The organism is Flavobacterium sp. GQ95, assembly GCF_059758655.1.
In genome coordinates this window covers 1-57671 of the sequence record NZ_JCAXEB010000003.1, presented here as the reverse complement: position 1 = coordinate 57671, position 57671 = coordinate 1, and the positions used below count along the sequence as shown (strand labels likewise).

Genomic DNA, 57671 nt, shown 5'->3' with positions numbered 1-57671 from the left:
TTTGCCCTTCATAAAAACCACCCGGTTCCTGCACGTATCTGGCTTTTGCCCAGTTTTTATCATCAAAGTTGGTCGTATTCCACCCTTTCATTTCCTTACGGGCATCATATTCTTCACCATCATATTCGTTGTTGGACAAAATTGGTCCGTCAGTCGTTACTTTCCAGGTATCATCTGTTCTGATTATATCCTGCGTTCCATCGGTATATTCAACAAACAACTGCAGCGCCATTTTTGGCAATCCAAATGATTTTATTTTATACGGTTTATAATCTTGTCGCATGGCAAAAAAACGTCCGTTCCCTAAAATGGTTCCTAACATATTTTTACCTTCTTTCAATTGCGAAGTCACATCAAAAACATTGTATTTTACATTTTTTGTATAATCCGTAGGAACGGGAGCCAAAACCTGATCGCCAATTTTATTTCCGTTAATGTACAGCTCATACAAGCCCATTCCAATGATATAAACCTTGGCATTTTTAACCTGTTTTTTAAGGTTTATTTCTTTCCTTAAATAACGGGCAGATAATCTTGCATACTGAGAAACACTGTCATCCTTCGACAATTTTTCATATCCAATCCAACGGGTCGATTTCCAGTCGGCATAGGTTAAAATTCCGATGCTGAAATGTGCATTTTCATTTGATTTTATTTCTCCTTTATTCGTCCAAACTGAAACTTTCCAAAAAACGTCTTGTCTGTTTTCCAGTTTTTTTCCTTTGTAAACAATATTAACAGCTTCATTGCTTTCCACTTTTCCGCTATCCCATAAATCGGCATTATTAGCATTTAATTTTTCCAAAGTTGAAGCCACTAAAATCTGATACGCTGTTTGTTTTACATCGTTCACCTCTGCATTAATTTGCCAGCTTAATCTTGGCTGCAAAACATCGATTCCTTCCGGATTGTTCAGCATTTCGCATTGCAAATTTGTAACGCTAATTTTGTTTTGGGCTTTCGCCGAAAAGGAAATCAATGTTATGATGATGCATGTAATATGTAAAAAAAACTTTTTCATAATTTTTGTTTTAACCTATTTACAGTCCCAGAGGGACGATATATTTATAGATTTTATAATAGTAAGTTCATTAAGCTCCCGCGGGGCGAAATAATTCCCAATATGTGTCGCTCCGCTGGAGCTTTTAATCATTCAGGTGTGTTATTTGCTATAAATATTATGCTTCTCTGAAGCATTCAAAACTCTATTCCGAAACCAATCTCTCCAATTTCTCAGAAACCGCAATTTCCTTACCGTTTTTGAAAATTCTAAATCCTTTTCCTTTATGATATTTTTCTCCGGTTTTATCCCAAAGAATCGTGATAATATTTCCGTGATACAAAACATTATCTAAGCAAAACCAATCCCATTTTTCTTGTGGAATCAACGGGTTCACTTCTATTTTTTCATCTGCTCTCGGGCGTAAACCAACCAAACCTGTAATCACCAAATCATTAAAAGTGGAGTGGTTATAATAACGGCTGCGTTCTCTTTCGCCCATTAACCAGTATCCGGTAGTTTCATCTAAATATTCTCCTAAATAAGGTCTTCCGTGGAAATATTGCGATTCAACATATAAATTCATCTGCTTGAAATAGTCCGGTTTACCAACAAAATTCTGATCATAATTATTCAAAACATTGGCCAAAGCAGTCAGCGTTTGTGAACTCGCAAAAGGCCAAATGGCACCATCCCATTCACAGGTTCCTGTTCCGTGAGTTCTAAAACGCGGACTTCTTCTTTCTGCCGTTGTTAATCCAAAAGGTGCTGAAAATCCTTTTTCGTCCTTAATTTGTTCCCAGGCTTTTTCGAAACCTTTGTCTTTTTGTGGCAAATTGAAATACCACGGAATAAATCCGATTGCTTCTCTAACTTGCGCCAAAGTATCTTTTTCTGTAAATGTTTCAAAGAATTCGCTTTTAGCATTCCAAAGTTTTGTTTCTACTAATTTCTGAAGTGTATCGGCTTTCGCTTCGAAATAATTTTCTTGTTTAGCGTCACCTTTCAACTTTGCTATTTTAGCCAAAGCCGTTGCATTTCCAAACATATAACTGTTGATCGTTGGGCGCGCATTTCTGAATTTTCTTGCTCCACTTAACGATTCTTCCATTCCGTCTTTGACATCAAACTGCCAAAACAAACCATCTTTGCGTTTTCGGTCGCCTTCCCAGGCGGCATATTCAGCTGTTAAATCTGGAAACATATCTAATAAAAACTTGTCATCTTTATTTACCAAATATCTATTATACAAAGCATCCGCCGTCCAACTGCTAAAAGTACGAAGCTTTTTCATCGGTTTACCGTCATTTCCTCTGAACCATAACTGAACATCCTGCTCAATATATTGAGGATCATGAACCCATCTGAATTCATTTATATGATGTCCCAAAGCACAACTGATCATATTGTATTTATCGGCATACGAACGATCTACCAAAAATTCTGTAATCGCATATCCCTGAGGCGTTTTTTTAATATGTTTTCTCGCACTCCACCAACGGAAATAATAGATTTCCTCAAAATTTTGCTGCGGACATTCAAACAACGGAATATTTTTTTCCATCCATGTCCACGCAGAATCATTCGGAATGGCAAATTTTAAATTTTCGTCTTCCATCGTGTTGAAATAATCAACATAATGTTTGAAGTTTTCTTGTTTTAGAATTGCAGCTGTGCTTTTTGAATGGCCCGTACCGGATTTACAACTATTTAAAGTTGTAATCAGGATTAGGAAAGCTATCATTTTGTATTTGAAATGGTGTAACATATTCAGCATTATTATTCAAATTTTATTTTTCTACCCTGTTTTTGAATTGCCTCCTGCTTTAGCTGAAGGTCAAAATAAATGATCTTAAATGGCTTTAGCCAAATGCATAGTTCGGCTAAAGCCAAAAACTTTTATCTAAATTTTATTCCTCCAGCTAAAGCAGGAGGCAATTCAGACATTCTTTATCTATAGAGATATCTACAAGGTTTTGAAAACCTTGCAGGAAACGTTTCTAATTCCCATAAAAAGTAAAAGTCTGCCCCGCTTTCATCTGAACATCGTATTCATTGTACTTCGGCAGTTGAACTTTAGATAATTTTGCTTCTTTAGAAATAATTGGTTTCTTCACTTCAACATCATAAAACAAAGGGTTCGGATTTTTTCCTTTTGCTTTTTTAATATTTATTCCTTTTTCAGGTCGGGACTTATATACATCGTAACCTACTCTCCCCAACAACTGTGGACTTGAAGCCTGCCTTCCATCACTTGCAACATAGGTAAAATGTTCAGTAGTAAGTACATTTTCTAAACGCAGTCTGCAATTACCTCCTATTTTTGAATAGACTTTCAATATAGAAACTTTATTATTTTCCCAAGTCATATCAATCACAAAACCACCTCTAGTCACCAAACCTTTTATATTTCCGTCTTTCCAAACCGTTGGCAATGCAGGCAATAAATGAATCGCATCTTCCTGACTTTGCATAAGCATTTCGGCAAAACCGGCCGTGCATCCAAAGTTACCATCAATTTGAAAGGGCTGATGCGCATCTAACATATTTGGATAGGTTCCGCCCCCTTTTCTTTGGTCTGCCGTAACCAAATGCAATTGATCCTGAATCAATTTATAAGCGTGATTTCCATCTAATAATCTCGCCCATAAATTCACCTTCCAGCCCATTGACCAGCCAGTCGATTCGTCTGTTCTGTAAATCAACGATTGTTTAGCTGCTTCAAACAATTCTGGTGTTTTGCTTGGCGAAATCTGATTACTCGGATACAAACCGTACAAATGTGAAACATGTCGGTGATTGTCTTTCGGATTATCCCAATCGTCCTGCCATTCCTGCAACTGACTGTGTTTTCCCACTTTCATTGGAGGCATTTTTGCCAAAGCCTCGCTTACTTTTTTCACATAGGCAGCATCTGGGGAAACCAATTTTGATGCTTCGATAACATGCGTAAACAAATCAAAAACCAACTGATTATCCATTGTTGTTCCAGATGCAATTGTCGCTTTTCCCGTTCCGCCTGCATGCGTATTCTCAGGCGAACTTGAAGGAACCACTACCAAATATTTTGTATTCGGATCGATAACCATAAAATCAAGGAAGAAATCTGCTGCTCCTTTCATTATCGGATAAATTTCTGCCAGGTATTTTTTATCTCCTGTATACAAATATCTTTCCCATAAATCCTGCGAAACCCACGCGCCCCCAGTTGGCCACATTCCAGATGCCGCCTGATCTACCGGAGCTGTCACGCGCCAAATATCTGTGTTATGATGCAAAACCCAACCGTTTGCATTGTACATTTTTTTTGCTGTTTCCGCTCCCGTAACACTTAATTCTTTTGCCATTTGAACAAAAGGCTCGTGCATTTCCTGAAGATTTGTAACCTGAGCCGGCCAATAATTCATTTCGGCGTTAATGTTTGTGGTGTATTTACTGTCCCATGGCGGTGTCACCATATCATTCCAAATTCCCTGTAAATTGGCAGGTTGCCCGCCAGGTTGAGAACTTGAAATTAAAAGATAACGTCCAAATTGAAAATACAAACTCGCCAATTGCGGATCGAATTGTTTTGAAAAATCCCTGATTCTTTCGTTTGTTGGTTTCTTAGCCGCTTCGTTTGTACCTAAATCAAAAGAAACCCTGTTGAAGAATTTTTGATAATAGGCAATATGATCTTTTTTGATGCTTTCAAAATCTTTGGTTTCGGCTTTCGCCAAATAGCCTTTGCTCTTCGCTACTTCGTCTTCTGAAATATCCTGATAATTTTTGAAATTCGTCGCGATCGAAATATAAAGCGTCACCTCATCGGCTTTGTTGATGCTGAGGATTCCGTTGCTTGACGAAACTTCTCCACCTTTATTTTTAGCCGCTAATCTTCCCTGAAATTTAACTTTCCCTTTTACATTTTCAAAATTAGTTCCGATTCCCGAAAGCAAAATTTGATCTCCATCTGAAGCGGAAACGGTTTTATCAATCGGACTGTTCATGAAAACGTTACAAGTAATTTGTCCCGGCTGACTTGCCGATAATTTCACCGCAATGACCTGATCTGAAAAAGCAGTCAAAATTTCTCTGGTAAATTCTACTCCATTTACGGTATACTTTACTTTGGCAGTAGCATTTGAAATATCTAAATCTCTGTAATAATTGGTATACTTTTGATGTCCCGGAAACGAAATGTAAACACTCCCAAAAGTTTGATATGGCATTCCGTCATTGGTTTGCGACATAATATCCTGAGTCGCCAATTCCTGTGCTTCATCAAATTTTCCATCAAAAATCAACTGACGAACAATCGGCAAAGCTTTTATGGATTTGTTGTGCGCGTTACTATTTGGTGAACCTGCCCAAATAGTTTCTTCATTCAATTGCAAACGCTCCACCGCCGGATCTCCAAAAACCATTGCCCCCAAACGGCCATTTCCCAAAGGAAGTGCTTCATTCCAGATGGCAGCCGGTTTATCGTACCATAATTTCAGGTCGCTGTTACTTTGCGCCGTTGCAGCAAACGAAACAATTCCAACACAAATCTCTATTATTTTATTTCTTAGGTTCATATAAATATTTTTTTTCGCCACGAATTTCACGAATTGGCACTAATTTTTTTTTAATTTTTATTTCAATTTCTCTAATTTTTTTGCCAGTGATTAAATGATTAGAATATTTTTTTATCTGCTAAATCTGCGAGAGTAATCTTTCTACGCAGATTTTAATCAATCAAAATCCATTCATCTGTGGCAAAAAAAATAAATTACAGCCATTACATTCGTGAAAATTCGCGAAATTCGTGGCAACCCTTTCTTGCTTCTTGTTTCTTGTTTCTTCTATCTTACTTCTTAACCTCGTAAATTTTGTTGTTCTTCTCGCCAAACATTTCGTATAATTTGTCGATATCTTTCAGCGCATTTTTAGGTAAATTTTCTGCTTTATTTCCAAAGACATATAATTTATCATAAGGTTCAATTACACAAGTAGATTCGTCAATTTCGCCTTTTGCGTTTTTGACTTTATTCAAATCCAAACCTAAATATTTTGCCATAAACGGATACAATGCCATACGTTTTGAAACTCCAAAATCGTGTCCTTCTTTAGGAAAATGAGCATTTTCTACTAAATCTTTTTTACCATACAATTCATATGTTCTTTGGATAAAAGGAAATTCCAATTCAGGAACCGCCAATGTCCAGTCTTTTCCATCTGAAACAATTAGTTGTGGTTTTGGTGCCATCATCGCTGAGATTTCAGCATTATTGGTGCCGTTTCCACACAGGTGAATTCCGCGACCACTTTCACACGGACAACCTCCTGAAAAATGAGAAGAAACCATTACCACCGGAGCAGAAACTGTAATTCTATCATCTAAAGCGGCTAAAAACATCGTGTGAGATCCTCCACCTGAACCTCCGGTTATGCCAACACGCGTCATATCAACATTTTTTTGAGTCGATAAATAATCCAGTAAACGGATTCCGGTTAAAACCTGAACTGTTGATGCAATACTATTTCTGTGTGTTTGTTCCGGGAATTGCAATAATGATTCTCCCCAGGCAAACAAATCATAACTCACTACAATCGCTCCCATTTTGGCCATAATAGCACAACGGTATTGTTCGTCTTTTCTATATCTTCCGTCTCCAAAATGTCCGTCAGGAGTTAAAATAACCGGTACTTTTTTATTTAAAGGATATGGTTTGTAAATAGAACCTGTTGCATAAACGCCTGGCAAAATTTCCAATCCGATATTTTCGACACTGTAATCTTTGTAGATTCTTTTTGGCGTTAAAGTTGGTTTTGATTTTGGCATTGGTGGCGCTTTGTCCAATCCAAACGACGTAATCATACAGGCTTTTATTTCTTTTTTACGCGCTTCCCATTGTGATACATTCGAATATAAAGTCGTCAAATAATCCAAACGCTCTCTTCCTTTATCAACTGAAACTTTATGATTCTCATATTTTCTGATGATATAAGTTCCGTCCGGTTGTTTGAAATACATCAACTCAAAAGGCGCTAAAATGTTCGTTAAAGAGATCGCCAGATTGCCCGGTTCGATTCTCCAATCAGCATAGTCCAATTCTTTTCCTTTTAATAAACCCCGGTCGTCATTAATGGTAACATGAAAAACAGTTTCAATTTTTTTCAGGGTTTCTGAAACCGGTTTTCTAAAATTTTCATCAGAAGTTATCTGCGCATTTGAAATTGTCAATGCAAAGATTGAAGCAAATATTGCGAGTTTTATGTTCTTTAAATTTTTCATTTATATATCAAACTTTTTTGAATTGCCTCCTGCTTTAGCTGGAGGAGAATAAATTGTTTTCTAAATGGCTTTAGCCTAACTTATTAATTTGGCTAAAGCCTTTTGATTTGCATATTTTGAACTCCAGCTAAAGCTGGAGGCTATTCAATTTTATTTTTATCGTTTTACAATATCAAGGATGATTAACTATCAACATCTTGACAAATCACATCTTACATTTCACATCTTACAACGTACATTCAATTGTATACTTCCCTGATCCTAATTCTAAATTTTTAGCTACTTTTCCGTTGATTTTTATTTCGGTATTTTTCGGAACAGGTAATTTTATTGTTGCTGAAGTATTCACCGGAATCTCCACTTTCAATATCAACTTTCCGTCTTTCTTTTCCCATGCCGAAGCAATATTTCCATAAATCGATTTGTAAGTTGCTTTTACAAAAGTCATATCGCCCACAATTTCCGGCTGAATAAAGAAATGTTTGAAACCCGGTTTTTTATCATCGGGAACAATTCCTGCCAAACTTTGGTAAAACCATTCTTCAATTTGTCCCATCATAAAGTGATTCCATGAATTTCCTTTTCGCGGATCCCATTGTTCGGTTAAAGTGGTCAATCCAAATTTAATCTGAAAACCATAACCCGGCGCATCATAATGATTGTTCATTTTATACATCATTTCGTTTTCGCCATTTTGCGCCAAGGCCTGAAATAAATAACGATTTCCAACATCACCTGTCGTTAATCTGTCGCCTTTTGCCTTTATATCTGCCAGTAAATTTTGCATTACAGCCGCTTTATATTGCGGTTCTACAATATCCATATAAACCGGAACTGCATTACTAAACTGACTGTTTGTACCATATTGTTTTGTTTCAGGATTGAAGAATGCCGCGTTAAAAGCTGTTTTTATATCAGACGTTAGCGTTTCATATTTCTGAATATCTTCTGTTTTATTCAAAAACTTAGCCGCTTTCGCCACCAAACTCGCTCCATAAAAATAATGACTTGTCGCTGAAAGTGCAATCGGACTGTTTTTAGAATATCCTGCGGCGTGCGTTCCGTAATCGTACCAATCGCCCAAACCGTGCGATACAATATGATCCTTCGCTTTTGTTCCTAAATAATCCACGTACTTTTTCATTACCGGATAATATTTCTCTAATAAAGAAGCATCGCCGTAATATTCATAATACATCCATGGCAGAATTACGCCAGTTACACCCCATTCCGGAGAATCGGTAAAATCGCCACCAAAAACTACATATTCAGGAACTATGGTCGGAATTAAACCATCCTCTCTTTGTGCATCAGAGATGTTTTGCATTGTGGCCGGAATATAACTTTCGAGATTATAATTGAACATTAATCCTGGACCGTTTAAGTGAATTTCTTCTAACCAACCCAGTTTTTCGCGTTGCGGACAATCGGTGAAAACACTCTGGAAATTACTTTTTATTGAGTTATTAATCAGTTCATGTGCTTTATTGAAAATCACATTCGAAGATTCAAAAGTTCCAGCTTCTCCAGCCGAATTGTAAATGAAATTTGATTTTAAATCGACCAACGTTGGCAGGTTTTTATCTTCGCTTTTCTCATAATTGATATTTTCAATCTGAACATATTGAAAACCGTAATAACTGAATTTTGGCTGCCATTCTTCAATGCCATCTCCTTTTAAAGTATAGTCGTAATAATAAGGTTTTCCAGATCTTCCCTGACCAATAGTTCCGTCATCATTTAATCCTTCACCAACCCAAACACGAATGGTTTGACCTTTTTTTCCTTTTACTTTTATGGTTGGAAATCCCGAAAGATTCTGTCCCATATTAAAAACATAAAAGTTGGGTTTCAACTCTTTTACTTCTTTTATTTCATATCGTTTCTGAATCGTAATTGGCGGTGCAGTCTGTGCTCTTAAAACTCCTTTGGGTGCTTCCTGAACGACAACTGGTTTCCAGTTCGAATCATTAAATCCTTTAGAATTCCAGCCTTTTTGCTCTAAGTTGGCGTTGTAATCTTCACCTCCAAAAATACTGTTGTACGTAATTGGACTTTTACTGTATTTCCAGCTTTGATCTGATTTGATGATTTCCTCTGAACCGTCTTTGTAAACCACTTTCATTTTGAAGAATAAAGTAGGAGGACCAAAACTCACAAAAAACTTGGTATATCGTTCGGCAAGCGTATTGTACATTCCATTTCCTAGCAGCACACCAATTACATTTTCGCCTTTTTCCAATTCTTCAGCCGATAATTCGTAAGTGTTATAATTTACGGTTTTATCGTAATCTGTCCATAAAGGTGCAAATTCACTATTGCCGATTTTCTTTCCGTTAAATGTCAATTCATAATGGCCTAAACCGGAAATATAAACTACGGCTTCCTTAATTTCTTTGGCAACATTAAATGATTTTCGAAGCATAATACTTCTGCGGGATAAAGAATCTGAAGCATTGATTATCGCATCTTTTTTCTCTCTTTTGTAAGTTGCGGAGTGAAAATTTCGGCCTTCCGGTAAATGACTATCGGCTTTTGTAATCGCTCCAATCCAAATTGGATTTAAGTCGGATTCGTTTGGAGCAATTCTGAAAGAAGCAGTTTTACTCCATTTAGAAATTTTGCCTTTTTGATTCCATACTTTAACTTTCCAGAAATATTTGGTTTCGGGTTTTAAAGTACTTCCGCTATAAGGAATGTGCAGATTTTTACTGGAATTTACTCTTCCGCTGTTCCAGATATTAGCTTCGTCATTTTTTAGTTTTTCTTCAGATGAAGCCACCAAAATCTGATACCCTATTTGTGATGCATTTGATTCTTTTGAAACCAATTGCCAGCTTAATCTTGGTTGGTTTTGAATAACAGCCAATGGATTTTCTGTCATTTCACAAGTCAAATACTCAGCAGCAATTTGTCCATTTGAAATGAAAGTTATTAAGAGACAAAAGAGGAATAATATGTTTTTAAAAAACTTCACGCTATATATTTTTTACCACAAATTGCACAAATTCACACAAATTATTCTTTTTATTTCAGCTAAAAAATTTGTGCAATTTGCGTAATTTGTGGTGATTCTTTATATTTTTCTAGTAACCAATGATTTAATATTAAATACTGCTTCCGGGATTAATTTTCCCGTATCAGGTAAATCAGTAAAATCTGGTGTGTCTGGCTCTGTATCGGCATTTGGTGTGTAACGCTGATTGCCGGTACGGAACATGATGCGCGAAATACCATCAACCGGAGCGTAGAATATTTTGTTGGTTTCTTTTCCATCATTTACTTTTACCGTATACGAACGGGAAGTAACATCTAATTTAACTGTAATCGTATATTCTTTTCCTGCTTCGTATTTTGTAAGTCCACCAAAACGGGCACCATTTTTCGCTTTTAATTCTCCATCAGAATCAAACTCCAAACGAATAGCCGGTAAACCTTGTTTGTTTTGGAATTCAATCTGCAATAAACCATGATTATTTTGTTCCGGTTTGACGGTAAAAGTCGCTTCCATTTTTTGTGCAAACGGAATTACACGTTCGGCACGAGAGTAATCAAAATAATCCTGATCTCTTAAGGTCAACCATTTTACGCCATCGGCTTTCCTTTCTATTTTCGTAGAAGCCCATGATAAATCATACGTATTCCATAATTTCAATTCTTCGCCATTTGGTAAATTATTAAAAACATCATTGACATTTTCTTTCACTTCGCTGGTTACCGGAACCGGAATTGATGCTACCCAAATATCTTCTTTATTGACACTATAACTTACCCAAAGTTTTCCGTCAGGCGGAGTTCCGTCCGTTTCGGGAATTCCGCGAACGTATTGCGGACCTGCAGATTTGTAGTTTCCTCCGTAGCGCATTGGGGTAATTTCGCCGTGAACCAATAATAAATCTTTGTAATTCAATCCATCATCACTGGTTGAAATTGCCAATGGCCAGCGATATTCTGATGGATTGTAAACTGTTGCATAACGATTATCAGATGTCTTTTGTCCCCAGATTTTAGCATTACTGTTTACAAAACTCGGTGCTCTTGTTGGCGTATATTGCCAGGTTTTTCCATCGTCTTTACTGATAGAAGTCAGCGCAAATTTCCATAAACCAACTACGTTTCCGTTTGGTAAATGATAATAATTGAACGCTTTATATTGTTTTTTCAACGGAATCAAAGCGTCATCTCTGTCAGCCTCTTCCACCCATTGTTGCATTAATAAAGGTTTTGACATCATTTCATCGCAAGCTTTGATGAATTTCTTGTCTTTGCTTTTCGTATAAAATGGAAATGTTGTCGGTACTGGATTTCCGTTTTTATTATAACGAACAAAATAAACCGGACCATAACTTCCGTCTTTGTAAATTTCTCTTACCACACGACCAATTCCCTTTCCGTCATTCGGATCGTCTTTTTTGTCTAATGCTACTCCGTAATAACCCACTGCAAGCAATCTGTTATCTGATGAAACATAAAAGCCCATTCGTTGGTGCATTACTGCGTCTAAATTTTTAGCCGCACCTTCAACATCTTCTTTTTTAAATCCGTCAGGAACGTGGTAAATCGGAAAAAGCACCTGAGGTTTTGTCCACGTCACTCCGTCTTTTGAAGTCATCATAAAGGTCTGTCCCGGCGGAATATGTTCTCCCGATGGGTCGCTTAAATAATGTAAATAGAAAGTATTGTTCCAATACGCCATCATAGGTTGGTGGTTGTACGTCCACCCAAAACCATCTGCTTTTTCCGGATGTTCACGGCTGGCACGCATAATCTGCGTGGCGTGAACGCCCACCGCCGGACTTAATTGTCCGTGATGATAATCGACATTTGAAAGTGTTTTACCAACATAACGTACAGTATCGTTTTGCGCATTTACAGCTGTACAAGTCAATAGAATTGTGGCTGTAGTTAGGATGTTGGTTTTTATGTTTTGGAAAGTAATCATTGTTTCTATTTTTTGTTTCACGCAGATTTTGGCTGATCAAAGCAGATTTTTTTTATCTGCTTATTTTAAATAAAAATCTGCTAAATCTGCTAAAATCAATTTAAATCTGCGTGAAATTTTTCTAACTTTTTTATCTGCCTGATCTGCTAAATCTGCGGGAAAAAAAATTTTACTCTCGCAGATTTGGCAGATTATGGAGATTTTTATTTTTTATCAATTAATCCTTTTAAAACTTCTCCAGAAATTGTTGTAATCGTTCCGTGTTTGTGTCCTTCGGGAAGACTTATTTTTGAAGATACATCTTCAAAATGAACAAAATCTGTTGTGCTTGAAGCTTTATAATTTTTCTCACCGTAATTATCATAATAAATCAGCCATTCTTTACCGACCTTTACGACAGTTGGTCCTTCTGACAAATGCGATGTAAAAGGTTCAGAGCTTTTTCCGAATGGCCCTAAAGGCGATTTCCCGAAAGCTACTTTTATATTTCGCATCGGTCTGGTGTTGTCTTTCAAAACCAACACATAATCTTTCTTTGCTTTTTTGACAATCACACAATCGATCACGCTAAAGCCCGGCTCGTAATATAATTTCGTATCTGAAAACGTTTTAAAATCCTTCGTAGTCACATAATACATACGGTGATTATTCTTTTCTTCTTCAATTCCTTTTTCGAATCGAAACGGAATTGTCGATGCCCAAATAATGATGTATTCTTTTTTGACATCATCATAAAAAATTTCCGGAGCCCAAACGTTCACCACTTCCGGTTCGTTTTTCATCACCGGAATATATTCTTGTTTGGACCAATGAATCAAATCTTTTGAACTGGCATATCCAAAACCGTTTCCGCCTTTCCAGTCTGTTGTCCAAACCAAATGATAGGTTCCGTCAGCCCCTTTTGTAATCGAAGGATCACGCATGATTTTGCTGGCTCCGATTTCCGGTTTTAAAAACGATCCTTCAAGGCCTTTCCAGTTATAGCCGTCTTCGCTGTAGGCTAAATACAAACCTTCTGTCGCCGGTTCCCGAAACGACGTAAAAAGATAAATTTCTTTCTTTTTCTGCGAATAACTTATCGTAGAAAGGAAAAGGATTATTATGATAAATATTTTTTTCATGCTTTTAAAATTAAACACTAATTTCACTAATTAACACAAATTGAATCGGTGTAAATCTGTGAAATTAGTGTTCTATTATTATGCTATTCTGTAATTGCTTTTTTATCCAGGTCTTTTCCTTTTTTCACAACCGTATTTACATTATTAAATACATTGTTTTTCAGGAAGATATTTTTTGTTTCTTTTCCGTCAGCTTCGATGAAAACATCTGTCGCATTAAAAGGAAAATTATTATTGATCATAATATTCGACGCATTGTCAATCTTGATCACCGGAACTCCTTTTATTGGAGTTGATGAACCCACATTATCTAAAATAAGATTTTTAGCATTTGATATTTTAAAAGAAGAACCAACTGATGCATTTACTTTTACATCATGGAACTCAATATCTGTTGCAGTAATTACAGTAAAACCTTCTTTCCCATCCATATTAATATTCGAGAAAGAAATATTTTGAATTGGCATTTCAGAAATTCCGCGAACAAATCCCGCTTTGTTTACATTTCCACCCGTAACATTGCTGATGTGAATGTTTCTGAAAGTTGGTGTGCGTTCTGTAACCGGTTCTGCAGCATTATCTTTATCGTAGAACAAATCCAAAATAATGGCTTCTTCTTTGATGTTTTTCATCACAATATTATCGACACGGATATCTTCTACCACTCCTCCACGACCACGCGCCGATTTGATACGAATTCCACGATCGGTTCCATCAAATACACAATTTGAAATGGTCACTTTTTTAATTCCGCCTGACATTTCGCTTCCGATAACAACCCCACCGTGACCGCTTAACATGGTACAATTGGTGATGGTTACATTTTCAGTCGCTTTTCCATATTTACGTCCGTCGGCATCTCTACCCGATTTGATTGTAATGCAATCATCTCCAACACTGATATGGCAATTCGAAATATGAACGTTTGTACAAGATGAAGGATTGATTCCGTCTGTATTTGGTGAATGTGGATTAAAAATAGAAATTCCGGTAACTGTAACATTATCGCAAAATTCAGGATTGATCGTCCAGAAAGGTGAGTTTTGAAACGTTACGCCTTCAATCAAAATATTTTTACAACCATAAGCCTGAAAGAAAGAAGGACGGAAAAAGTGTTTGTCAATCGTTCTTTTATAGTAAGGCTCATAGACAATTCCTTTGTTTTGCTCAGTCCACATTTTTTGGTATTTGGTTTCGGGAATTGGGCCTTTTGCGGTTTCAATTCGGTATACTTCATTCCACCACGCTTTTCCCTGACCGTCGATTACGCCTCTTCCTTTGATGGTAATATTTTCGGCATCTTTGGCATAAAATAAGGGTGAAAAAGATTTCATCACCAATCCTTCATAACGCATTTCGACATAAGGCAAATAATCATCAAAATTGTCTGAAAATTTCAAAAGTGCACCCGAATCCAAATGAATCGTGATGTTGCTTTTTAGTTTTAAAGCGCCTGTTAAATATTCCCCGGCAGGGAAAAATATAGTTCCGCCACCATTTTTTGAAGCTTTTTCAATAGCATTCTGAATGGCTTCGGTGCATTTTATTCCTTTGTTATTTCCGCCTTCGTTTAGGATATTCAACCAGCCGTCATTTGCGAAAGCGGTGTTAAGTCCAGTTATGAAGCATAGAATTAGTAATATGTTTTTAATTTTCATCGCTATGTTGTTTTTTTTCTCTCACAGATTTAGCAGATTATGGAGATTTTTTTATCTGCTTTATCTGCAAAATCTGCGAGAGCTTTATATTCTCATTTTTGTCATTGCGAGGAACGAAGCAACCACATTTACAAAATCAAACTTTGTGGCTTATTGTTAGTGAGGTTGCTTCGTTCCTCGCAATGACATACTTTGTGGTTAATTCGATCTCAAAATCAAAACCCAGTCATTACCGTCTTCTTTTTTTCCTGCTGGTTGAAAATTTTGAGTTCCTTTATTATCAAATGTCCCAATTTTAGTTTTCTTTCCATTTCTTGGATTGTACCAAGTCGCTTCGAATTTATCACCGGAAATTTTTCCTAGTTTTACTTCTATTATTCTTCCGTTGTAGGTGTATAGCAAAGCGTATTTTTCTCCTCTTATTGCCGGAATATAATCGTATTTTTCTCCTTGATTAACAACTAAAGAGACATCTGGAACTCCTTCTAAAAACGGAACTTCTTCCATTAATTTCTTAATGTAAACCATCTGTCCGGCACCTTCCGCATTAATTGCTGATGTCCATAATTCTTTGTTCCCGTAAGCTGGTTTATCGCCTTTTCTGAACATTTGCATTACAGCATTATGACCGTAAGTATAACCTGCAGCACCTGAAAGAACAGACCAATATCCATAACGGCGTACGTCGCTTGCTTTCCATTTTGGTTGTAAAGTATCGTGCAGACCATGTGGAATTCCTTCGTAAGATGGTTCTCCGTCAAGTGTAGGTTTTGTTGGTTTTAATTCGAAATCTCTTAGGACGAATTTGTAATTGTCTTCTTTGAAATTCGTTTTCACTGAATCCTGATCGTATCTTCTATGACCTGACTGAAACATATTGAAATCTAACCAGGTTGCAGTATGGTAATCATCTGAAGAATCGGTTCTCCCGAAAGGGTGGAATGTTACCAATTGCTCTGGATTATTGGTTTTTAATGTACTTCCGATGGCATTCCAGATGTCTTTAAATTCATTTCCGTGCGTATCTCCTCCGTTTAACCAGATTACATTGGTTTTGTTTTTATAACGGTTTGCTAAAAACGTTGCATATTCTATAGCTTGTTCTTTGTTTACTTTATTTCCTTTTGAAACATTGGTTCCCCAAACTGGGACCATTGCTACGTAGATTCCGTTTTTCTGAGCAACATCCAACGTATAATCTACATGATCCCAATAATCGTATTCTTGGGGATTGCTGAAATTATTTCCGGCTGTGATTAAGGGTTTAGAAACGTCTTCTTTAATTAAAGCCGCATCGCCATATACATTTACTGCATTAATGTTGTGTAAAACCATTACCTGAACCACATTAAAACCTTTTGCTTTTCTATCCTTAAAATATTTATCTACTCCCGCTCTGTCTAATTTTCCGAATGTTAACCAACCGGTATCGCCTAACCAGAAAAATGGTTTTTCATTTTCGGTTACAAAATAATGCTGATTTTTTGAAACTTTAATTTTTGGCAAAGCGCCTTTTTCTGCAGATTGAGAATATCCGCTTTGTACAACTAACACTAAGCTTAGACCGAGGGCGTATAGATATTTAATTTTCAGATTCATTTTGTGTTTATTTTAATTGTGTGTTTTTGGGTTTGCCACGAATTACACTAATTTTCACTAATTTTTATTCTGCTTGAGTTTTTTTGTTCTCGCAGATTTTGCAGATTACGCAGATTTTAATTTTTAATTCTTAATTTTTAATTCTTTTAATTTGTGGAATCTATGTCATCCGTGGGCATTTATTTTTTGATTATGAACAATACTTTTTCTTTGATCTCAGAAGCTGGAATGATAACATTTTTTCCGCCTTTGATGTTTGCTTTTTTAGTGAAAGTTCCAGTTGCTGCGTTTATTGCATAAACTTCGAAATCTCCTTTGTAAGCTGAAAGATCAATTGAAACTTCTTTTTCATTTTTGATGTAAAAAAGATAGCTGCTTCCTTTATTTTCTAGTGCCCATATGCTGTCTGAAAAAGTATTTCCGGCAACTAATTTCATTTGGCTTAAAGCCGAATAAAATTCCGGAAGTGCTATTTTTGGAATGTTAGGCAATGAAGCTCCTCCCATTAAAGCGGGCCATCCAAATCTTGATGACCCATCCGTAGAATATAAAATTACTTTTTCAGGATATTTTTCGCGGTATTCGCGAACAGCGCGATACACCTGATCGTCTGTTTCTTTTCCGACTTTTAATTTTCTGGCGTGTTGTCTTGGTGCTAAATTCAGACCACCTTGTGGCGCATACGCCGATCCGTCTTCTTTGTAATACCAATAACGAATATCAATCGCATCTACTGTTTTGGCTCTTTGGGCATCATTCAAAATAGCATCCTGAACATCTTTTGTAGCACTTAAACCAATAATTCCTTTTTTACCAGTTTCGTCTTTCCATTTTTGAACTTCATCAATCCAAAATTGCATAAAATGAAGCGGTCCTGTATATTCGGCACTTGTCAACTGAATTACGTTGCTGTTGTCCTGAAAATTTTCCAATGATTTACGAATAAATCCCTGATGCAATTTTCTTCTGGCAGGATTATTAACATCGTAAAATTGTTCTGCCATGAAAATACGTTTGTCACCCGCATAAGGTGGCGGTTCCGGAAAGCCTGTGCTGTTTATATTGTTTGCTGAACGCCATGGAGAACTCGCCCAGTGCGCACCAGCCTCGATAATATTATGTTGAAAGTATTGTTGATTGACTAACAATTGCCCTTTGGTTTCCGCCACATCAGCAAAAAGTGATAAACGGTCCCAATACCAGTCATTGAATTTTGTTAAATCGTATTTGCTTAATTGATCCCAGGCTAAATCCTGTCCACTTCTGGCAAATGGCTGCTCATAAAACGGAGGCCAAACATCAGCATCAAAACGACGAACTCTTTCGTGGTCGTCCATTCTGCGCTCGTACCATAATCCGTAATTATGTTCTAAAGCAACCATATTATTAGTGCTCAAATACTCTGAAACGTCATTGATATTATCTGTAAATCCTGTTCCCGTTCTTCCTGGAACAAATCTTGTAACATCCGGCAATGACTTCGAAATATCACTATCTCTCAAACTTCCTCGCCACCAAGGCACGCTTAATCTGTTTCCGGCAATTACTTTTCCGTCATAAGTCAACCAGCTGTTTTGTGTTACAACTTTAATATTTGAACTATTATTTTGTGCCGAATTGATTTTTAAATCATTCGCATTTTTAAGACCTGAAGCATTGATATCAATTGGATTTGCTTTTGAAACTTCAGCAATCCATTCTAATAAATTCTCTTTTCGCTCAACTGAATTTTTAGTTAATTCCTGAGCTACTGCAACCTCTGGACTTGATGAAGGTTCTGAACCTAAATCATAAATAAAGGGTTTAACAGGAAGTTGCCCTAAACGAGTTTCTAACTGCGCATAGAATAAACTTCTAGGACTGATATGACCGTTTACCTCTTTCCAATGCCCATCACCAGCCATGATTCCACCCCAGGTTCCAAAAGCCCAGTTTTGTGCCGTTGGCGGACTGTAACATTCTATTTTAGATGCTGAAGTTTCCCAGATCACACTATTTGCAGCCGTCCAGCCTGCACCTCTGCCGTTTTGTTCTCTGTTGTTGTAACTTAAAGCATGTCCGTCTACATAAGTAACGTCAAATAATACTCCGGTTGCCCAGCTGCCAATCGCTCCGCTATTATTGAAAGGTAAATACGATTCACATTGTATAAACACATTTGGACCCGTTGTTCCAAATCCGCCTACAGCAAAATCGTGATAACCGTATTCTGAGTAACAACGTTGAAACAAGGTTTGTTGACCTTCGGTATAAAAAGTATGTCGTCTAAAACCACCGATTTCAGAAACGGGTTCGGTTGCGATACAATCTTCAACCGTAATTTGTTGAGCCGATTTTAATAAAGCTATTGCACCACCAGAAAAATGCTTGAAATTCACTTGTTTCACCCAGGCATTTTTCGTGTTTTCGATGCTAATTCCTAACCATCTGTGTTCTTCATCTTTTGGTTTTGACTGATCATAAGTTGATTTCATCAAAATATTTTCAATTCCGATTTGTTCAATTCTTCCTGTCCACGTATATACTGTTGCTTTTGCAGGTCCGTACACATCATCCAGAGTCATGGTCAACGGCGCATTTAGTGTCACTTCGTTTCCATTGATATTGGTTACGACTCTATTCCAATTGATGCTCCAATCATTTTTTTTCCAACCAACCCAACCGGTTTCTGCTCCAAAATCATCCATTTTTAACTCTTTAATCCAATTATCGGTTAAAGGTTTGCTGATGATAATTTCGTCAGAAGGCTTTAGTTTAGCAGTATTTTTTAATTGGATTTTTGTTGTTCCAAGTGGTGTGTAAGTGGTATTGAATTCAAAAGCATCCCCTATTTTTTTATCATCAACTCCTAAAATTCTGATTACAGCTTCTCTTTTTAATCCGGTTCCTAAAAGGATGGTTCCGTTTTCATTGTTTCCGCTTCCGCGTAAAACCACTCCTGATTTTCTAATAAATAAAGTCCCGCTGATTTTAAACGTACCTTTATCTAAAAGAACGGCACCACGAAAACCTGATTTATTGGGTTTAAGATTACTCGCATAATCAATCGCTGCCTGAATTTTTTGGGTTGCATCTTCTTCTTGTTTCGGAACAAAAATTTTATTTTCCACATTCGGAATTGCTTTTTCAGAAGCCATATATCCCGCATATGAAAAATCAGGAATTTGATTTCCCTTAGCATCTGCAGTAAAAGAAAGTTTTCCTTCTTTTGTTTTTACGATATCAGGGAAAGTGGCTTGTGCTGTTCCGTTGTTTATATTTAAAAGCAAAGCGAAACAGAACACAAACATTTTGTTTTTTTGAAGAGGGATTATATTTTTCAGTTGAGTAAAATTCACCTTAATTTTATTTTTTTTAGACTTTAAAATTACACCTTATCAGTTCTATGCTTTTCAGGCTTATCATTTCATTCCTAATTCCCGCGATCTTGTCATTTCGACGAAGGAGAAATCCTCGTAAGTAACTCTGTAACTAAAGTCCAATCTTTGTAGAGCTTCTCGCGAGGATTTCTCCTCCGTCGAAATGACAAACTGTGAGCTTATTTTAGATTTCTGAGTTTAGATTTTAGATTATTTTGAAGCTAGTTTCCCATTTTTGAGAATCTTTTCTCCTGGCTCTTTACTCTATATTCTATTCTCTATATTCTACCTTCTAAATTTACTGCAATAATACTTTCGATAATGTATCCGTATTATTTTCAAATTTTGTCCAGTCTACTTTTTTAGTCGGATCGATTCCGTTAAAATATTTTTCAAGATTGGTATAACCATCACCGTTTGAATCTTTACTTGCATCTGAAGCATCATTTGGATTCAAACCAAATTTCTTTTCCCATGCATCCGGGATTCCGTCATTATCAGAATCTTTATACGCTTTTCCTTTGTATTCCGGATATCCTCCAACCTGATTTGGATTGGTGATAATTCCTTTTTTATACGAATCAGCAGGTAATCTTCTTTTAATAAATTCCTTACCTATTGCATTTTCTAAACCGTCTTTAACCTCAATTTTTCCTGTGCGAACTTGTTTGATTACTCTTTCATCAACAGCATCTCTTTTTGGTAAAGTCGCTCCAACATTTTTCAATACAAATTCATATGCTTCTTCAGCCTTCATAATTGTTATCTGTGGCATTGAGAATGCTTTTGGTTGTTTGATACTTTCTAAATAACCTTTTGTTTCTGCAGCTGAAAGATCTTCCAATTGCACACCACCATTCCAGTTATCTGCTGTAACTTCGGGAGAACCATCAATATAATTTCCGGCAACATAAGCTCTTCCGTATGTTTTAGGTTTCATATATCCAGATTCCGGTTTTAAAATTCTGTAACGAATAGGCTGATCTGTTGGTGTTATTGGTCCCGGTTTGAAATAATTATTGATGATGTTGAACATCGAACGATAATCACCTCCATCCAAAGAACGATTCCACCAGTTAAAAATCACATTATTTACAAAATTAAAATCACCATACATTCCGATCGATGCATTTCTTGAAATGTTATCGGCCCATAAGTTACGCATAAATGTGCTATTTAAACCACCTATTGTACTTCCAAATGCATGATTGTACGTATCTAAGCCTTCTGAAGAGATTGTATTTTGAATTGTAATGTTACAAGCAGGCAATTTTTCCAGTTTTGATTTATCGTTTGCCTGAAACTGGTGTCTGTATAAGGAGATGTTTTCATCTAATCCCCAGCTTACAGAACAGTGATCTACAATGATATTCCCGATAGGATTTCCGCCAAGTGCATCGTCTCTGCGGGTAACATCCGTTTCACCTCTGCGGAAACGCATGTGTCTGATGATCACGTCATGTGTATCGATTTCCAACGTTTCTCCGGCAATACAAATTCCGTCGCCAGAAGCGGTTTGTCCCGCAATTGTAACGTAAGGCGCACGCATGCTGATACGTTTTTTTAATCTGATGATTCCGGAAACATTGAATACGATTGTTCTTGCTCCAACAGCTTCACAAGCTTCTCTGAAAGTTCCTTTTCCACTGTCTTCCAAACTGGTTACGACGAATATTTTTCCGCCTCTTCCTCCGGGTGTAAAAGCTCCACCACCTTCAGCTCCCGGAAAAGCAGGAATATCGGCATGAACAAAATCTTTTGGGTAAGAAGCCCAAGGCAAATACGGGCGGCCTAATTTGGCTTCAGCCTGAATTACACTAGAATTGGCATTCCAGATTTCGGCTAATCTTTTTTCTTCATCGGCTAAAATCGCATCGGTTTTATCCTGAAGAGGTTTTGGAATTTCCGGATATTGTGCATAGGCTGCAGAGAAGAAAGAACAAAATGATAGTATCATCATTGTTCGTTTCATGGTTATTTTTTGAGAGTTGTTTTTCATGAGAGTTAGTCTGAAAGTTATAAGTTAGAACAGTTTGACATTATAATTCCTAAAAGGTTTAATTTAAAAATGTTAAAATTACACTTATGAAAAATTATTTACTATTCCTTCTTTTTATTCTTCTCTCTTTCTTCAACACGTTTGTGCCAGTCAGCACTTTCTTTGTTTAAATCGTAACCTTGTTTTGATAAATAGTTATTGATTCTTCCTTTGTATTTACCAAACCACGCGTGTTTTTCTTTAGAGGATCCACCGTCCATTGCATGTTCTCTTGCTTCTACCAAAGCTTTATAAATATAATCTTTTTGTTCAGCAGTTAAAGCTGGCAACATATCCTGATATCCTGCATAGGTAATTGGCAAAACGCCATATGTCATTCCGTCTTTTACTTCAGTAATTTTATCTTCAGATAATTGAGTTCCTAATTTTTTCAAATAGGCTTTATGCAATTTTTCAATAGCTGTATCGGCTTTTGATTTTAACTTATCAATTTTCTCGTTTTGTTTTTCTTTCGCTAAACTAGTGTCTTCTTTTATTTTTTTGATTTCAGCGTCTCTTCCATCCTGAATTTCGCTTAAATCTCTAAATTGTTGTGCAACAATATCAGTTACTGCTTTTTCTTTTGCCGGATTTGCCAACTCTAGTTTTGCGACAATTTTAGAAGCTCTTTCGTTGGTTACTTTGATGTATTCCGGATCTAAATGTTGTTGTGCGATTCCGTTAAAGAATACCAATAGCAACATCAAAACGCTTATATTTAATTTACTTTTTGACATGATTTTTAATTTTGAAATTTCTGTTTGAAAAAAACATTCTTATTTCACGGTTTTCATCATGAAATAAGAATGTCATTTAAAACTATTCTTGTAAAGGTTTTGTTAAAGTCTCCTGGTTGTTACTTAAATCTTTCCAGTCTACTTTTTTAGTCGGGTCGATACCGTTGATGTAATCTTCGATGTTGGTATAACCGTCATTGTTTGAATCTAATTTAGCATCAGCCGGATCATTAGGATTTAAACCATGTTTTTTCTCCCATTTGTCCGGGATACCATCTTTGTCTGTATCTACATAAGGTTTTCCTTTGTATTCCGGATATCCACCTACTTGAGAAACATCAGTAATGATACCTTTTTTATAAGAATCCATCGGTAAACGTCTGTGCTCAAACTGAAAGAATTCTTTTTTCTCTAATCCTTTTGCATATTCAGGAACTCCGGTTTTAACCGTTCTAACGATTCTTTCGTCTACTTTATCTCTTAATGGTAAAGTTGCTCCAACATTTTTCAACACAAACTCATAAGCTTCATCCGCTTTCATGAATGGATGAAACCATGGCATTGGATATGGTTTGTCAGATCTCATTTTGTCGAAATAACCTTTAGCCTCTTCAAAGCTCATTAATTCGCCTTTTTTATTTTCGATCTGAACACCGCCGTCCCAGTTGTCTTTTGAAACTTTATCGTTACCAGCAACTATATTTCCGCTTACAAAGGCTCTACCAAAAACCATATAAGGCAATTTGCTTCTTCCAGATTCTGGTTTTAAAATTCTGTAACTAATTGGCTGAGTCAAATCCGTTACCGGCCCTGGTTTGTAATAGTTGTTCATAATGTTGTAAATAGCAGTGTAATCACCACCATCTGTAGATCTGTTGTACCAGTTGAAAACCACATTGTTTGCAAAATTAAAAATACCGTTCCATCCAATTGAAGGATTTCTTCCGGCATTATTTGCCCACATATTTCTGATAAACGCGCAATTTTCTCCACCTAAAGTACTTCCGAAAGCATGATTGTAGGTATCTAATGCTTCTCCGAATAAACTGTTTTGGATTGTAATATTTACTGTACCCACTTTTACATCTGGATAACCCGGACCCGGACTGTAAATATGTCTGTACATAGACATGTTTTCATCTAATCCCCAGGTTGCAGAAACGTGGTCGATCATAATATTTCCAACAGGATTTCCTCCAATAGCATCGTCACGACGACCTACGAAAGTTTCTCCTCTGCGGAAACGCATATGTCTGATAATTACGTCATGCGTGTTAATCCAAACAGATTCTCCTGCCACACAAATACCATCTCCAGGAGCAGTTTGTCCTGCAATAGTGATGTAAGGTGCACGAATAATCAATGGACTTTTAATTTTGATAATTCCGGAAACATTGAAAACAATAATTCTGGCTCCACCTTTTTCGCAAGCTTCTCTTAAAGTTCCAGGTCCGCTGTCTTCTAAACTTGTAACTGTGTAAATATTTCCGCCACGTCCGCCAAAAGTGTACATTCCTCCACCTTCCGCACCAGGGAAAGAAGGAATTTCTGCCTGAGGTAAATCGTTTGGTCTTGATGCCCACGGAATGTAAGGCTTGCCATGTTTGGCTTCTTCCTCAATAATTACAAGCGCTTTTTCCCAAGCTTCGTCTGAACGTTTTTCAGCTTCATCCATAATAACTTTGGATTGTGCCTGAACTTCAGGAGTGATTTTGGGATACTGGGCAAAACATTGGAAACTTCCTAAAAACAATAGGAAAGCAGCCGATAAAGTGAAATTTTTCATACTAATTTTTTATTATGGTAATCTTTTTAAACAAATCACCTGTATTTTTTAGAATACAGGTGAGTGTTTTTATGTTTTAATAATTTTTTTTGGGGCAAAAATTATTCTTGATAGTTGTAAGTACCTGCAGCACCATTTGCGTCTTTCCATCCAACAGTTTGTTTTAACCATGGATTTTGAGCTAACACGGCCTGATTAAGACCCTGAATGTAATAATTCGGTTTCCAGCTTATAGGAGTTGCTACACCACCAATATTATCCATAGGTGTTGGAGGAGCACGGAATTCGAAATTAGCAGTATAAAAAGCAGCTAAAGCAGTGATCTGTGCCTGAAAGTTCGCTGCATCAGGATCTACTGAAATAGAAGCACGAGCAGTTGCTAACGGATCTGTACCAGCAGGACTAATACCATTTTTGTAATGTAAATAATTTCCAACACGTTGCGTACCATTGATAGGTTCTATACCTAACTTGGCACAAGTTCCTGACTCACTACCATATAACATCCATCTTTGAATATCCCAAAAACGTTTTCCTTCATACGCAAGCTCTACTCTACGCTCATATAAACAAGCTTCAAAAGCCTCATATTTAGTTGATAATGTACCAATACCATAATTATTTGCAGAAGGAATTCCTACACGATTTCTTATTTTTCCTAAATAATTTAAAGTATTTGTCATATCTCCCTTTCCTGCATAACATTCTGCAATGTTAAGTAATAACTCAGCAAAACGGTAGTCAATAATATCAGTACCTGAATACTGAAAATTTGTAGCATTACTTACAGTCGGGCTTGACATTTTACGGACAAAAGCAGGACTTGGAACATCATTACCCATACTAAAAGCAAAACCAGTTGTTGCATTTGTTGACCAACGATATGCCCATACAGTAGGCTGAGCTGCTGTAGTAAGACTATTAGTATATGTCCAGTTGCTTCCGGAGAATGCAAAAGTTCTATAAAAACGTGGGTCACGATCTTTAAAGAATAAGAAATCATTATATCCATTTGCAGTAGTAGGACGTCTACCATCTTTCATAGGAAACAAATCTATCATTCTTTTTGGTGCTTTAACACCACTTCCTGCTACTCCACCCTGACTAGCAAGTCTGATTGATCTTTCCCAGGAATTGTTTGAATTTATTGATAAAGTCCCAGAACCTAAAAGGCGAACTGTAATTGCTTCAGGATTTGCAATATTGTCATTAACATAAAACATTTTTGCCCAATCACTTGCAGATGCACCATATAAATTATTACCTGAAGCCAGTAATTGTGTTTCAGCTTCTAAACTTGCTTTTAAAGCTACATCCCAACGCTCTGGAGATTCCCAGTTTTTATTAAACAAAGGGCTGGCGTAAGTTAATAAAACTCTTGACTTTTGAGCCAAAGCAGCACCTTTAGTATAACGGCCATAATCAGAAGCTCCCCATCCAGATGTTGTAGGTAATAAACTAGCAGCTAAATCTAAATCACTTACAATTTGAGTAACCAGTTCAGCAACTGTTGCTCTTGGACGCTGTGTCACTGGGTTATTAGAAACTGCATCTTCAACTGTAGTTACAATTGGAACACCTCCAAAAGTACGCATTAAATCAAAATATTGAATAGCACGTAAGTAATACATTTGTCCTTTTATACGATCACGAAAAGTCTGCGATAGATTAGCTCCTTTCGTATCAATACTTTCCAACATAATATTACAATCTCTAATTCTATTATAAGGTTCGTTTTTGATAGCATCTGCCAGAGGAGTTCCATAATAATTTGAAGCATCGGCAGCGTTTTCCCAAGTATAATTAGGATTGATTAAACTTTTGTCGTTGATATTATTTGAAATACCTCCTACTTCTTCTGTATAAGTAGATTGTGTCGTACTAAATGATCCTACCACAGTGGCCATAGGCGATTTGTAGGCATCAAAAAAGTCATAATACACATTATTTACGTACCAATTTACACGTTCTTCACTTTTAAAAAATTCGTCATCAAAGAAACCGTACTGTTTCTTTTCTTCCAGAAAATTATCACTGCACGAAGTGCCCAAGACAACTAAAAGTGCCAGTGTTATATATTTATTAATCTTTGCTTTCATAATAATTAAATTTAAATTTAGAATGTTACATTCAAATTAACTGACCATGTTCTAAGTGTAGGATATCTTGATATAGAATTATCATACATATTACGATAGTGATCCGGATATGGGTTATATAAATCCCAAAGATTGTTTCCTGTAACACCTAAAGTTACTCTTTGAATACCAATTGTTTTAAGAGGCTCTTTTGGAACTTCAAATCCTACTGTAAGGTTTCTAACTGTACATCTAAAATTACTAAGTTCCCAAAAATCTGATGGTGCAAAAGCAGTTGCCTGCTGACCCATATTAGGATATTTACCATTAGGGTTTGTAGTAGCATCATACATATCATTCCAAAAAGTTTCATGCCCCCAATCATTTTGAGTAGAACCAGTACTTTGTTGTACCAAATCAATAGAGTTGTAACCTCCCCAAGAAGTAGCAATTTGAGTTTTAAAATAAAATGATTTATAATTCATTCCTAAATTTGAAGTAAAACCATATATTCTGTTATTTTTAGCTAATTTAATATAATCTAATTGTTTCGCAATCTGACCATCAGCCGGAGCCTGAGTTTTACTAGTAGCATCATATGCACCACCTACATCCTCATAAGCTAACATCCCTTTTCTCATTAATGTCACATTATTTATTCCTAGATAATTTGGCACTCCACCAACTGCTGTTGCATTGGCTGTCAAATAATTCCAGTAATTAGTAACATCTGCATCTGTACGTAAAATACCATCACCAGTAGAAGTTCCTTTCCATGTTCTGAATCCCCATATTGGGTTGTAACTAGAATACCCTTCCTGAATTGTATTGTATGATGGATGTTGTACTGGTGCTGTAGGATATTTTTTATATTCATTATCAGAATAACTAAAATTTACTCCTATATTATAACTCAAATTTCTGTTAATTTTATCTTTCCAGTTTACACTAATCTCTGTACCCCAAGCATTTACATCCGCATAGTTTTGTTCAGCAAAAGCACCACCTGTAGAAATAGGAGTTCCAGCTTCCCCTGCCAGAGAAATTAACATATCAGTAGATTTGTCATAGTAAAAATCAGTGGTAACCTGAAGTTTATTTTGAAAAAGGCCCAGATCAATACCTATGTTATGCTTAATAGTTGAATCCCATTTCACGTTCTCATTTGGTGTTGGTCTTGGTGATATACCACCTCCTAATGTTCCTCCACCTAAACCAAACTGGTTTCCTTTATCCGGGATAACATCATAAAGAGTAAGCCAACGCCATGGTTTAATATTATCTTTTCCTGTTTGACCTATAGAATAACGCAATTTCAAGCTACTAACTGCCGGAACTGCATCTTTAAACCAACCTTCATTAGAAATTACCCATCCTATTTGAGCTGATGGGAAAAAGCCCCAATAATTGTCTGGTGCAAATTTTGTAGAAGCATCGCTTCTAAAAAGGGCCTGAAACAAATACTTGTCTTTATAACTATAGTTCACACGGCCTAAATAAGAAAATGTTCCTGATTCTCCTTTAAGTGCTTGTGAGTTAGTACTAATTGTACCCGCTGTTGTATTACTTCCTAAATAATCTTTTGATGTACCTTCGTAAGCCAATCTAACAGTGTTGTAATTTGATTCCGATTTCTCTATACCAAATAATGCATCAACACTGTGGTCTCCAAAAGTTCTTGCATAAGTAGCAAAAAAGTTTGACTGAATAATTTTATCTGTATCTGTATTATAGTAAACTCTTGAATTACGTACGTTTGTTTCGTAAGCATATATAGAATTTGGGTTTACAAGATGATTATCTGCTCTTTCGTAATTTGTAATACGAGCTAAGTCATAAGGTAACTGCACTTGTTCTGAATTTGCACTAGACTGGCTTCTTGCGTAGCTACCTTTAAGAGCTAATCCTTTAACAAATGGAACTTTATAATTTAGGGACAAATTCACATTATAAGAAAACTCCTGGTCAATTTGTACACCGCTATCTAAACTTGCGAAATAGTTCCAACCAGCTATTGTATTGTTTGCGTTTGCACTTCCTAAGTTACGATCTGTACGAGCGATTGGAGATAACCAATATTCTTTGTCATTTTGAGTTACCGACCAGGGAATATATTTTGGCATATGCAATAAATAGGCATAATCTGCCTGCTCTCCTCCTCCAGCTGAACCAACACCAGAATCACTTATGTTGGCAGAAGCTTTAGAAAATGATTTTTGAGTGTCTACAGTATTTGCAGAAATAGTAGCAGCGAAGTCAAAATCTTTAGACAGTTTAGCTGTCATACCAACACGGAAATTCCATTTTTTGTAATCCTGATTTCCAAGATTGGCACCCTGATCAAAATAGGTGATACCTGCAAAATATGTTGCTTTCTCATTTCCTCCGCTGGCAGTCAATGAATGTCTTTGCTGTGTCGCAGGTTTCCATGCTTTCTTTAACCAATCATAATCTAAACCTTTCATTTGCTCTAACTCTGCATTTGAAAAATATTTCGTTTGGTCAGCTTCAAGATTAGAACTTAAGAACCTGTTTTTCCAAACACCATGATCATAAGCATTCATTGTTTTACTATGACTTATGGCATCATTGAATGCAGACTGGCTATAATATGAAAATTTTAATTTACCATCCTGACCTCTTTTCGTTTTTACAACAATTGCTCCTTGAGAAGCACGAGAACCATAAATAGCAGCAGAACCATCTTTTAAAATAGTAATACTTTCAATTTCAGAAGGATCTAATCTGTTAAAAGTTTCTAGTGTAGCTAATCCCGTTGTTGGATCTATCTGCACCATGTCATCAATTACAATTAAAGGATTTGTTGAATTTCCATCTTTTGAAAAACCAAATGTTTGACGGATTTGAACACTAGCAGCATCTCCTGGACGACCTGAACCACCAGAGACATTAAGTCCAGGGGTTTGGCCTCTCAAAGATTCAGATAAATTTGAGACAGGTAAATCCTGAATATCATCTGGTTTTATTGTAACTAATGCACCGGTAATTTTTTGCTTTTTCTGCGTACCATATGCTACTACAACAATATCATTCAATTCATTAGAATCTGATTGCATTTTATAATCAAGCTTTGTACGTCCTGCCAAAGGAATTTCGGCTTTTCTCATACCAATGTAAGAGAAAACTAACGTTGCACCAGCTCTTACTTTAATTTTATACTGTCCATCAAATCCTGTGGTAACAGTATTTTTTGATGATTTTTCAGTTACGTTAACCCCAGGAAGCAGGCCTCCTAAATCATCTGTAATAGTTCCTGTAATTGTTACATCACTTGAGTTTTGAGCTGAAGCCAAAATACTCATCAGCATAAACAATAGAAAACTACATCTCTTTATAAGCGTTTGTTTCATAAATGTTTTGTTTTGGTTAGTCATTATTAGTTAGTTAGTTTTTGTTTTTATAAAAAAATGCATTCTAAATTTAAATTAACATCTCATATGTTTAAATGTTAAAATCACATTTATTTATTTGCCTCAAAAATATAACGATTGCGAAGTTCAACCGTCCTGTGCTATCCTGCTTTAATTTTATTATTCCAAAAAAAGCTTTTAAAAAAAACCATATCTACAAAAAAATGAAAGAAAAAATATACAGAAACCAAAAATTAAGGAAAAGGTTTGAATATTCAGGAATATCCAAACCCATTTTAATGGAAAATCCGAAAATTATCTAATAAAAACTTTTATAACGTGATTAATTCGCAAAATGAATCACGAGTTAGATCTGTTATTGAAGTATTTAGCGTTCTTTTTTACAAATATAATTCCTGTAAAAATTATAAAACGGCATTTATTCGAATAAAAAACTTACAGAATAAAATTGAATATTTTTTCTGGATACCTGTTAAATTCACTTAAAAATTTAACACTTTTTCAGATCAATCAAAGTTAAATCCTACAAAAATAGTATCCAGACAGGACTTACAAGAAGTTTAATGCGGCATCCAAACCGTCATTTCTGCTGCACCATGGTTTCCCCAGGCAAAATAGGGGATTAATTTTAGGTTATATACTGCACTTTTCTTAGCAGACACAGATTGATAAAGCTTTTTATCCCACGAACTATCCTGATCAATTAGAGAAGTTGCGTTTATAGTTAGTAATTGTCTATTATTTACTTCAATAAAATTGGTTGTAAATACCGAATTTGAATTCAAAACAACTTCATTAATACTAGTATTTGCTGGAAGCTGATCCGATTCTAAACAATAAACAATTGGTCCTCTTTTTACCGCAACCTGATTTTTAACTTCTTCTACTAATGGATTTGCCTGCATTAATTCTACCGGCATTGGGAGATTCAATTCGATAACATCACCTTTTTTCCATTTCTGATTTACTTTTGAATAGGTTCCTGAAGTGACTGCAGCATCTGATTTTTTTCCATTAATGGAAATTACAGCATCCTGACTCCATCCGGGAATTCGCAGCAAGAAAGATTGTGCTTCTTTTGGCGCTTTTACAATTTTCAGTATAATTTTTCCATCCCACGGATAATTGGTTTGTTGTTCAATTTCAATTTTATCGCCGTTTGACAGTGTAGTTTTTAGAGTATTACTTCCATATAAATTAACATACAAACCTTCTTTTGAAATACTGTACGCATAATTATTTACCTCAGCTATAGTACGCGTTACATTTGGTGCACAACAATTTGACAATGCAATATAACCTTCACGCTGTTTACTCCATCTTTGCTTAAAAGGTAAATCTTTAGAAACATTCAAAGGATTATTGTAACAGAATTTCGTTCCTTCCAAACTCATTCCTGATAAAACGCTATTATAAAGTGCTAACTCGACAATATCAGCATATTTGGCATCGCCAGTTATTTGCAGCATTCGCCAGTTCCATAAAACATTTCCAATATTTGCGCAGGTTTCTGTGTGAGCCGTTGCATTTGGTAATTGAAAAGGTCTTCCGTATGCCTGATGAATTTTCTGTACATCGGTCGGATTATAAGATGTTCCGTCTGGTGAAACTCCGTCGTATAAGGCTCCACACGCTCCCGTAATGTACATTTTTCGGTAGGTAACATCGTCCCAAATCGATTCCAGATTGTCTAATAATTTCTTTTCTCCGGTTTCTGCATATAAATCGGCAACGCCAGCATACAAATAATTTGCTCGTACAGCGTGACCCATCGCGGTGGTTTGCTGTCTAAACGGAATTCTATCCTGATTATCATCGGTTCCGTCATTTGTGGTTCCTCTAATATCAATAAGATTATTGGCCAATTCTAAATATTTTGGATTTTTGGTAGTGCGATACATCTCCACAATTCCCATATAATGAGATGGGCAAATTGCATTTCGGGCTAATTCCGGTGAAGCTTTTTTATAGAAATCATATAAATAATCGGCTACACCTTTAGCAATATCCAGAAAATTGGTTTTTCCGGTAGCACGGTAATGTATACAAGCGGCAGTCATTAAATGTCCCATGTTGTATTTTTCAAAACCTAACTGTTTTTTTACTTCTTCAGGTCCTAAAGTTCCCCAACGTTCATCAATTAGAACCGGCGTATGAATATAACCGTCTTTGCGTTGCACTTTTGCAAATAACGTAATAGCCTGATCCATTTCGGCATCTAACTTTTTGTCTTTTGTAACGGCGTAAGTTGCCGCCATTCCTTCAAAAATTTTATAAAAATCACCATCATGAAACGAAGGCCCTTTAAAAGTTCCTTTACTTTCTCCGGCTGCAATTTCAAAATTTTTATAAGCATGCGAAATCGAATCATTATGATACAAATCCCACATATAAGGCAATGTACTTTTGGTTTCAACATCAAATTGCTCTTTCCAAAAGCCATTTGTCCATTTCACATCTTCTAAACTCACACTTTGCAATTTAGAATAGGGGCTGTTTGAATTTGCCACTAACCCTTTATTCTGAGCCATGATTGCTGTTGAAAAAAGTATAGATGACAATAAAATGATATTCTTTTTCATTTTGATTCGTTCTTAATATTGTGATATTTTTTTGCCACGAATTACACGAATTTTCACTAATTTTTTTGATAATTAAAACAATAAAAAAAAATTAATTAGTAAAAATTCGTGTAATTCGTGGCAAATTTTTTTTATTTTACAAAGAAATTTATGGTACGGCTCATTGAATCTCCGTCAGCATCTTTAACTGTGATTACTACAGATGCAAATCCTTTTTCGATAGCTGTAAACTGAATGTCTTTTCCTTTTAAAACTACTTTTCCATTTTTAAGATCTGAGAAAGTATAAACCGGAGTTTTCTCATATCCTTTAAAATAAGCAGCTGCAGAAAGTTCTTTATTTTCTCCTGAATTAATAAAAAAGTGTGGTTGTGCCATCCAGTCTAAATATTCATCTAATTGTGTGAAACCATCTTTATCTGCATCTAGATTCGTATCAGCAAAATCTCCCGCTTTTGAATTTTCATTTAAACCTTTTGCAGCTTCCCACCAATTTGGTAATCCGTCATGATCTGTATCCCAATCTGCAGCACGTTTTTCACTTGCATATTCACCTAAATCTCCTAAATCTTTTTCAGAATCAATCATTCCGCCTAAACCGCTTTTGCTTCCTTTATAAGTAAAAGTTCCTTTTAAGGTTTCATCGATAATTCGGTTATCATGTTTGTCAAAAAATGGTTCGCTTGCTCCCACATCCGAAAGGACATTTTTATAAGCACCTACCGCACTTTCTGTTTTTACATGCGATTCAAAGAAAGGCTTATCAACAAAAGTTTCATACTTCACAATTTCATTATGCGAGATTGTAGATGTTCTGCCTTTCTCCTGGGTTTTCTCATCAAAATAACCCTGCATGATATTTCCATCAAAATAATAACGTTGCATGCCTTTTCCAACACCTTCATGTTGTGCATTCAAAGCAAAGAAATATTTAGTTGAAGCTCCTGGTTTGTAGTAATTATTTACAAAGTTAACTTCATTTGCACCTCCGTCAGTAGTTCTTTGACCCCAGTTGTAAACGACATTATTTCTGATGTCCAGTCTTCCTGTATAATATCCGTCTCCGTTCAAACCTCCACCAATACTCCAGTTTCTTCCGTAATTATGGGCCAATAAATTATGGTGAAAACTACCTACATCTCCGCCAATAGTTGCAGCAAATCCGTGCATTTTACCTACTTCATATTTATCATGTCCTGCCACATTCAATGCTTCAGAAATTAAAGTACGTTGCAAAGTAATATTGTGTGCACCACGTGAACTGAAAGATTCATCAATGGTCCAGCTGATAGAACAGTGATCAATAATACTATGATTGGCACCAGTTAATCCCATTCCATCATATGTTTTTCCGCTTCCAATTCTAACTTTCAAAAATCGGATCACTCCATCATTTCCGGTTAATCCAACTGGAGCTTTACTAATCGTAATTCCCTCACCCGGAGCAGTTTGTCCTGCAATTGTAATATACTGATTATTTACCACTAAACGATCTGTTAATTTTATATTTCCGGAAACATTAAATATAATAGTTTTTGGGCCAGTTCCTTCGTTTACAGCAGCGCGAAAACTTCCGGGACCGCTATCATCTAAATTAGTAACCTCAACTACTCTTCCTCCTCTTCCACCTACGGCAAAACGTCCGTATCCCTCAGCGCCAGGAAAAGCCAATTGTGCTGGTTTGAATGACCAAACTGTTCCTAAAGTTGTATTTCCTTTTGCATCGACTTCGTCAACACGCCAGTAGTAAGTTGTCATACTATATAAATCAGCAACAGCAAATTTAGTGTCTGTTTGTTTTCCTTTAAACTCCGGTGCTTTATCAGTAGCGTCTGTAACTGCTTTCAAATTTGTTCCGAAATACAATTTGTGGGAAACAGCCTCTTTTGAAGCTTGCCAGTTCAACATGAATTTTTCACCCAAAACAACATGTGCATCTGCATCTTCCGGTTTTGGAGTATGTGCTTGTTTTTTAAGATTTGGTGTATCAATTTCAAATCCGTTAATAACCAATTGCTGAATTAAATTGGCATCTTTAGAATCTAATTCAAAACGGATTACTACATTTTTACCGGTCTGAGCATTAAAGACGATATAAGCTGTTGCAGCTTCAATTGTCGAAGTTGCTCTGTTAGTAGAAATTACAGTTTCAACCAATTTATTATTTACAAATATTTTAATAGGAGCAAATGATTTTCCTTCGATTTTATCGAAAGTGTTATGAAAAGTAAGCAAAGAATGTTGTCCTGCTTTTAATCCGCTTATCGTAAGTTCTAAACTTTTATCGGTTACTAAACCGTCACTTGTTAATCGGCCGTAAAATGGTGCGTTCATTCCGACTTTAAACCATTTCGATGAAAAATTTCCTTTTAATTTGAATTTTACATTATTAAAAGATTTTTCTGCTTCAGTTTGTTCCGTTATTGGCCATGAACTATAATTCGGGTCACTTACTTCTTCCACTCTTCTTCCCGAAAAATCGAAATCGACTTTCACAATTTGTTTTCCGGCTGATTGTGCCTGTCCGTTTGTTGTCAACAGCATTGACAAAACAGCAGCGCTTAATAATTTCTTTATCATTGTAATTGGTAATAGTTAGTTAGTCTAATTTTTTCTTTTCTTCTATTGAAATCCCTAACAGATTTATAATGTCTTTTTCTCTTTCCTGAGGAATCACTTTAATAATTTTTGTAATTCCGTTTTGAAGCTCGGCTTCTATAATAGTATTTTGAGTTGCGTGTAATTTAAAATGAACATTCCAGTTTTTTGGCCAGGCCGGAAAAAGGTAAATTTTCCCATTCGCTTCCTGTAACAACATTTCCTGCATGCCAATCATTCCGGCTCCGCCCCAATTATGATCCGGAACCCAGTCAAAACCCGGACCCCAAAATGCGGGAAATCGTCTTCCGGAATCACTCATTTTTAAGAGATTGTATTTGGCCGCTTCATCGGTTAAACCTAATCTTGCAGCAAAAATGTTATCTTGTTTCCAGCCAATATGACTTCTGAATTTAATGGCATCAGCATCGTATTTCCAGGTATTCAAAGCCGTTTCTAAATCTGGTTTTCCTAGTCCGTAAATTCCCCAGGGATAAACCGGATATAGTTGTGGTACTTCAGAATTATTAACTCTTTCCCACGATTTTGCAGGAACCAATACTTTATGATTTTCGATTGTGCCAAAATTCAAAGGCGGAATTCGCATTTGAAAACCTTTTAAATACTCCAATTCTTCTTTCGATAATTGTTCCGAAGAAAGATTTAATAGCTTTTCTGTAACTACCTGCAAAGCGGCAATTGTGCTATTAGAATTATTGGCCATTTTATACGTTTCGGCACCTGAACCCGGAAATAAAATTAGTTTTCCGTTTCCGTCCAACGCTTTTCTGCCTCTTTGTTTGGCGAGATATTGATAGTGTTCATCAAAAAATCGAAGGCAGCTTATGATAAACAAATTGTATTTCTGAATGTCTTCTTTTGCAAATTCCTTTTGCTGCAACATCATTTGGCAGAATTCAAAAACGGTGTCCCATTCATATTCCAGCCACGCATTATACTCCATTCCCGGATCGTAATCTGCGGGACGTTTCCATTCGTATTCTGCCGGATTTGGCAAACCAAAATTTTCCAATTGTTCTGTAAAAGCGGCTCCGTTATGATTCCAATACACTTTACTTCTTAGTTCTGCATTTTTTTGCAAACTCAGATAATAATCCAATTGCGATTTCATCATATCAAAATCACCACTTTTTAGCATCGGAAAATAAACCAGTCTTTGATTTTGAGCGGTCATGGTTCCTCCACCCCAATTCCTGAAATCAGGTGTGAAATTTAAATCCGCATTAGTAAAAACCGGATCAACTGTAAATAATCCGCCGTTGAATTTTGTTGGATATTTTCCGTAGGCATTGCACCCCAACATGTATCGAAACAATTGATAATTTTTTCCGATTTGATAAACCGAGTCTTTTTCAGCAGTATTATTTTTTTGAGTATAAATAAAACTGCGATTCCAGAAATTATTCCACCAGTTGATCGTATTTTTTTCTGCTTTTTTGGAAATCGTTTTATATTCTGAAATTTGATTCTTCAAACCCTTTTCCCAGGAAGATTGTTGGGCAGATTGATTGGTATATAAATGAATTTGAAGGTTCTCTTTTTTAGACGGTTTTACACTTGAAAGTGAATAACCCTTAAAATCGGTATCCTGATATTTTCCTAAATAAGTTCTGTCTGATTTTAAATTTATCCCCGTCATGAATCCGCCAAAAGTTAGATTTGCTAAAGGATTCAGCATCTGATCTTTTACCGATTCCATTTTTTGTTGTTTTACCGCAACATCAAAAACAGTTTGTTCTCTGTTTCTATGGTAAAATTGGATACCATTATTTTCAACTGAAACCGAATCTTTAAAGGTAAAAATTTCACCTTGTGGTGCCCATTTATAAGAATTGGCATTATTTGCTTTTCCTTTTGATGGACGGTTGAAATGACGCCAGGTTTCATAAGAAGCCGTCATTTTCAATGGAGCTTTACTTTCTAAATCTAAATGAATTACCGGTTTAAAAACATCAACCCAAAGCTTGATTTTAGTATTATTCTGAGCAATCGAAATATAGCCGTCTTTTAAAACCAGTTCCTGACGAAAACCTTCATTATCTTTAAACGGGTTTGGAGTCAAAGTAACTTTTACGCGACCTAATTTTAATAAAGTATTATGCTCGTCGAAAGTTCCGCTACGCGAAAAGTAGAAATATAAATCTCCTTTTTCAACCCAAACATTCAAACCAATATCGCCGCCTCCTAAAGGCATAGATTCTGATGAATTAGTACTTTGCGTACTCCAAACAGGATTATAATTTTGAAGCACAGGAGTTTGCGCCTTTATGAAAAGCGTAGTGAAAAGAAAAAATAATATTATTGTATTTTTCACACTTATTTATTTAGACGTAAAATTATTTAAAAGTGGAGCTTCACTTTATATTTAACGTTTTTTATAATCCTAATATTTTTTTGTTTAAGGAAAGACCTGACAGCTATAAAATAGCTGTCAGGTTTAATCCAAATTTTTAACTAATCAAGTAATAACTTAAATGATAATGATTAGACTAGATAAATTAGAAAAGGTTTAATCGACTACCACTCATCTGTTCGAAAAGAGGATACTGGCAAACCTCCTGCACTAAACAATTCTGCTTTTACAAAATCTTTAAATAAGTAACGAACCGCTACCGGCTTTGTGACTTTATCTGAAGTTAAAACTACTGATTTTCTGCGAACTACCGTTTTAGCAGGATAAAATATTTTGTCATCTCCGGCCAATTCAAAACCGGTTACTTCTTTCTCATATGACGTAATTCCGTTCGCAACATCATCAAAAGAAACGGTTACCGAATTATCTTTTATTTCCATTGATTTGTATTTTGGGCTTTCAAATTCGAAACCTTCAATGCCATACGTTCTTGCCAAAGCCTGATAAGCCAAACGGCTTCCGCCTTTTTCCTTATCCATTGGGTGAATGCTGTTTTCTTCCCCAATATCCATTAAAACTGCCATAGCCGAATTCGGAATTTCCTTTGCAGCTTTCAATTGTGCTTCTCTCAAATAAGCCGAATTATATTTGTCCAAATAATCTTTTGGATGAAATGACGCATAATTAAAAGGCGCAATCTGAGCGTAATAAAAAGGGAAATCACCTTGTTTCCATAACGCTCTCCAACTGCTTACCATCTTTTTCATTAAATTTTTATACTCAGCAGCTCTTTCGTAATTTGATTCGCCCTGATACCAAATACAGCCTTTGATGCCGTAACCAATAACTGGTGAAAGCATTCCGTTAAATAAAGTCGTTGGAACACGATTGGGATCTTTAGCTAATTCTTCTTTTGTGGTTGGAATTTTAGCGCTTGCAAAATCTTTCAGCATTTCCTGATTCATCCAGGCTTCCATGCTTGAACCTCCATACGAAACATGAATTAATCCCACCGGAACATCTAAAACTTCCTGCAAAAGTGATCCAAAATACCAGGCTGTCGCACTAAAATTTGATGTTGATTTTGGTGAAGCTACCTCCCATTTTCCTTCAAAATCAGTTAAAGGTTCTAAAACCGTCGCACGCGGAACCGTGATCAAACGAATGTTTTTATTGGTTGATCTCACAATAATATCATTTCCATTTGTTACGGGTTGCCCCTGAAAACCTTTTAAAGGCATTTCCATGTTGGATTGTCCTGAACACAACCAAACTTCGCCAATCAGGACATTTTTTACCGTTACTTTTTCAGTTCCTTCTGTAACTTCAATGGTAAATGGGCCTCCGGCAACGGACGTTTGTAAATCTACTTTCCATTTCCCTGAATTATCAGCTTTTGCTTTATAAATTTTAGAATTCCATGACGTTTTTATAGTCAGATTTCCATTCTTTTCTGCCCAGCCCCACATTGGCGCATTTGATTTTTGCTGCAATATCATATTGTCTGAGAACAATGCTGGTAATTTGATTTTTGCGTTAATTTGGAAGCTTCCAAAAAGCGCAATTAAGGCAATAAAAATGTGTTTAAAATTTTTCATTTTATTTTATTCTTTAAATTATCTTAAAGATATGTCGCTCCTCTGGAGCTAAACTAATCTCAACATTCTTTCTTTCTATAAATATTTCGCTCCTACGGAGCTTTTTAATCCCATCGGCCGATATATTTATTAAATAGGCACCAATTTCAACACTCTTTTTCTATAAACATTTCACTCCTACGGAGCTTTTTAGTCCCATCGGGACGATATGTTTATAGAAAGAAATAACACCCCGAAAATTAGCTCCGGAGGCGCGATATATTCCTGCTTAATATTCATTTTCTTTTGTCACAGATTAAAGATTTAAAAGGATTTTAGTCTCTGAAAGCTGTGGCTATTTTCTCTTTTACAATCGTAACCGGCCCTAACAATCCGGCTTTTAATAATATTCCTTCCTGCAATCTAAAAGGCGCTGTTGTCCATGTTAATCTTTCTTCTTTTGGTAATTTTTCATCGCCAATTAATCGGTTTGCCCAGGTATTTGTTACTTTAATTTCTATCGTATTTTTTCCTTTTTTCAAAGCTTCCGAAATATCTGCTTTGTATGGAAAAGTCCAGATTGTTCCGCAGTTGACTCCATTTATGGTTACCTCAGCAATATTGGCAATTGTCCCTAAATCAAGCCAGAATTTCTCGTTGGTTTTTCCTTTCCAGATAAATTCTTTTTTATAAACTGCTGTTCCCGAATAATATTTAATCGGATCATTTGTAGAAGTGCTCCAGTCAAATAGTTTATTTGTCTTTACAATTTCTTTTGGTCCGTGAAATTCTGGATCGAATTGTATTTCCCAATTTTCATTTAAGGTTTGTACGTTTTCAAATTCTGAACCTTTATGATAATCCCTTATCATAACCTCTTTTAGTTTATCTTTAAAAATTACAAAACCAGATTCATTGGCATCTAAAGTCAATGAAACGATTGTTCTATCATTTAAAATCATCCAACTACCTACGTCCGAAGTTTTGTCATTAACCGGATTGTACCATTGCGGAATCTTTCCTGCTATTCTAAACGAAGCTTCAAACGAACGCTTTTCTTCTTTTTGATTAGAGATGAAATAAATATCTTCGGTATCGGATTTACGGTGTGTCCAGGCAATAGTTTCTGAATCGGCTCTGTTTAATTTCGGAAAATAAAGATCTTGTTCTATTCCGATTGAAGCAAAATCATTTCCTAAATACGGCAATTTAATAATGGTTCCTTTTCCGATTTTCCAGGTTGATGCATTCGAATTATTATTCCAGATTTCATCTATTACATTCTGCCATTTTGTATGATCTTCATCAGAATGCATTCCAGGTTGCAAATCTGGCTTTTCATCAACAAAAACAGTTGCTCCCTCTTTTACTAATTGCAGCATTTTTTCGGCTGCAGCCAAAGAAATCATTTTATTGGGCGCCATTTTATGACTTCCCGGAAATAATAAAGCTCCATATTCGATTCCGCCACCAAAAGAGATTTTTCCATTTTCAACTTTAGCATTGTTGATTAAAACATCGGCATTAAAAGAATCATATTGATAACCATTTAGAGGATTTATCCATTGCGATAAATCAGTATTATTTTTAGAATACGTAACTTCTTTCGGCATTTTTGTTGTTGGCTGCCCGTCATTTTCCAAACGTATTTTTTCGCTTTCCAATCTTTCCTTTCCAAATACATTCGGAATAAAAGGCACTAAACGATCCGGCACAAAAGAACGCGACGGAAAATCTTCGCCAATAAAAACTGCTAAATCTATAATCGGTTTTCCTTTTTGCAATTGCAATTGCACTCTTTGACAATAATCAAACCAGGCTTTTCCCGGTTTCCACCAGGTTTGGTCTCTTTGGAAAAAACTTCCGATATCGTCTAAAGTCATTCCGGGTTTTCTGTCTGTCCACGGATTATGTACAAAAACGTGGTAAAACAATCGGTTAATTCCTAAAGCGTAATTGCGATCAGCGGTTGTTTTTAAGTTTCCGGGATGTTCGTCCCAATCCATTCTTAAAGCTGTGAAAGATTCGGCCTGAATAATATCTTTTCCATAAATATGTCCGCCAGAAATGGCGTCCATCATATCAAAAGGTTTATCGTGCGTTGGGCTTTTTAACCAAAATTCTCCGCTCGGATAATCGACATATTTAAAATGCAATAACGCATCGCTGGTTACAACAGGTGCTACGTTTTCTGAGCTTAATTTTACGTTGTTTTCTTTGGCGATTTGAGCAACAGTTCCGTAGAAATTATCAGCTACTAATTCGGCAATGGTTTTGCGAACATCGTATAAAACTTTCTCAGAAACATCGGCACTTTCAATTGGAATTCCGGCCATAACAGGCAAATAATCTGCCAAATTATAACCTCGTCTTTTTTGAAATTCAGCCTGAAAAACGGACGACCAGTTTTGACTTCCACATTCCCAACTATCAAAATGTAAAATTTCTAAAGTTTTTGCAGCCAAATCAGGTCCGATAGTGCGAACCATTTCACCAAACCAATGATCGAGCTGAAAACGAATTAATTCGGGATTAAATTTGTCGACTTCTAAACCTTTTCCGGCTCCGCCCGTAGCATTTTCATGACCGGTAGAAGTATGTCCCATTCGGATAATTTTCCATTTTCCTTTCGGTGCTTTCCAATTCAAATTTCCGTTAGCATCCACCAAATTTGAAATATTAATGATTTCTGATTTTTTGAATGACTCAGAATCTGGAATTTGTTTAGCCGAAGTTTCCGGACTCAAACGCCAGATGGCTCCTGATTTTCCTTCGTAATTATCAATCATGGCCTGATTCGAAAGCGTAATTTTACTGACTTTTAAATTCTGTTTCCATTTCGCAAAATCCAAATCTTCGGCACCAGGTTCAGTTCCAACAGGATCGTAAACAAATCTGAAATATTTTGCAGTCACTGGCGCAATAACATGTGTATGCGCATAATCCATATCTTGCCAACCGTGACGAGAGGCAACCATTCTTTCGTGGAATTTAAAATTAACTCCGTCATTGCTTACCTCAACAATTAATCGCTGCGCCTGAAAATCTCTTCCTTTCGTTTCAATTGCGATTGATTTGCACATAAACGTTTTTTCAAATTCATATTGAATCCATCCTTTTTCAGCAAATTTAAAGTTCTCGTCTTTTTTAGGATCAGCCAAAAATGAGGCATCTGTATTGTTTGAAGTCGTAACTTTTGGTAATTGTAATTGCGAATTGGTTTGATATTCTTTTATCGGAATGGCAAAAGTCGCAATGTCTTTATAATAGTCCTTGTAATGTTCCGGAACTGGTAATTTTGAAGTAATCGTTTTTCCTCCCGCAATTTCTGTTGTTGACCAAACAATTTTTTGCATCGACATTTCCGGGGTAATCCAGGGTCCACCGGCAACGGCAAAACCATCAGCACCGTGAAAAGCCATTTTTAAACCTAATCGATTTGCTTCCTGAAAAGCCCAATGAATCATATCCCAAAATTCCGGTGTCAATTGCAAAACCGGCGGATCTATCAATGGCGGATTGGCAGGACCTTTAATGGTCATTAGATAGGCACCTGCAATTCCGGCTTGTTTCATCGCTTCTAAATCGGCTGTGATTCCCGCTTTAGAATAAGCTGATTTCATCCAATACCAATACACCCAGGGTTTTGAGGATTCGATTGTGGGCTGGAATTCTGTTGTTTCTTTTTTATGAAGTTCCTGTGCGGAAACGAATCCCGCAAAGAGTAACAATAAAAAGAGGTGTTTTTTTTGAAACATGCTTTGCTTTTTTTCTTTTTTGTCATCCTGACGAAGGAAGGATCACACTAGTAGCTCGACAAAGATTGGCGATTCTCTTTGCGGAGTTTCGTGTGTCATCTTTCCTTCGTCAGGATGACAAACTGTAACTTTATTTATCTACGAAAACCCGACAGGTTTTAAAAACTTGTCTGGTTTAATTTATCATTACAAAATATAGCCAATGGTTTCAACCATTGGGACGTAACGTGATTTCACAATACGTTTCCCGAGGTTGAAACCTCGGGCTATGTTTGATTATCTGTGTCGAATTCTTGTGTCATTTCTCCTTATATCAAAATGACAAACTGCATCGTTAAATTTTTAGTTTTTAATTTTACAATTATCAATTACTAATATTTAAATCTTTTCAAACTTTCTTCCAATCCATTTTTTGTTGCTGAAAACGGAACTAAATAAAAACTGTATTGATAATCTCCTGATTTAATTTGATATTTTTCTAAAGGCTGAGCTACTGCTGTCCAGCTGTCATTTCCTCCCACTCCCATCTGAATCAAATCGATATTCACGGTTAAAAATCCAGGATCTTTTAAATCAAAAGTATGTTTAGCAGCACTTAAATTTTCCTGTGTATACGGCCAGGCGCTCATGCTTAAAACTTTGGCATCATCAACAACCAATAAACCTTTATTCTTTTGCGGCGTTGTAAAAGCCATCCATCTTACTTCGGTTCTGTTGGCGTTTTCCTGAGGTTTTACATAATGCTCCAGAAAACCATTTATTGGTAAGGAATATTTTCCAACAAACGAACCAAAGCTTCTGTCAATATAGTTTTCTAATTCACCTTTTCCGTACCACGAAATTTGATCAAACTTTCTTTGAACTCCCATTTGCATTCCGATTTTTGGAATGTTTGGTAATTTATTGGTGGCTTTCAAGCTGTAGTCTACTTTTATAATTCCGTTTTGATTGATTTTATAAACAATCTGAACTTGCGCGCTGTCTTTTATAATTTCATAATCACTTGTAATTATCGTTCCGTCAATTGCGATTGCCATTTTTGTATTCACCAATTTTGGTTTTGCCTGATACCATGGTTTTAAGACTTTATGCGATTTCCATCCTCTTTTATCATTATCGGTAAGCGGTCTCACAAAATTAGGTAACAACGGAGCAAAAACTTGTTCTTCGCCATTGAAAACGTACGAATTCAACGCTCCATTTGTTTTACTGATATTGATGTCGAAGTTTTTTCCTTTGATTTTAAAATCAGCATCGGTTTCTGTGGTTTTAAATTTTGAATCTTTTTCGTTTTTAAAATCAAGTACTACATCTGATTTTTTCAACAGAAATTGATCTTCCGCGACAGCGTAACCTTTAGAAGCCCAAAGCTCGTCTTTTGAAAGTTGGAATTCAATATTCAGAAAATATTCGGCATCCTTTTTCAATTTTGGCAAATACTGTTTTACATCTAAAACGGTAGATTGTCCGGCCTCTAAATTGAAAGGTTTTAATATTTGAGTTTTGATAACATTTCCGTTTTCCAATATTTTTAAGACTGGAACATAATCTGCCAGAGATTTTACCGCCTGACGATTTTTAATTTCTAATTGAAAGTTGTCTCTTAATGTACTTGTCGCTGGCTGATAAATCCATTTATTTTCATAAATCGATCCTTTTGGTTTTCCGTTAGAATCAACAATTCCTTTTGTATTGAAGTTTCCATCGTGGTATTTTTCACCAAAATCTCCTCCATGAGCAAAAAACTCCTGACCCGTTGCAGGGTCTTTTTTCACCAATCCCTGATCTTTAAATTCCCAGATACAACCTCCTATCACTCTTGGAAGCGAACGGAATTCATCCCATAATTCTTTAAGATTTCCAACCGAATTTCCCATAGCATGACAATACTCCACAAAAATAATTGGTCGTGTATCTTTCTTTTGATCCACCAAAAATTTAGGTGTAAAAACTCCCGGATAAAATCGGCTTACCATATCAACATACGGTTCATCCTGCGGATTTTCAAATCGGTACGCGTGATCGATCGTTTTTGGATATCTCGGATCAAGCGGATCGATATAACCTTCTAATCTCGGATTTCCCTGCGCCGGCTCATAGTGCACCGGACGCGTAATATCAAAATCGTGAACCCAACCCGACATGGCAGCGTGATTTGGTCCTTTTCCACCTTCATTTCCTAAACTCCAGAAAACTACTGATGGATGATTTTTATCTCTTTCAACCATTCTGGTCATGCGCTCTAAATAGGCGTTGGTCCATTTTGGATCATTGGCTAATTTCCCGCCAATTCCGTGTGTTTCCTGATTCGCTTCGTCCATCACCATGATTCCGTATTGATCGCATAATTCATAGAAATAAGGATCGTTAGGGTAATGGCTGGTTCTTATTAAATTGAAATTGAACTTTTTAATGGTCGTAATATCCTGTTTGATATCGTCCCTATTTACCGCTTTTCCTTTTGTGGGATGCTGATCGTGACGGTTTACACCATACACATAAGTTTCTTTTCCATTGATGAGCATTTTTCCATTCTCTTTAGAAAATTCGATAGATCGAAAACCAACTTTACAGCTTTTTGCTTCTGTAATATTTCCGTTGGCGTCTTTTATCGACATTACCAAAGTGTACAAATTCGGTTCTTCAGAACTCCATTTTTTTGGATTCGTAATGTTTTCTTTGAACATTCCAAAACGCACATTATCCAAACGAGGATAACTTTCGTTGATCATGTCGATAACGGGTTTTTGAAGTGGTTCTTTAAATAAAGCCACATTATTAGCATCGTATAATTGTGCCTGAAAAGTATAATCTTTGATTTTTTCGCCTGTTAAATTTTCAACTTTTGGTCTTAGCTGAAAAGAAGCATCTTTGTATTCTTTGTCTAATTTGGTTTGATAAAAGAAATCCTGAATACGCAATTTTGGCTCGGCCATAATAAAAACTTCACGCTGGATTCCGCTTACGCGCCAATGATCCTGATCTTCCAGATATGAACCATCTGTCCAGCGAATTACCTGTACTGACACTACATTTTCTCCTTCTTTCAAATAAGGCGTAATATCAAATTCTGAAGGCAGACAGCTATCCTCTCCATATCCTAAAAATTCTCCGTTTAACCAAACCTGGAAACCGGAACTTACTCCGCCAAAATGCAAAGTAATGGTCATACCTTTCCAATTTTCCGGAACGGTAAAAGTGCGTTGATAGGAACCAACACCATTATAATCTTTAGGAATAAAAGGCGGATTTATAGGTCTGAAAGGATAAACCGCACTTTTGTAAATCGGAATATCATAGCCTTTTAATTCCCAGTTGGATGGTACTTCGATTTTGTCCCAACCAGCAACTCTACTTTTATAGAAATCTTTTGAAGCTTCTTTTAAGTTTGAAGCGTATTTAAAATCCCAATCGCCGGTTAACATTTTAAGTCGGCTTTTGGTTCGGTCTCCTTTTAGGGCGTCTTCGATATTGGTGTATGAATATCCCGTTGCTCTTGAAGGTTGCCTGTTAATACTTGTTACCGTTGGATCTTCCCACGGAGCAAATTCGTATTTTTTTGGGACTTCAGGAATTCCTGCAGGTTCTCCGGTAACGGATTGAGCCTGAACGCTGACTGCTAACAGTAAGTAGTAAAATGTGAAATGTAAATTGTGAATCGAAAATCGAAACTTGAATAACCATTGACCTATTTTAACCATAATATTTTATATAACTGCAATCTGAATACTGAGACTGCGACTGAATACTTTTATTTCTTTTCTTTTTTCTCTGGCGGTGCCACAAAATTCATTTCACTTTTACCTAAATCTTTAGAAGTTGCAATGGCAATTCCTCTTTGTTCAGCTTTATTTACCGCACAATAAAAATGATACACTACTCCATCGTGTTTTACAACAAATGATTTGTGCGCAAACATATTATCATAAGGTTCAGACGATTTAATTAAATCATCACCTTTCCAGTCGGTCCAGTTTACTAAATCATTCGAAACTGCAAAACGGTTAAATGCACCTTGATTCCAACCCGTCCAAAAAGCTCCAAAATAGAACATCACCCAAGTATCATTAATGCGCTGAATATAGGCATCTCCTGAGATTCCTTTATGATGATTGATTAAAGGTTTATTACCATAACGCTTCCATTCTTTCATATCATTCGATACTGCCATAGCGATACGCTCTGCGCCTTTAGCAGGATTTAGACTATCACCACGAGCATTGTAATACATGATAAAATTGTGACCTGTAACTTTGTCCTTATCGCGAATCACACTGTTTTTATACATGGTACTGTTATCCCACCATCTGGCGTCTTTATCTTTTGGAGTTAAAACCGGATTTTCTAAACGCTCAAATTCGTGTGGTTTTGTCGGAGATTCTTTGGTGTACGCCATTCCGATTGATAATACTCCGGCTTCGTAACCTTTGGTGTTTCCACCAAAATAACTCATCCAATATTTGTCATCGTATTTTTCCCATTCGTAACTTCCACCCCAGGTTGGGTCTTGCAACGAAATATATCCTGCTTTTTGGTTGACATCCCAATGTTTTTCATTTTCTGAGAAAGACATTACTTTTCCTAAATATTTCCAATGCAATAAATCATCACTTTCAGCCAGCCAGGTTTCGTAACCTCTTCCATCGTAAATCAAATACGTCATGAACCATTTTCCGTCTTTTCTGAATACACTAGGACAATCCATTTTGTATGAGTTGTCCGTTGGCACCATCACCAAACCGTATTTATAAGGCGTTTTGATTTCGTTGTAAATCTCATGCATTACACTATCAGTAATTTCTCTCTTCTTGTATTTTGTCGTTGCGCAACTAGTTACGAAAAGTGCTGTAATGGCGATAAGTAAATATTTAAGTTTCATTTTTTTTGGTTTTAGCCACGAAGGCGCTAAGGCACTAAGTTTTTTATTTCTTTGCGACTCTGCGACTTTGCGTGAAATTAATTCAAGCTGGTGAAAATCACGCAAAGTCGCAAAGTTTCTATATTCTATTCTCTATACTCTTGTTTCTTTCCTCTTGACTCTTGACTCTATTTCAACTCTTTCAATCGAGATTCCATTACCTCTTTGTTCAGTTTAACTTTTACCATTCCTGTCGGGTGAAATCTTCTTTTCAGATCGATGGCGTTGTATACGATTGTATAAACGTCGTTTCCTTCGGGAATTAAACACAAAGGCGTTCGCATAATATCCCACCATTTATCGACTTTTGTTTCTATGGGCAGGTAGCGTGCTTCTCCCCAATTGATTCCGTCTTTCGAAAGTGAATATCCAATCATATTTGGTAAATGATGTCCCCAGCCGTCCGGGCCTCCATCAAAAATGGCGATGTACATTCCGTTTGGTAATTGACTTACTATTGGATTTTCTACAAACTGCGGGTGCATTGATTTAATTGGTTCCAAACCTTTATTCATTCTTTGCCACGGGCCTTCTAAACTTTTTGATTCGGCCAAAGCGACAAACCAGCCTTTTCCTGATTTCTTTGGATAATCTGCCCAGGAATTAAACGGATATGCTCCGCTATAGAATCCGAAGTATTTATCGCCTACTTTATATGGAAAAAAGGAAGCAACTCCCTGACGTCCTTCCCAAGGCTGAGAATCCAGACCTGGCTCCATAATGATTCCCATATCTTTATAGGGACCGCCAATTCCGTCAATTCCATCTACTGTTGATTCGCAACGCCAAATTCTTCCGAAAGAATGATTCGGTTCTATTGTTTTACTAACCGTGTAAGCTAAATAATAGCCGTACCATTTGTTTGCCTTTTCGTTAAAAACCGGCATATACGACCAAATTGCGGCACGGCGATCATTCATTGGATTATCGTCTTCTGTTACCGCGTACGTTCCACTTGCCTGATAAATTGTCGATTCTCTTTTCCATTTGACAGCATCTTTACTCGTCCAATGTCCGATTCGGGTTTTTACACGATCATAATAATAATCAACTCCTTTTTCGCCGGCTCTTTCTGTTGGAAACATATGATAGGTTTCGCCAACTTTTACCATACGACCGCCTTCAAAACCTCCCTGAATTTCTTCGGTTCCGGACATTCCTTCGTCTATAACGGGTTTGTTTTCTCCACCGATGATTTCGAAAAGTGGTTTTTCATCTGAAAATCCTTCGACGATGAAAGTTGGGTTCCATAGTTTTCCGTCTGGAAGTGCTGCGTTTCTAGATTCTAGTTTTTGACTTTCTTTCACAACTCCTAAAATGGCAAATAAACCTTTCCCAGGAATTACAGTTTGAGTTCCTTTTGAATAGGAAACAGCATACACATTTACGGGAGGTAAACCTGTAATTGTTGCTCCATTTTCTAAGATTAATTTGGCTTTCGCCGAATTATTAAATTGAAGATATTCTAGGTTTTCTTTCTCCTGAAAAACACCAATTAATACCTGAACATTTTCTTTAAATTTTAATTTTAACGGCGTATCTGTTCCACTTTTATATTGATTTAAAGGAAGTTCAACACCCGTTAAACCTTCTAATTCTGGTGCTAATCGAACGATATTGTGTTTACTTCCCGAAAACACATGTGCGTATTGAGTTGTTTTGAAGGTTTTGTATTTATTAACTACTTCAAAAGGGGCTTGTTTCCATGTTGAATTTTGTGCCAAAACTGAAAATTGAAAGCACAACGAAAACAACAACAGAAAAGCTGCTTTTAATTTGAAATTGTATTTTGTATTTTTTGAAAACATTGGTTTTTTATTTTTAAAACTTAAGCTCAATCTTGTCATTGCGAGGAACGAAGCAATCACATTTACAACATCAAACTTTGCTTATTATTAGTGAGGTTGCTTCGTTCCTCGCAATGACAAACTAGACGTTACAGACTATGGGCTAATGACTAATCACTAAGAACTAATTACTAAGAACTTAAATCGCTTTATAACTCACTTTATATTCCACATTCGGCTTCACAATCAATTGATATTTATTTTTAGCTAATGTTGTAATCGTTCCTGAATTTGTCTTTGGCTTACCTGAACTTTCAAAAATCAATTTTCCTTCGCCTTCCCCTGCTTTTACTTTGATTTCTTTGGTACTGCAGTACAATGCTACTTCACCATTTGGTGTTGGCACTTTTCCCTCCATCCATTGTAATCCGCCTAAATTGGGTTTGATTTCATATTCTGCATAACCCGGAGCAGTTGGTTTTACACCCAAATAATATTTTCCCAGTAGATAAATTGGACTAGAACCCCAGGCATGGCAAAGACTTTTTCCATAAGGGCGCCCATACATCGCTAAATGTTCTGTTCCTTTTTTGGTTGGATTGTATTCTTCCCAGAAAGAAGTTGCACCTTCTTTTAACATTCCGCCCCAATAGTCTTTCATTTCTTTCAACACATAATCTTGTTCACCCATCGCACACAAGGCTTCCAACTCGTAAAAACGCATGTAGGGTGTTGTAATTTTAAGAACATTATCATTAAGTAACACTTTCTTTTTTATACTTTGTTTTTGTTCTTCATTAAAATAATTGAAAAAAATACCGAACATATTAGCGTATCTGGTTACAATGTCTTGCATTTTACCATCAATACGCTGGTGCTTCATTACGTTTTCTTTTTTATCCCAAAAGACATCAAATAATTTTGTTTTTAAATCATCAGCTAATTTTTCATACTGTTTTTGGTCATCTTTTTCACCTGCAATTTTAGCACTAACGGCCATGGCTTCTAAACTTCTCGCTAAAAGCATTTGCTCAAAACTAACCTCGCCGGTTTTTGGTAATCCGTCTGCCCAATCAATAAAAACCCAATCGCCTTCTAAGGGTTCCAGGAATCCGTTTTTGTTTCTTCTTTCTAAACAGAATTCCATAAGTGATTTCATTCGTGGATAAAAAGTTTTGATAAATTTCGTGTCGCCGGTATGTAAATAGTAATCGTAAACACCCACAAACCAATACAACGAATAATCCATTATGATATTAATATGAGCCGTCACAGGTTCTTTACCACGAAGCGCCAACAGCGTTCTTTCTACCGAAGCCGAATCAAAGAATAAATAATAATTCATTAAATAGCTTTGATATGCGTCGCCTGACCAAACCCAACGGTCGCGTTTAATCCCGTCTATAAAAAATTCGCGAGTTGTTAAATGCATCGTGTAAGCCGACACATCCCAAATTTTATTTAATTGTTCATCCGAAGATTTGAATGCTCCACGATAGTCTAATGGCAAATATTCATAAAGCATCGAAATAGAATCATATTTTACCGTTGCATCTGCTTGTACCTGAACATAGCGGAATGCTTTGGATCCATCATGTGTGTAGGTTTCAGGCTGGTTTCCATCAAAAGATAAATGGTCGAGTGTTTCACATTTGGCAGAATCCAGCGCTTCCTCACGAGATTCACCATAATAAAGCGCTACTTTACCTTTTCCTTTTAAACCGTGAATTTTAATATAACCAAAAGTTTCTTTACCAAAATCTACCAACGCACCAGCTCCTGTTTTTTCTGTTTTTTTTGCGCTTAAAGGTTTGGTTGTTAGTTTAAACCCTGAAGGCTTATTCTCTGGTGAATAAAAATTCCAGGAACCAACAGGTACCCATGGTGTGCCTGATTGTTGTGCTTTTCCATTTTCATCAATCCAAAGTTTATCTTCATTGGTTACCTTCCAGGATGGATCCGATTTAACATACTTACCATCTATATAAATAGCCGGCAACACTTCCTGATTGTATACTTTAAATGAAATTTTATGTTTCCCGGAAGGAATTTTTATTGACTTTGGCTGCCCGTAAACCTGAACACCATCTAAAAGTAATTGAAAAGAGCCTTCCGAGTAGATTTTTACCTCGTCTGGTTCCGGAATATCTACTTCTGTTTGAAAAGTTACCAAGGAATAAGGACTGTAATATTGCCAAAGCGGTGGAAATACTGCTTCGCGTTCCGTACGTCTTACTTGCATTTTATTGCTTAACCAAACTTCAAAATCACCTGGATACCAGATCCATGTCTGGGCAAAAGTATTTTCAGATATCAATAATAATGCGCAAATACAGATTATGGTTTTGAATTTATGTTGAAGAAAAGATGAAAATGTGTCCATATTAATTAAAATTAAAAATGAGGTACAAACTCAAAATTACGATTCCTAAGATAGCAAATAATAATTTGACCTTTTTACTGGTTTTAGGAACATCAGTCTCACTCACAAAATTAGTTTCCGGAGTTTTATCTGCTAATGAAATAATAATCGCTGCTGCTAATAGTGTCGCAAAAATGTAAAATGAAATTAATAAGAAGTGAGGCCAAACTGGGTATTTATCAGCAGGGAAAATCCATAAATATAAAACTCCCACAAATAAACTAAAGGCGGATCCCCAAGATAATGTTGCGTTTACAGCTTTTTTTGTAGTGCGTTTCCAGAAAATACTCAACAAGAAAACAACAGATAAGGAAGGCGCCAAAAATCCTAAAACGGCCTGAAAAATATTAAATAAATTTTGCCCTTTTATATTGTCAATGGCAACGGCAATCAAAATGGCGAACAAACATCCGGCTGCAATTGTGATACGGCCAATTTTAATTTGTTCTTTGATACTCGCTGTCGGGTTGATTTTCTTCACATAAATATCATTAGTAAAAACGGTACTTAAGGCGTTTAATGACGAACCAATTGTTCCAACTAAAACAGCAATCATCACACAAATCACCAAACCGTTCATTCCACTTGGGAATAAATTAGTCACCATTGTCATATATGCGAGATCCGAATTTTTGCCTAATTCAGGATATAAAACATAACACAAAATTCCAGGTAAAATAAACAAAGGCAACGCCAATACTTTTAGCCAGCCAATGAAGTTCACACCCAATTGTCCGTGCTCTAAATTCTTTGCTCCCAAAACACTCTGTACCATCGATTGATCGGTACAGAAAAAAGCAACCGCCGCAACCGGATATCCCAACAAAATAGCCGGCCACGGATAATGTGCGTCGCTTGCAGGCTGCACCAGATTCCAAAAGTTAGAAGGTGTTTTTGCTATTAAGGCGCTGATACCTCCCACTTTTTGTAATCCTAAATAGGATAATGTCAATGAAACAACAATTAATAAAATCATCTGAAAAACATTCACTTTTGCAATGGCTTTCAATCCTCCGGCGAAAGTAAAAATTCCGGAAAAAATGACTAAAACGGTTACACTTTGCCACATCGGAATTCCGAGAATCTGACGTACCAAAACTCCTCCGCTAAATAATCCTAACGATAACCAACTTACCAATATTTTTACCAAAGCGTACCATGCCAAAATATTTTGTGTACTGTCGCCATAACGTTTTCCCATATATTCCGGCATCGTACTGACTTTGCTCGCAATATAACGCGGTGCAAAAACCATGGCCAAAAGCAGTAAAAAAACAAAAGCGTACCACTCAAAATTTCCGGCTACAATTCCGGTTGCGTAACCAATACTTGCAAAAGCCAATAAGGAGGACGGACCAACATTGGTACCCCACATATTAAACCCGATGCTGTACCATTTTAGCGAATTCCCGGCCAGAAAAAGAGTTTCATCTTTCTTGCTTTGTTTCACACTTACAACGTAACCAATAATTAATAAGGCTACTAAATAAACAGCAACGATGATAAAATCTAAGGTTGTTAACTTATCGTAGATACTGTTCATAGCTCATATTCTTTTAAAACATCAGCTATTTTAACTGGCATTCCGGTTTGTAAAGATTTGTCCATCGCCTGTAATAGGGCCACTGTTCCGATACCTTCTTTCATGTCCGGATAAGCTGTGAAATTTTGTTCGATACTGTCTACAAAATATTCCAGATAATTTTGATATTCTCCTGCATGATGGCTTTGCCCTTCAAAACGGAAATAATGTTTTAAGGTGGCATCGCCCCAGGTTATTACTTTTTCTTCACCAGTTTTGTCTGTAATGGCGTAACGCAATTCGTGATAGTCGGCCTGGCTTGCGCCTTCGGTCGCTCTTAGAATTGTGCTCATTCCGCTGTCTCTTTGGGCCGGTTGTGTTGGCGATGTATAAACACCACTAACTCTGGCAATTCTACCATCAGTTGCTTTGAAGATGAAGTGCATCGTATCTTCATTTTTTAAACCCGCGACACTTCCGTTGCTGCTGATCATTCCGTAACCCATTACTTCTTCAATATTGGGCAAATACCATCTGATGAAATCTACAGGATGACTTAAACCGCCGTAAAGCCATTTGAAAGATTGCAATAATGACCATTCTTTTTCTAAAAACCATCTGTGGTCTGCATGATAATGCGCTTCTATTGTAATTAAGTCGCCTATTAATCCTGCTTCAAAATCATTTCTTTGTCTTTTTGCCGGTTCAAAAAATCTTGAACTTTGACCAATAAAAACTTTCTTTCCTGTTTTCTCGCTCAAGGCTAATAATTCTTTTGCATCGGCCAGATTATCGATAAAAGGTTTGGTACACACTACATGTTTTCCGTGAAGTAAAGCTTGTTTCACATGATCAGCATGGAGATGATCTGGTGTGTAAATGGCGATGATATCAATTTCGCTATCCTTTAATAAATCATCGTAATTTGTTGTGTACGAATGAAAATCAAATTCCTTTGCTCTTTGTTTACACAAGTCTTCGTTTCGGTCACATACTTTAACAAGCTCTAATTTCGCGCTTTTTAAAGCTGCCGACATTGTGCTGCGACCTTCTCCAAGTCCTAAAATGGCTATTTTTAACATGAGGATTTATTATTTTAGATTGTTGATTTTAAATTTTAGATTCTTTCTATCAACAATGGTTTTAGTTTTTTTTCTGCCACAGATTAAAGGATTTAAAAGATTTTTTAATCTGTGCTAATCTTTTTAATCTGTGGCAAAATATTTAATTTATTTTCTTCAACGTAAACCCGACAGGTTTTAAAAACCTGTCGGGTTTAACCGATATGTAATTATTTTGACTCTACTTTGTTTAAGAAAATCCAGGTTTCATCTGGTTTTGCGCCTTCGATTCCGGTTTGGTATTTTTTCATTAGGGTATTCCAATCGTCTACATGTGGATTATTTTCTGTTGTTTTTGGATTCAGCTTGTCCAGACTTTCTCCTTTCGGAATACTGATAATCAACATCAATTGTCTTCCGTTTTTGAAAACCTGTAATTGTTGAAAATCGGCGTTGCAGAAACCTTTTGCGATTTCCGGCCATTTTTCAAATTGAGTCGTATGATAATCTACATACTCTTTTTGCAATTTTTCGTCATTTACCAAATTCGCTGTTAAAACGATATTTTCCCATTCTGATGCTGGCTTCGAATCTTTGCATCTTTCAAAATTTTGGAAATCGTAAATCGGTTTTTCGTAAATTTTTATTTCTGCCGATGGATAAGCAAGCGCCAACTTCTTTTTCGTTCTTTCCGGCTGATTCATTTTTCCGTAAATCACCAAATGATTTTTCCATTGGTAGATTGATTCGCCCACAATTCGGAAACCTTTGATTGTTGATTTTACTTTTTCAATATCGAAATCAGAACCGATCATTTCGATCGCTACCGATTTTGGTAATTCCTGTAATCCCCAGGCATCATCAATAATTGCCTCTTTTGTTAAAGCTGTGTATGGCGCTCTGATTCCGGCAGCCTCTTTAATTTTTGTGTTTACGTATGGGTTATTGTTCTCCCAAATATTGCCTTCCGGACCGTTGTTATTTTTTAGGATTTTCTCAGTTGCAATCCAGTTATTTTTGATGGTAAAGCCCTGGCTTCCTTCATCGGTATACAAATACAGCCACAAAAACGGATCGTGTGCGTAGGGGCTATTGTACACTTTATCAATATAATTTTCTTCTATTCGGCTGTTTGGCTGAGAAGAAAGTGTATAAATTCCCGAAACATCATGAAGATGTTTGGCGTAATGATGAATTTTATTGGCTAAAATTTTATTGCCCTCCATTACATTTTTAGTGTGTGTCCAACCCCAACCCATTGAGATTCCGCTATAGGCCACATCCGAAATTTCGTTGTGTTCAATGGTAAGATTTTTTACGAAACCGGCTGCAATCCCTAAACATCCCCAATCTTCGTTGGCAACATTCGTAATTAAATTGTCTGCAATTACTTCATCGGAACAAATTTCTCTTTCATTTTTTATAACTAAAGGCAAATGCGCTTCGAAAGCTTCTTCGGAAAAAACACCGATACTTATAGCATTTCCGCCAATATCTTTAAATAAATTTCCTTTGATGGTATTGTGATTGGTACCTTTATTCAAATCTAATCCGGTTGAAGATAAATGTTCAAAACGACAAGATTCGAATTGATTATTGTGAGCATAATTTAACTCAACAGCTGCTCGTGGTCGCCCCACCCAACCCTGATTTTCCAGATTTTCCTGATTTGGAGTTCCGGGAACTTTCAATTTATAAGCATCCAATAAATACATTCCGGCCTGCAACGGAACGTGACCTTGTTGCGAAGGGCGAAGCCAGTTACTGTATTGAAATGAAATTCCTTTGAAATTAAAATGATGCACCGGAGAATCGATTGTTCCTTTCATCTCCACTAAATTTTCCAGAACGGGAACCGTAACTTTTGCCGAAGTTAGATCTTCACCTGCTCTCGGAATATAATAGATTTTAGCATTTTTTTTATCCAAAAACCATTCGCCTGGTTCGTTCAACATTGAGATTCCGTTGTTCAGATAAAACGCTGAATTTCCGTTGTTTTTTGAAATCCACGGCGCTGGCCACGGATGTTCACTTTGAATTCTACTTTCTGGTTGTTCGAAAGAAAGTCGGGCACTGTCTTTTTGGACTTCAATATTTTTGATACGAAGATTAGCTGTTGACCACCATTGAATGATAAACATTTCCATTCCGGGTTCGTACTTAATGGATTTATTTTTAAAAGGAATCCAGCAAGTTTCTGTTGCCACATCCCAGGAAAGTATACGATCCATTTGGTTTCCAGAAGTGCTTTTGGCTCTCACCGCTTTTTTTCCGTTGACCCATAATTGTCGGTAATTGATAATTTCACCCCCTTTTTGAGGGGCATCGGCTACCCAGATATTTCCTTTTTTTTGTCCGTTTATTATGGTTGTCGATTTTTTCCAGTTTTTAATCTCCAGTCCACCGCTTATAATTGGTCTTGCATTTACATCCGCCTCAATTGTGGTTGGACTTGCGGGAGTTCCTGAATCTTCAGGTCTTACGAATAAAGGTTCGTTTAGGTAATACGTTCCGTCAGTTACGATAATATGAATTCCGTCTTTTATTGATGGATCTTTTAGACGACGTAATTCTCTGGCTTTTCTTATTGCCATGTGAACAGTCGCTAACGGACTTATTTTTGTTCCTGAGTTTGTATCTTTTCCATTGGTCGAAACCCAGATCTCGGCTGCTGTTGCTGAAAACACAGAACAGATGATCAAAAAAAAGATAAGTACTTTATTACGAGTGAGTAAACGCATTTTATATTTTTACTTTTAATAATGCTTAAATATAATTCAGAATGTAAATTTTCTTAGTAAAAAACTTATATTCTAAAGAATTTTAACATTTTATACAATAATTAGGCACCAATTTAAAGTAACCTTAAAATATAAGCATCCTGTACCCTCCTGCTCTCTGTTAAAATAAGTGTGTTTTTTACACATTATATTTTTTTAACGCAAAGAACGCAAAGATTTTTACTCTAGCTTTATATAAAAAAGCACAAAGTTCGCAAAGCTTTGTATTTATTTAGCTTTGCGAACTTTATACTTTTCAAAGATATTCTTAGATAAAAATCTTTGCGTTCTTTGCGGTAAAAATAATTAGAAAAAAAATAACGC

Annotated in this window: 27 protein-coding genes (1 of these 27 running past the window's edge); all 27 read right to left on the bottom strand. The window is 36.3% G+C overall.

Going from position 1 to position 57671, the window contains the following annotated elements; all coding sequences use genetic code 11:
- A protein-coding gene (locus AC6CH4_RS07335; protein WP_498101616.1) for a glycoside hydrolase family 78 protein crosses the window boundary here: on the bottom strand, window positions 1-1021 show its start. It extends 1730 nt beyond the left edge of the window; the window shows 1021 of its 2751 coding nt (coding positions 1-1021); its start codon is at window positions 1019-1021; the stop codon falls past the left edge of the window.
- 184 nt (window positions 1022-1205) lie between these two features.
- Window positions 1206-2744 carry an MGH1-like glycoside hydrolase domain-containing protein gene (locus tag AC6CH4_RS07330; protein WP_498101614.1) on the bottom strand — a complete coding sequence of 513 codons (1539 nt, stop codon included), beginning with the start codon at window positions 2742-2744 and terminating at the stop codon, window positions 1206-1208.
- A 256-nt stretch (window positions 2745-3000) separates the two neighbouring features.
- Window positions 3001-5559: a glycoside hydrolase family 95 protein gene (locus tag AC6CH4_RS07325; protein WP_498101612.1), complete on the bottom strand. Its 2559-nt coding sequence runs from the start codon at window positions 5557-5559 to the stop codon at window positions 3001-3003.
- A gap of 272 nt (window positions 5560-5831) precedes the next feature.
- Entirely contained in the window at window positions 5832-7259 is a 1428-nt protein-coding gene (locus AC6CH4_RS07320) for an alpha/beta hydrolase family protein (protein ID WP_498101610.1), read from the bottom strand.
- A gap of 226 nt (window positions 7260-7485) precedes the next feature.
- Entirely contained in the window at window positions 7486-10236 is a 2751-nt protein-coding gene (locus AC6CH4_RS07315; RefSeq protein ID WP_498101608.1) for a glycoside hydrolase family 78 protein, read from the bottom strand.
- 99 nt (window positions 10237-10335) lie between these two features.
- Window positions 10336-12201, bottom strand: a complete 1866-nt coding sequence (locus tag AC6CH4_RS07310; RefSeq protein ID WP_498101606.1) for a six-hairpin glycosidase — start codon at window positions 12199-12201, stop codon at window positions 10336-10338.
- A gap of 203 nt (window positions 12202-12404) precedes the next feature.
- A complete protein-coding gene (locus AC6CH4_RS07305; protein ID WP_498101604.1) occupies window positions 12405-13322 on the bottom strand; it encodes a glycoside hydrolase family 43 protein in 918 nt (305 codons plus the stop codon).
- 83 nt (window positions 13323-13405) lie between these two features.
- A complete protein-coding gene (locus tag AC6CH4_RS07300) occupies window positions 13406-14980 on the bottom strand; it encodes a glycoside hydrolase family 28 protein (protein WP_498101602.1) in 1575 nt (524 codons plus the stop codon).
- A 198-nt stretch (window positions 14981-15178) separates the two neighbouring features.
- Window positions 15179-16579 (bottom strand): glycoside hydrolase family 140 protein, encoded by a 1401-nt coding sequence (locus AC6CH4_RS07295; protein ID WP_498101600.1) that lies wholly within the window; start codon window positions 16577-16579, stop codon window positions 15179-15181.
- Window positions 16580-16758: 179 nt separating this feature from the next.
- Window positions 16759-19869: a DUF6298 domain-containing protein gene (locus tag AC6CH4_RS07290; protein WP_498101598.1), complete on the bottom strand. Its 3111-nt coding sequence runs from the start codon at window positions 19867-19869 to the stop codon at window positions 16759-16761.
- 367 nt (window positions 19870-20236) lie between these two features.
- A complete protein-coding gene (locus AC6CH4_RS07285; protein ID WP_498101596.1) occupies window positions 20237-21910 on the bottom strand; it encodes a polysaccharide lyase in 1674 nt (557 codons plus the stop codon).
- Window positions 21911-22038: 128 nt separating this feature from the next.
- Window positions 22039-22713, bottom strand: coding sequence for a DUF3826 domain-containing protein (locus AC6CH4_RS07280; RefSeq protein WP_498101593.1), 675 nt, complete (start codon window positions 22711-22713; stop codon window positions 22039-22041).
- 82 nt (window positions 22714-22795) lie between these two features.
- Window positions 22796-24499: a polysaccharide lyase gene (locus tag AC6CH4_RS07275; RefSeq protein ID WP_498101591.1), complete on the bottom strand. Its 1704-nt coding sequence runs from the start codon at window positions 24497-24499 to the stop codon at window positions 22796-22798.
- A gap of 101 nt (window positions 24500-24600) precedes the next feature.
- On the bottom strand, window positions 24601-26598 hold the full coding sequence (locus tag AC6CH4_RS07270) for a RagB/SusD family nutrient uptake outer membrane protein (protein WP_498101589.1): 1998 nt from the start codon (window positions 26596-26598) through the stop codon (window positions 24601-24603).
- 17 nt (window positions 26599-26615) lie between these two features.
- A complete protein-coding gene (locus AC6CH4_RS07265) occupies window positions 26616-29948 on the bottom strand; it encodes a SusC/RagA family TonB-linked outer membrane protein (RefSeq protein ID WP_498101587.1) in 3333 nt (1110 codons plus the stop codon).
- Window positions 29949-30529: 581 nt separating this feature from the next.
- On the bottom strand, window positions 30530-32551 hold the full coding sequence (locus AC6CH4_RS07260; RefSeq protein ID WP_498101585.1) for an aceric acid hydrolase: 2022 nt from the start codon (window positions 32549-32551) through the stop codon (window positions 30530-30532).
- Between the two features lie 131 nt (window positions 32552-32682).
- The gene (locus AC6CH4_RS07255; RefSeq protein WP_498101583.1) at window positions 32683-35130 is read right to left on the bottom strand and encodes a pectate lyase family protein; all 2448 of its coding nucleotides are present in this window, start codon (window positions 35128-35130) and stop codon (window positions 32683-32685) included.
- A 19-nt stretch (window positions 35131-35149) separates the two neighbouring features.
- Window positions 35150-37483, bottom strand: coding sequence for a DUF5703 domain-containing protein (locus tag AC6CH4_RS07250; protein ID WP_498101581.1), 2334 nt, complete (start codon window positions 37481-37483; stop codon window positions 35150-35152).
- Between the two features lie 203 nt (window positions 37484-37686).
- Complete coding sequence (locus AC6CH4_RS07245) at window positions 37687-39120, bottom strand: sialate O-acetylesterase (protein WP_498101579.1); 1434 nt, start codon at window positions 39118-39120, stop codon at window positions 37687-37689.
- 314 nt (window positions 39121-39434) lie between these two features.
- Entirely contained in the window at window positions 39435-42857 is a 3423-nt protein-coding gene (locus AC6CH4_RS07240) for a glycosyl hydrolase (protein ID WP_498101577.1), read from the bottom strand.
- A 371-nt stretch (window positions 42858-43228) separates the two neighbouring features.
- On the bottom strand, window positions 43229-46558 hold the full coding sequence (locus AC6CH4_RS07235; protein WP_498101575.1) for a glycoside hydrolase family 2 TIM barrel-domain containing protein: 3330 nt from the start codon (window positions 46556-46558) through the stop codon (window positions 43229-43231).
- Window positions 46559-46608: 50 nt separating this feature from the next.
- Window positions 46609-47736 carry a glycoside hydrolase family protein gene (locus AC6CH4_RS07230; protein WP_498101573.1) on the bottom strand — a complete coding sequence of 376 codons (1128 nt, stop codon included), beginning with the start codon at window positions 47734-47736 and terminating at the stop codon, window positions 46609-46611.
- 167 nt (window positions 47737-47903) lie between these two features.
- A complete protein-coding gene (locus tag AC6CH4_RS07225) occupies window positions 47904-49583 on the bottom strand; it encodes a glycoside hydrolase family protein (RefSeq protein WP_498101571.1) in 1680 nt (559 codons plus the stop codon).
- Between the two features lie 178 nt (window positions 49584-49761).
- Window positions 49762-51945 (bottom strand): alpha-L-rhamnosidase-related protein, encoded by a 2184-nt coding sequence (locus AC6CH4_RS07220; protein WP_498101569.1) that lies wholly within the window; start codon window positions 51943-51945, stop codon window positions 49762-49764.
- Window position 51946: 1 nt separating this feature from the next.
- Window positions 51947-53527 (bottom strand): sodium:solute symporter, encoded by a 1581-nt coding sequence (locus tag AC6CH4_RS07215; RefSeq protein ID WP_498101567.1) that lies wholly within the window; start codon window positions 53525-53527, stop codon window positions 51947-51949.
- On the bottom strand, window positions 53524-54588 hold the full coding sequence (locus tag AC6CH4_RS07210) for a Gfo/Idh/MocA family protein (RefSeq protein ID WP_498101565.1): 1065 nt from the start codon (window positions 54586-54588) through the stop codon (window positions 53524-53526). Before AC6CH4_RS07210 ends, AC6CH4_RS07215 begins: the two co-directional genes overlap by 4 nt.
- A 209-nt stretch (window positions 54589-54797) precedes the next feature.
- On the bottom strand, window positions 54798-57308 hold the full coding sequence (locus AC6CH4_RS07205; protein WP_498101563.1) for a right-handed parallel beta-helix repeat-containing protein: 2511 nt from the start codon (window positions 57306-57308) through the stop codon (window positions 54798-54800).
- Window positions 57309-57671: the final 363 nt, after the last annotated feature.

What these genes read in the sequence shown, in the direction of transcription:
- AC6CH4_RS07330 (WP_498101614.1), bottom strand. Translation starts at nt 2,744, where the DNA reads ATGATAGCTTTCCTAATCCTGATTACAACTTTAAATAGTTGTAAATCC.
- AC6CH4_RS07325 (WP_498101612.1), bottom strand. Translation starts at nt 5,559, where the DNA reads ATGAACCTAAGAAATAAAATAATAGAGATTTGTGTTGGAATTGTTTCG.
- AC6CH4_RS07320 (WP_498101610.1), bottom strand. Translation starts at nt 7,259, where the DNA reads ATGAAAAATTTAAAGAACATAAAACTCGCAATATTTGCTTCAATCTTT.
- AC6CH4_RS07310 (WP_498101606.1), bottom strand. Translation starts at nt 12,201, where the DNA reads ATGATTACTTTCCAAAACATAAAAACCAACATCCTAACTACAGCCACA.
- AC6CH4_RS07305 (WP_498101604.1), bottom strand. Translation starts at nt 13,322, where the DNA reads ATGAAAAAAATATTTATCATAATAATCCTTTTCCTTTCTACGATAAGT.
- AC6CH4_RS07300 (WP_498101602.1), bottom strand. Translation starts at nt 14,980, where the DNA reads ATGAAAATTAAAAACATATTACTAATTCTATGCTTCATAACTGGACTT.
- AC6CH4_RS07295 (WP_498101600.1), bottom strand. Translation starts at nt 16,579, where the DNA reads ATGAATCTGAAAATTAAATATCTATACGCCCTCGGTCTAAGCTTAGTG.
- AC6CH4_RS07290 (WP_498101598.1), bottom strand. Translation starts at nt 19,869, where the DNA reads ATGTTTGTGTTCTGTTTCGCTTTGCTTTTAAATATAAACAACGGAACA.
- AC6CH4_RS07285 (WP_498101596.1), bottom strand. Translation starts at nt 21,910, where the DNA reads ATGAAACGAACAATGATGATACTATCATTTTGTTCTTTCTTCTCTGCA.
- AC6CH4_RS07280 (WP_498101593.1), bottom strand. Translation starts at nt 22,713, where the DNA reads ATGTCAAAAAGTAAATTAAATATAAGCGTTTTGATGTTGCTATTGGTA.
- AC6CH4_RS07275 (WP_498101591.1), bottom strand. Translation starts at nt 24,499, where the DNA reads ATGAAAAATTTCACTTTATCGGCTGCTTTCCTATTGTTTTTAGGAAGT.
- AC6CH4_RS07270 (WP_498101589.1), bottom strand. Translation starts at nt 26,598, where the DNA reads ATGAAAGCAAAGATTAATAAATATATAACACTGGCACTTTTAGTTGTC.
- AC6CH4_RS07265 (WP_498101587.1), bottom strand. Translation starts at nt 29,948, where the DNA reads ATGAAACAAACGCTTATAAAGAGATGTAGTTTTCTATTGTTTATGCTG.
- AC6CH4_RS07260 (WP_498101585.1), bottom strand. Translation starts at nt 32,551, where the DNA reads ATGAAAAAGAATATCATTTTATTGTCATCTATACTTTTTTCAACAGCA.
- AC6CH4_RS07255 (WP_498101583.1), bottom strand. Translation starts at nt 35,130, where the DNA reads ATGATAAAGAAATTATTAAGCGCTGCTGTTTTGTCAATGCTGTTGACA.
- AC6CH4_RS07245 (WP_498101579.1), bottom strand. Translation starts at nt 39,120, where the DNA reads ATGAAAAATTTTAAACACATTTTTATTGCCTTAATTGCGCTTTTTGGA.
- AC6CH4_RS07240 (WP_498101577.1), bottom strand. Translation starts at nt 42,857, where the DNA reads ATGTTTCAAAAAAAACACCTCTTTTTATTGTTACTCTTTGCGGGATTC.
- AC6CH4_RS07235 (WP_498101575.1), bottom strand. Translation starts at nt 46,558, where the DNA reads ATGGTTAAAATAGGTCAATGGTTATTCAAGTTTCGATTTTCGATTCAC.
- AC6CH4_RS07230 (WP_498101573.1), bottom strand. Translation starts at nt 47,736, where the DNA reads ATGAAACTTAAATATTTACTTATCGCCATTACAGCACTTTTCGTAACT.
- AC6CH4_RS07225 (WP_498101571.1), bottom strand. Translation starts at nt 49,583, where the DNA reads ATGTTTTCAAAAAATACAAAATACAATTTCAAATTAAAAGCAGCTTTT.
- AC6CH4_RS07220 (WP_498101569.1), bottom strand. Translation starts at nt 51,945, where the DNA reads ATGGACACATTTTCATCTTTTCTTCAACATAAATTCAAAACCATAATC.
- AC6CH4_RS07215 (WP_498101567.1), bottom strand. Translation starts at nt 53,527, where the DNA reads ATGAACAGTATCTACGATAAGTTAACAACCTTAGATTTTATCATCGTT.
- AC6CH4_RS07210 (WP_498101565.1), bottom strand. Translation starts at nt 54,588, where the DNA reads ATGTTAAAAATAGCCATTTTAGGACTTGGAGAAGGTCGCAGCACAATG.
- AC6CH4_RS07205 (WP_498101563.1), bottom strand. Translation starts at nt 57,308, where the DNA reads ATGCGTTTACTCACTCGTAATAAAGTACTTATCTTTTTTTTGATCATC.